This window comes from Comamonas sp. NyZ500, from assembly GCF_016772095.1.
GTDB classification, from domain to species: Bacteria; Pseudomonadota; Gammaproteobacteria; order Burkholderiales; family Burkholderiaceae_C; genus Comamonas; species Comamonas thiooxydans.
The window spans coordinates 456,183-513,853 of sequence record NZ_JAEIJE010000001.1 but is presented as its reverse complement, the minus strand read 5'-3'; the positions used below and the strand labels follow the sequence as shown (position 1 = coordinate 513,853).

Sequence of the window (57,671 nt, the reverse complement as noted above, 5' to 3'; positions counted from 1 at the left end):
ACACCGCCACGCCCATGGCGCTGCGCATCTCGGCGCCCGCCCCCGTGGACAGCACCAGCGGCAGCACGCCCATGACAAAGGCCAGCGAGGTCATGAGGATGGGGCGCAGGCGCAGGCGACTGGCTTCGATGGCGGCCTGCACGGGAGTGCGGCCGGCAAATTCGAGCTCGCGGGCGAACTCCACGATCAGGATGGCGTTCTTGGCCGACAGCCCCACGAGCACGATGAGCCCGATCTGCGTAAACACATTGTTGTCGCCGCCGCTCAGCCACACGCCCGTCATGGCAGCCAGCAGGCCCATGGGCACGATGAGGATGATGGCAATCGGCAGGGTCAGGCTTTCGTATTGCGCCGCCAGCACCAGAAAGACCAGCAGGATGGCGATGGGGAACACCAGCACGGCGGAATTGCCGGCCAGGATTTCCTGGTAGGTCAGCTCGGTCCACTCGAAGCCTATGCCGGGCGGCAGGGTTTCGGCAGCAATGCGCTCGACGGCGGCCTGAGCCTGGCCCGAGGAGAAGCCGGGCGCGGGCCCGCCATTCACGTCGGCGGCCAGAAAGCCGTTGTAGCGCATGGCGCGTTCGGGCCCGAAGCTGGGTTCGAGTTTCATCAGCGCCGACAGCGGCACCATCTCGCCTGTGGTGGAACGCACCTTGAGCAGACCCACGTCTTCGGCGCGCGCCCGGTAGGCGGCATCGGCCTGGACGCGCACGCTATAGGTGCGGCCAAACTGGTTGAAGTCGTTCGCATACAGACTGCCCAGGTAGATCTGCAGCGTCTCGAAGATATCCGTCACGGGCACGCCGAGCTGGCGCGCCTTGGTGCGGTCGATGGCGGCATAGAGCTGGGGCACGTTGACCTGCCAGCTCGTGAACAGGCCGGCCAGCTCGGGCGTCTGGTAGGCCTTTGCCATGAAGGCCTTCACGGCCGCGTCCATGGCGTCGTAACCCAGCGAGGCACGGTCCTCGATCTGCAGCTTGAAGCCGCCGGTCGTTCCGAGGCCGGCCACGGGCGGTGGCGGGAACATGGCGATAAAGGCTTCCTGGATGCTGCCAAAGGCCTGATTGAGCTGGCCCGCCACGGCACCGCCGCTCTGGTCGGCATGCTTGCGCTCGGCAAAGGGCTTGAGCGTGACAAAGACGATGCCCGAGTTGGAGCTGTTGGTAAAGCCGTTGATGGACAGTCCGGGGAAGGCGATGGCGTCTTCCACATTGGGATTGTTCTTGACGATCTCGCCCATGCGGCGGATCACGTCTTCAGTGCGGTCCAGTGTGGCGCCATCGGGCAGTTGGGCAAAGCCGACCAGGTACTGTTTGTCCTGGGCCGGCACAAAGCCACCGGGCACCAGCTTGAACAGACCCCAGGTCGCGCCCACCAGCACGGCGTAGATCACCAGCATCAGCGCCTTGCGGCCGATGACGCGCTGCACGCCGCCGCTATAGGCATCGGAGCCGCGGCGAAACAAGGCGTTGAAGCGGCGGAAAAAGCCGCCCAGCACGCGCTCCATGCCACGCGTCAGCGCGTCCTTGGGAGCATCGTGGCCGCGCAGCAGCAGCGCGGACAGCGCAGGTGACAGGGTCAGCGAGTTGATGGCCGAGATCACCGTCGAGATGGCGATGGTCACCGCGAACTGGCGATAGAACTGGCCCGTCAGGCCGCTGATGAAGGCCAGCGGCACGAACACGGCCACCAGCACCAGGGCGATGGCGATGATGGGCCCGCTGACCTCCTGCATGGCGCGGTAGGTGGCCTGGCGCGGCGACAGCCCGGCCTCGATGTTGCGCTCCACGTTCTCCACCACCACGATGGCGTCGTCCACCACGATGCCGATGGCCAGCACCAGGCCGAACAGGCTCAGCGCATTGATGGAAAAGCCCAGCAGGTGCAGCACGGCAAAGGTACCCACCACCGACACCGGCACGGCCAGCAGCGGAATGATGGATGCTCGCCAGGTCTGCAGGAACAGGATCACCACCACCACGACCAGGGCCACGGCTTCAAGCAGGGTCTGGATCACGGACTTGATGGAAGCCCGCACGAATTGCGTGGGGTCGTAGGCAATGCGGAACTCCACGCCCTCGGGCATGTGCTTTTGCAGCTCGGCCATGGTGGAGCGCACATTGGCCGAGATCTCCAGGGCGTTCGAGCCCGGGGCCTGGAACACGCCCATGCCTACGGCGGGATCGTTGTTGAGCAGGGAGCGCAGCGAATAATCGGCCGCGCCCAGCTCCAGCCTCGCTACGTCGCGCAAGCGCGTCACCGCGCCGTCGGAGCCGGTCTTGACGATGATGTCGCCGAACTCCTCCTCGGTCTGCAGACGGCCCTGGGCATTGATGGACAGCTGCATGTCAACGCCAGGCAGGCCGGGCGAGGCACCGACCACGCCGGCCGCGGCCTGCACGTTCTGGCCGCGGATGGCAGCCACCACGTCAGCAGCCGAGAGACCGCGCTGCGCCACCTTCTGCGGGTCCAGCCAGGCGCGCATCGAATAGTCGCCGCCGCCGAAGATCTGCACCTGGCCCACACCCTGGATGCGCGCCAGGCGGTCCTTCACATTGAGCACGGCATAGTTGCGCAGATAGTCGATGTCATAGCGGCCGTTGGGCGAGACCATATGCACGACCATGGTCAGGTCGGGCGCGCTCTTGACCGTGGTGATGCCCAGGCGGCGCACTTCCTCGGGCAGGCGCGGCTCGGCCTGGGAGACGCGGTTCTGCACCAGCTGCTGGGCCTTGTCGGGATCGGTGCCCAGCGCGAAGGTCACGGTCAGCGTCATCACGCCGTCGGTCGTGGCCTGGCTGCCCATATAGAGCATGCCTTCCACGCCGTTGATGGATTCCTCCAGCGGCGTGGCCACGGTTTCGGCAATCACCTTGGGGTTGGCGCCCGGGTACTGGGCGCGCACCACCACCGAGGGGGGAGCGACCTCGGGGTATTCCGAGATCGGCAGCGTCCGCATGGCGATCAGGCCAGCGAGAAAGATGAGCACCGACAGCACACCCGCGAAGATCGGGCGGTCGATGAAAAATCGGGAAAGGTTCATGGTGTCGGAGGATTAAGGGTTCTCAGACCGTGGGTTGCTTGGCTGCGCCGCGGCCATCGGCCAGCTCGGCCTTGGCATTCATGGGCACGTCCTGAGGCGCGACCACCACGCCGGGGCGCACACGCTGCAGTCCGTTGACGACGATGCGCTCGCCGGCCTTGAGGCCCGAAATGACCACGCGCAGGCCGTCCACCGGCGCGCCCAGTTGCACCTCCCGGTACTCGGCCTTGTTGTCAGCGCCAATCACCAGCACGAACTTCTTGCTCTGGTCCGTGCCCACGGCGCGCTCATTGATGAGCACGGCCTGGGTGGTCTGGGGCTGGCCCATGCGGATGCGCGCGAACTGGCCGGCCATGAGCGTGCCGTCCACATTGCCGAACACGGCCCGCACACGCACCGTGCCGCTCTTGGCATCGACCTGGTTGTCTATGAGCTGAAGATGACCGGCGTAGGGCGTGCCGCCGCTGGTACCCACCCCCATCTGCACGGGAATGGTTTCAATCAGCGCACGCGTGCTGCGTCCCTGGCTTGCGCTCTGCAGACCCTGCAGCGCCTGGGCCACGATCTGCTCGTCCGCGTCGAAACTGGCATACATCGGGTCCACCGATACCAGGGTGGTCAGCACCGGCGCTCCGGCCCCCGAACTCACAAGATTGCCCACCGTGACCTCGATGCGACCCACGCGCCCGCTCACCGGCGCCTTGACCTGGGTGTAGCCCAGGTTCAGCTTGGCGGTCTGCAGCGCAGCCTGGGCGGCGCGCAGATTGGCATCGGCTTCGCGCCGGGCATTCACGCGCTCGTCGTATTCCTTTTGCGCGATCGCCCGCTCGTCCCACAGACGCGTGGCGCGCTCGGACTCGCTCTGGGTATAGGCCATGCGCGCCTTGGCGGCAACGACCTGGGCTTCGGCGCGATCGACTTCTGCCACATAGGGAGCCGGGTCCACGGTGAACAGCAGATCACCGGCCCTGACCAGCGCACCCTCCTTGAAATGCACGGCCTGCACCGCCCCCGAGACGCGCGGCTGCACATCCACACGCTGCACGGCTTCGAGGCGGCCGGAGAATTCATTCCACAGCGTTACGTCCTGCTGCAGGACCTGGGCTGCCGAAACCGGCACGGCTGGCGCGGCGGCTTGCGCAGCGGGCGCTTCGGCATGCGATGACAGGCCCAGCATGGCGGCAGTCGTGGCGATCACGGCAGCGGCGACGCCGGCGGCGGCCCACCGGCGGCGGTTGGAGAGTTTGGAGTGCTCGTTCATGGCAATGTCTTTATTCAAGGGTTGAAAGCGGTAGCGGCTCTTTCGGCGGCAGGCAAGACTCATCCCTTCCAGCGCTCAGGCCAGGAATCGAATGAGAAAGAGAAGAAAAAGGCGCAGCCGTGCTGCGTCCGGCCTGCGGGGCCGGATCAGGTCAGCTGTCTCAGCAGGGCAAAATCAGCTCAGAGCCGACATCGGGTGGTTTCGAAAAACTGGCGCAGTTGCTCCTGCAACTGCGCGGCGCAAGGGCAGGACTCGGGCGGCTGCTCCAGCAGCGCCTGCGGCCATTGCCCGGCTTCGGCAAACACATGGCGATGCACGCTCAGGCCGGCTGCTTCCAGGCGCGCGCCATAGTTCAGTGCCTCGTCACGCATGGGGTCGGCCTCGCCGACCAGAATCAGCGTCGGCGGCAGTCCCGCGAGACGGCGGGCTCGCGCCGGCACCGCATAGGGGTGCTCCGCATCATGCGGCTCGCCCAGGTACTGGCACCAGCCCGAAGCCCATTTGCATTCGACGGACTCGCCCTGAGCGGCACGCTGCGAAGGCGTGGCCGAGCAGGGGTCCAGCATGGGAGAGATCAGAATCTGCCCGGCCAGCGGCGGCTGCTGCTGATCGCGCGCCATCATGCAGACGCCGGCCGCCAGATTGGCTCCAGCCTCTTCACCGGCCAGATAGAGCGGAGCGCCCTTTCCGGCCAGCTTGCTGCGTTGCTTGTAGGCCCACAGCAGCACCTCGTAGCCCAGCTCCAGCGGACGCGGAAACGGATGCTCGGGCGCCAGCGGATAGGCCAGCGAGACCACGCAGGCCCCGGCCGCCGCCAGCGAGCTGCCGACGGTGCAACCGTTGTCCAGATCGCCGGCCACAAAGGCGCCGCCATGGAAATGCAGCACCAGCGGGACCACTTCGCCGCGCCGCTTGCCGCCGTATATGCGCACATCGGCCTGCACACCGTCGGCCACGGAGATCGTGGTGTCGGTATGAGGAATCGGCTGCGATGCGGTGGCTTTGGTGTTTGACATGGATTTTCCGGACAGGACCGGGTGATGGAACAGAAATGTAGCAACAGCAAGTGACGGCATAAACCCCGCAAACGCGGCCACACTGTTTCCAATTCTCGAACAATGACGGTGTGAGCTGTGTGTGAGAATCCCGCATCCTCGGCGAGTCCGGGTTTTCGCGAGGACAAGGAGATCCCATGGATCAGATACAGGCCATGCGTATTTTCGCGCGGGTCGTGGAAGCCGGCACTTTCACGCGTGCAGCCGATTCGCTGCAAATGCCAAAAGCCAGTGTGACCAAGAACGTTCAGGCTCTGGAAGAGCGCCTGCGCGTGAAGCTGCTCAACCGTACCACGCGTCGCGTCACCGTGACCGCCGATGGTGCGGCCTATTACGACCGCGCTGTGCGCCTGCTCGCCGACTTCGACGACCTCGAGGCCAGCGTCAGCCAGGCCCGCACCACGCCGCGCGGGCGTCTGCGCGTGGATGTGGGAACCACCGTGGCGCGTCTGCTCATCATTCCCCATCTGAGCGAGTTCCAGTCTCGCTATCCCGAGATACAGATTGATCTGGGCGTGAGCGACCGCACCGTGGACCTGATCAGCGACAACGTGGACTGCGTAATCCGCGGCGGCGAGCTGGCCGACCAGTCCCTGGTGGCGCGCCGCATCGGCAATCTGGAATTCATCACCGTTGCCGCACCCGAATATCTGCAGCGCCACGGCGTGCCACAGCACCCGCGCGATCTGGAGTCCGGCCATCGCAACGTGATCTATTTCTCACCGGTCTCGGCGCGGCGCTATCCGCTGGAATTCCACAAGGGCGGCGAAGTGATAGAGATCGCCAGTCCCGCCCACCTGGGCATCAACGAAGGCAATGCCTATATCAGCGCCATCCTTGCCGGCCAGGGCATAGGACAGCTCAGCCGCTTCCAGATTCACAAGTACCTCGAAAGCGGCCAGCTGCAGCGGGTGCTGGAGGACTGGAAACACCCTTTGCTGCCGATCTACGTGGTCTATCCGCCCAACTCCCACCTCAGCGCCAAGGTGCGCGCCTTTGTGGACTGGGTGGTGGAGCTGTTTTCGCGCAATCCGCTGCTGCAGGGCGAAAGCCGGCCCGCCTAGTCAGGCAGAGCCCCATTCGTCAGGCCGTCAGACCGGCATCACTGCTGCAGCTGCGCCCAGACCTTGTCCAGCCGCTTGGCACTGACCGGATACGGCGTGCGCAGCTCCTGGGCAAAAAAGCTCACGCGCAGCTCCTCCAGCATCCAGCGGTACTCCTGCATGCGGGCATCGATCTGCCCCTTGCGCTCGGCCACCAGCCGCCAGTAGCGCTGCTCCAGCGGCAGCAGCTCCTTGAGCTTGGCGGCATCGCGCGCCGGATCGGCCCGGTACTTGTCCAGACGCGAGCTAATGGCCTTGAGGTAGCGCGCGTAATGACCGAGCTGCGCCCAGGGGGCCACGGCGATGAAGTTCTTGGGCATCAGCTTTTGCAGCTGCTCGCTCGCGTCCTTGGTGGCCTCGGGCGCGTTCTTGGTGTCCTTGATCTTGCGCGCTGCGGCCGCATACTCGGCGAGGATGGTGGCCGACATGCGAGCCACCTCGTTGGCAATCAGCGTAAGGCGCCCACGGCCGTCCTGCACGCGCTGCTTGAAGTCGGCCTCGTTGCTCGGCAGCGGCTCCTGCAAAAAGGCGCGGTCTATGGCCACATCGATGATCTGGCCGCGCAGCTCTTCCTGCGTGCCCAGCGGCATATAGGCCACGGCCATCTTCTGCAGATCGGGAATGTTCTTTTCCAGATACTTGAGCGCATCGCGAATCTGCAGCGCGAACAGCCGGCGCAAACCCACGCGGTGCTTTGCGGCAGCGGCTTCGGGTTCATCGAAGACTTCGATGCCGACGGCGTCGCCATGGTCGATCAGGGCCGGAAAGCCGATCAGCGTGGTGCCGCCCTTCTTGATCTCCATGAGCTCAGGCAGCTCGCCAAAGCTCCAGTCCTTGTAGCGTGCATCATGCGACTGGGCCGGCTTGCCCGCCGCAGACTTATCATTTTTAGGAGCTGCTTGCGCCTTACCCTTATCATTTTCAGATTCTTTCTGCTCTGAAGTGACCGGCTCACCAGCGCTAGCAGCTACCTTTAATGAAGCAAGCGCCTGGAATGCACCGCGTGCCTTGGCGCCCCACTCGGCCTTGAGCGCGCCCAGATTGCGGCCCTGGCCCAGCTGGCGGCCATGCTCGTCGGTAATGCGGAAGTTCATGAACAGATGCGGGCTCAGCATGTCCAGCTTGAAGTCGGCGCGCTTCACATCTAGCGAGGTCTCGTCGCGCACCTGCTTGAGCAAGGCGTCGATCAGCCCACCCTGGGCCCAGCGCTCGCTCTCGGTGAACAGCTCGGCCAGCCGCGCCGCGCTCTCGGGCAGCGGCACGAAACGGCTACGCGGGCGCTGGGGCAGGCTCTTCAGCAGTGCCTGGATCTTGTCCTTGAGCATGCCCGGCACCAGCCACTCGGCGCGCTCCTCCGACACCTGGTTGAGCACGAACAGCGGCACGGTGACCGTGATGCCGTCGCGCGCGTCGCCGGGGCTGTGCAGATAGCTGGCGCTGCAATCGGCACCGCCCAGCTTCACGGTCTTGGGAAATTTGTCCGTGGTGATGCCGGCGGCCTCGTGCCGCATCAGCTCGTCCTTGGACAGGCGCAGCAGCTCGGGCTGGCTCCTGCTTTCGGCGCGGAACCACTTGTCGAAGCTCGCGCCGCTGTACACATCCTTGGGCAGATGCTGGTCGTAGAAGGCAAAGATCAGCTCGTCGTCGACCAGCACGTCCTGGCGACGGCTCTTGTGCTCCAGCTCCTCGACCTTGCGCATGAGCTTGAGGTTGGCGGGCAGGAAATGCCACTTCGTTTCCCACTCGCCCTCCACCAGGGCCTGGCGGATGAAGAGATTGCGCGCCTCATGCGGATCGACGCGGCCGTAGCTCACGCGGCGGCCGTTGTAGACCACCAGACCGTAGAGCGTGGCGCGCTCCAGCGCCACCACATCGGCCTGCTTCTTGCTCCAGTGCGGGTCCAGCAGCTGCTTCTTGAGCAGATGGCCGCCCACCTCCTCCAGCCACTGCGGCTCTATGGCCGCAATGCCGCGGCCGTAGAGCCGCGAGGTCTCGACCTGCTCGGCCGCCACGATCCAGCGGCCGGGCTTCTTGCTCAGGTGGGCGCCGGGATGGGGGTGGAACTTGATGCCGTGCGCGCCCAGATAGCTCTCGCTTTCCTCGGCTTTGTAGCCAATATTGCCGAGCAGCCCTGACAGCATGGACAGGTGCACGGCCTCATAGCCCGCCGCCTCGTTGTTGAGCAGCCATTTCTGCTCCTTGACCACGGTCAGCAGCTGAGAGTGGATGTCGCGCCACTCGCGCACGCGGCGGATATTGATGAAGTTCTGGCGCAGCAACTGCTCCCACTGGCGGTTGCTGATCTTGTGCGTGGCCTCGTCGGCAGGTTGGGCCTGCTCGGCGGGGTTGAACAGCGCCAGCCGCTCTTGCACCGTGCCTTCGAGCTGCGCGCCGCTGGCACGCTGACTGACGGGCAGGAAGGCCTGGTTGCGCGCACTGGGCCTGGCGGCCGGCGCGTGCTGGGCCGCCATCTCCTTGCGGCTCTTGGCCACGACCTTGCCGCCGCGCGCATCCGACAGCCACTTCCACAAACGCAGATAGCCGCTGAATTCGCTTTTCTCGTCGTCGAACTTGGCATGTGCCTGGTCGGCCTGCTGCTGCGCTTCCATGGGGCGGTCGCGCACATCCTGCACGCTGAGGGCCGAGGCAATGATCAGCACCTCGGCCAGGGCGCGGCGCTCGCGCGCCTCCAGAATCATGCGGCCCACACGCGGGTCCAGCGGCAGGCGCGACAGCTCCTTGCCCATGGGCAGCAGATGACCGTGATCGTCCACCGCACCCAGCTCGGCCAGCAGCTGATAGCCGTCGGCAATGGCGCGGCCCGAAGGCGCTTCGAGGAAGGGGAAATGCACCACATCGCCCAGACCCAGCGACTTCATGCGCAGGATCACGCCGGCCAGCGAGGAGCGCAGGATTTCGGGGTCGGTGAAGCGGTCGCGGCTGACAAAGCTCTCTTCGTCGTACAGGCGAATGCAGATACCGTTGGCCACACGGCCGCAACGGCCCGCGCGCTGGTTGGCGGCGGCCTGCGAGATCGGCTCGACCAGCAGCTGCTCCACCTTGCTGCGGAAGGAATAGCGCTTCACGCGTGCCGTACCGGCGTCGATCACATAGCGAATGCCCGGAACCGTGAGCGAGGTTTCGGCCACATTGGTGGCCAGCACGATGCGCCGGCCCGTATGGCCGTCAAAGATACGGTCCTGCTCGGCCTGGGACAGGCGCGAGAACAGCGGCAGCACTTCGGCGCTGCGCAGCGTGGGCGAGTGCTGCAAATGCTTGCGCAGATGGTCGGCGGCTTCGCGAATCTCGCGCTCGCCCGGCAGGAAGATCAGAATATCGCCGCCCTTGCCGCCGGCCCAGAGCTCATCGACGCCATCGGCAATGGCGTCGTTCAGGTCCTTGTCCTTTTCGCCCTCGAACGGGCGATAGCGCATCTCCACCGGATAGGTGCGGCCCGAAACCATGATCACGGGCGCAGGGCCGTTCTTCGATTCGAAGTGCTTGGCAAAGCGGTCGGCGTCGATGGTTGCCGAGGTCACCACCACCTTGAGATCGGGGCGCTTGGGCAGGATCTGCTTGAGATAGCCGAGCAGAAAGTCGATGTTCAGGCTGCGCTCGTGCGCCTCGTCGATGATCAGCGTGTCGTAGGCCTTGAGCAGCGGATCGGTCTGGGTCTCGGCCAGCAAGATGCCGTCGGTCATCAGCTTGACGGAGGCGTTCTTCTGCAGCGTGTCCTGAAAGCGCACCTTGTAGCCCACCACTTCGCCCAGCGGAGTGTTCAGCTCCTCGGCAATGCGCTTGGCCACCGAGCTGGCGGCAATGCGGCGCGGCTGGGTGTGGCCGATCAGATGGCCGCGCACCTGGCCGTTGGCATCGGGGGCGGCATTGAGCCTGCCCCGACCCAGCGCCAGAGCGATCTTGGGCAGCTGCGTGGTCTTGCCCGAGCCGGTCTCGCCGCAGACGATGATGACCTGATGGCGATCCATGGCCTCCATGATTTCCTGGCGACGGCTGGATACGGGGAGCGACTCGGGGAAGTTGATCTTCAAAGACATAAGGGCTGGGATTATCCCCGTCCTTGACCAGTCTTGCGCAGCAATGGCAAAAGCAGCCGTGCCGCGCCATTTTCAACGCACTGCGTTGCGCCGGTGACAACGGCTGCAGCAGCGTTCATCGCGGGGACGCCAACGCTTGCTATGCTCGCGGCAATTTTCGGTTTCCCTCCTGCCCATGGTTTCGACTGCTGCTTTCGTCATTCCTCTTCTGGCTCTCTGGCTCTGGTGGCCTGTCTCCAGCCTCAACGGTACTTCTCGTCTTGCCCGCCTGCTGGCCGCGCTGATCACGGCCTTGCTAGGCATTGCGCCGGCCTTGCTGCTCAAGGCCGTGCAGACGAATGCCCTGCCCTACGCCGTGGTGGCGCGCCTGCAGGTTCCCGGCGGCTGGATTCTGGCCATGCTGCTGATGCTGGCGCTGTTCGTGCTGCTGCGCGATCTGCTGTGGCTGATCGCCCGACTCATGGGGCGAACCAGCCTGGCGCAGCTGCTGCACCTTCCCGCACTTACCGCAGCCGCCGTGGTGGCGACCGGCTGCCTGAGCGCCATCGGCGTCTTCAACGCCCTTCAGCCGCCCAGGGTGCATGAGCAACAGATCGCGGTCAGAAACCTGCCCACCGCCCTGCAGGGCCTGCGCATTGCCGTGCTGGCCGATATCCACGCCAGCCCGGTCAATGATGCAAGCTATGTGCAGACCATCGTGCAGCGCACCCTGGCCACCACGCCCGACCTGATCGTGCTGCCCGGCGACATGGTGGACGGCGATGTCGCCACCAGCCGCGCCCATGTGGCGCCGCTGGCCGCCTTGAGCGCGCGCTACGGCGTCTGGGCGGCGCCGGGCAACCACGAGTACTACAGCGGCTACAACGCCTGGATGGGCGAGTTCCGCCGCCTGGGCCTGAATCTGCTGGAAAACCGCATGCAGCTGCTGAACATCAAGGGCAGCAAGCTGGCCCTGTCCGGCATCGGCGACCCGGTGTTCGGCCGGACCTCGCCCAACAACGCCGACCCCGAGGTCGCCGAAGGCGTTCCCCCCGATGTGGATGCGGTTGCCGCCCAGGCCCGCAAGGCCGGCGCACAGTTTCATATCCTGCTGGCGCACCAGCCCAAATTCGCGCGCGACAACGCGGACAAGGGCGTGAACCTACAGATATCGGGCCATACTCACGGCGGACTGATCCTGGGCATGGACCGCTGGCTGGTGGCACCCGTCAACAACGGTTTTGTGCGCGGCGAATATGACGTCGGCAATATGAAGCTGCTGGTCAGCAGCGGAGCAGGCCTGTGGGCCGGTTTTGCCATACGCCTTGGTGTGGCGCCGCGAATCGAGCTGCTGACGCTGGTTGCGCAGCAGTGATTACCGGCCTTGCTGACTCCCGGGGTTCAGCAAGGCCTGTATTTCGTTGAAATCTTTACAGCGCAAAACACTCTCAACCATTTGAAGCATTTGCAAAAATCAAACAGATTTCGAGATCCGAGCTTTTCCCGGCAATCCCGGCTTCCATAAAGCACCTGATTTATTGCCTTCTTTTCAAATCAGTCACTTACGCCATAAGTCCCTTGAAACTCCGCGCAGCTCCATTAATCCAAACCCCATTCATGGATTGCCATACCTGACAAAAAGCTGTCAAAACCGAACGTGCTTACATTCCCGCAAAGCGATCCGACAGGCTGCGGCAAATGCGCCGCTAAGATACAAATCATTTTTCAGGGTCCGTACCGGTTCATGCCAATGCGCAAAAACCGGCCCATATTCCACGCATTGCCCAGGCAGCAATGCCGCCGAGCGGCCATTCCAGCGGACTCTTTTCTCGATTGCAGACCATGAATTGTTCCCAATGCGGCAATCCGCTCTCTCCGAATGCCAAGTTCTGCAAGAACTGCGGCGCCAGACAAGCACCGGAAGCGGCAATCACTGCTGTTGAAAAAACCTGCAGCCAATGCCAGGCTGTCTGCAAGCCCGAGGCCCGCTTCTGCACACAATGCGGCCTGGTGTTCGAGCGCCCCGGCGATAGCCATGCCGCAGGGGCAACTGCGCCGCCCATGCCTTCAGGTGCCTCGCGGACCATTGACAACGCAAGCCTGGCCCCTCCCCTGATCGAGCCCATGGATACACCCGCGCCAAGGCCGCCACAGTCGGAGCCTGCCGCAAGCTTTGCGCAGCGCAATGACCGCACGCCGGCCTTTCCCCAGGAACCGGTGCGCGGCAGCAATGCCTGGATCAAATGGGTGGCACTGGCACTGCTGGTCGCAGCCATTGCAGGCGGTGTGATGATGGCAAGCAATATGAAGGGCCTGACCAGCTCGGGCAATAGCGCATCCAGTTCGTCCCAAGCCGGCAAGGATGGGATTTCGCCCGAAGACAAGGCCAAGGCCGACGCCCTGGTCGGCCCGCTGGGCGGCAGTACCGCAGCGCAAACGACACCAGCCGAAAATGCCTCGATTGCCGGCGCCGTAGACAACGCGCCCGCCACGGCAGTCACCCCCGCAGCGACGACAGCAAACACTGCCAGCGACGCACCCGCGCCTGCGGCCAGCCCGGAGCCGTCCTCAGCCCCGGCATCTGGCAAACCGCCCGTGCCGGCCCCTGCAAGAACACCTGCAGTCAAGAAGAATGCCGCGCCATCCCTGGATGACCTGCTGGATTGAAAGCCATGAAAAAACTCAAACTCACTGTGCTCGCCTGCGCCGCAACCCTGCTCGGCGGCTGCGCCACCTTGCAAGATGCCTCCACATCGCTGAGCTGCATGCTCTCGCGCGTCACCAACTCCGCAGACCCTAGCTGCGGCCCTGGCGGCGGCGCGCCCGCAACCGCTGTTTCGGGCGGGCAGAACGAGCGCTTTGCCCGCTTGCAGGCTGCTCTGGATCAGGAGACGCAGCATGCGCAGAGCATGCAGGCCCAGGCCGTGCAAGCCATGCAGAAGCTGCCGGCCAAACAACGCGCCGTGGCCGGGCCGTTACAGACCAGGACCGTCAGCATTGCCGATGGGCAGTCGGGACAGACACACCAGATGCGCAGTTTCTCAGCACTGACCGTGGAGATGCCGCTGGCCGCCAAGGGTCGCAAGGAATATACCCAGGCCATGAATGTGCTCAAGGAACTGGCCAATGAACTGGCCGACAACCGCGGCTCGTCGAGCATCGTGGTCGATCAGTCCGACGAGGATGTCAGGGCCGGGCGTGTGAATACCGCCACTGGCACCACCCAGTCCAAGGGCGGCAAACCCGTGACTGTCATCAAGAAGATCGATACTGGTCTGCCCGCCGGCGTGGAGCGCTACACCATAGAAGCCGGCGAGATCCGCGGCAAGCTTTGACCCCCGGCCAGCCAGCGGCTCATCGCGCCACACCAGCCAGCCTCAACCACCAGACAGGACGAAAAATGAGAGAGCAACCCCTGGGAGAAATACGTTTTGCCACCCTCGCCAGAGCCGCCGAAGGACTGACGCAATGGCGACCGCTGCTGCTGTGCTTTCTGACACTGCTGCTGACCGGTGCACTGATAGCAGGCGCGGCCTGGATGCTGGTCAAGGCCGGCTTCTTCATGTACCTGATCTTCATGCTGGCGGCCGTGGTCGCACTGCTGGCCGGCTCTTCGGGCGTCGGCATCATGCTCATGGACAAGGCCAGGAACGAGCCCGTACGCTCCTTCTCGGCAGCGGCATCGGCCGGTCTGCTGTGCCTGCCCAAATTCCTGCTGGTCGGACTCGCGATATTTGTTGCCACGCTGGCCTACTACCTGCTGGCTGCCGTCATTTACTTCATCTGCAAGATTCCCGTGCTCGGCGGCATTCTGGCCTTTGTGGCCCACCCGATTCTGGTGCTGGTCGCCGCAGCCTTGCTGATCGCCATGATCTGGGTCGTCGGCCCCTTGATGGGCCCTGCGCTGTGGAGCGGCCTGTCCGTCAAGGCTGCGCTGGCCAATGTGCTGAGCATCGCTCGCAAGCGTCTGGTCGAAGTGGTGCTGATGGAAGTCGTGCTCTATGTCATTTTGGGCCTGGTCTGCTTCATGCTGTTTGCCGGACTGGTGCCTGCCACCGTCTCCCTGACCGGGATGGCCATGAGCATTACCGGAGATGCCGGCTCCATGGCCGGCATGTTCATGGGCGGCGGCTACGGCCGTGGCTACGGTGGTGGCTTCAACCCCATGGGCATGATGGGTGGCGGCAGCACCGGCCTCATCGCCGGCCTGGGCGTTCTCTACTGCGTGGTGGGCGCACTGCTGGCCCAGGTGGCCATCATGGGCATGAATCTGATCTATCTGCAGGCCCGTGAAAGCGTGGACCCGGCCGAGGCCGAGGGTGCACTGGACAGCCTGATTGGCGATGTGCGAAAAAAAGCCGAGGAAGCCAAGGCCCAGACCATGGCTGCGGCCGAGCGCGCCAAGCAGGCTGCCAGCGAGCGCCTGCAGGAAGCCACAGCCAAGCCCGCCGCCACCGACACCCCGCCCGGCAACGACAGCAATGCCAGCGCTGGCGCAGCAGCGGCTGCCGCAGCAACGGCTGGCGCAGCAGCGGCTGCCGCAGGCCTGACTGCCGCCACAGCGGCATCCACCGAACAGGCATTTGCCGAGCAGCAGGCGCGCGAGCGCGCTGCCGCCGATGCCGCGGAAAAAGCTCGTCAAAGCGCTGAAGAGGCAGCCGCCCGCCAGCGTAGCGAAGCCGAGGCGGCACGCCTGCGCGCCGAGGCCGAAGCAGCCCGCCTGAAGGCTGAAGCCGAGGCCGCCGAGCAAGCTGCACGCGAACGTGCTGCTGCCGAAGCTCAGGAACTGGCCGCACGCCAGCGGGCCGAAGCCCAGGCAGCAGAGCGTGCAGCACAGCAAAAGGCCGCTGAGGAGCGCGCCGCAGCCCAGGCTGCCGAAGAAGCACGTCAGCAAGCAGAAGCCGAGCGCTTGAAAACCCAAGCCGAGCAACTGGCCAGGCAGCAGGCTGCCGAGCGTGAAGCAGCCCGGGCCCGTGCCGAAGCAGAGGCCACCGAGAAAGCCCGCCAGGCTCAGGCTGCGCCGAGCTGCCCAGCCTGCAGCGCCCCGGTAGCCGCCAATGACCTGTTCTGCGGCGAATGTGGAAACAAGCTCAAGTAGAAGCTTGCATGGAAAAGCCTGCAGCGCTTGCGAACGGGCGCTGCAGGCCAAAAGCAAAAAAGGGGCTTACGGCCCCTTTTTTTGTGTACCCCGGACTCAGAGCCCGCAAGCCTGTGCGACCTGCTCCTTGAGCCCCTCGGTCGATGGCTCGCGCCCCGTCAGCGCCAGCAGCCCGCAGGCCAGCGAACCCTGCCAGTGCACATAGTCATGACCGGTGCTGTGCACACGCTGCACGACCTTGTTGCCCTTGGCACGCAGCACATCACCCAGCTCCTGGCTGGTTTCGCGTATGCCTGCCTGACCACCGCGAGCCCCTTCGTATAGGCCGGCATCAAAGTAAAAGCGAATGGGCAGTTGCGGTGCTTGCTCATACTGGCGAGCCAGCCAATTGGGCGACTCGCCCTTGGGTGCCCACCAATAGGAGCCCGAGAGACTGAGCACATTGCCAAACCACTGCGGATAGCGCAGCGCCACATAGCTTGAAGCCAGGCCGCCATAGCTCGATCCTGCGATCACCGTGCGCTCAGGTCCGGCCGCTATGCCCTGAGCCTTGAGCCAGGGCATGAGCTGCTTGCCCATGAAGTCGGCAAACGCCGGGTTGGGCGGCAGCTCGCGGCTGCGCGCGTCGCCTGCGCCATTGGCCACCAGCACGACGGCTGTTGCAGGCAGCAGGCCGTCGGCCATGAGGTTGTCGATGATGGCGGGCGTGGGAACCTGTCGCAAATAGGCCTGGGCGTCGAACAGCACCAGCAAGGAACGCTGAGCCGCATCGGCCTGCTGCCAGCCTTGCGGCTTGTAGATCCAGATATCGCGCCCATTGCCCAGCGCCTGGCTGCCCAGCCAGTGACGCTGCAACTGGCCAGTTGCCACGCTGGCGCGAGACTGGCTCCAGGGTTGGGGCGGCGCCTTGGCCAGCGTCAGCACGGAGCGTCCGTCGTAGCGATCCTGCACCGCCTGCAGATCCGCAGACCGCCCCCAGCTCTGGCGATTGAGCGGATCGCGCTGCAAGGTGGACAGAATGGATCGGCGCTGAATCATGGCATCGGCCGAGACCGCAGGCACATCGGGCGCAAAGCCATAGCTGAGCCGCGCATCCCTGGGCATGACGAAACTGGCCCACCAGACATCGCTGCTTCCGAGGCGCTGCAAAGGCTCATGGTTGCCCGATGGACTTCCGAACAGCCGCACGGACTGTCCGGCGCCGCGCCAGACAAAGCTCACCAACTGGTGCTTCGCATCCCAGGGCTCGATCAGCGGCGTGCCCTGGCGTTCCATTTCCTGCCAGAAGCCGCGGCTGTCGCCGCCCTGCGCCAGCCGCGCCTGCAAGGCCTTGAGCCTGGGGCTGCGCAGCGGCTCGGGTTCGATCTCTGCGGCAGGCGCATGGCTGGCCGCCAACGGCGCCAGCACCTGGGTGATCGTCAGCTCGTAGGCGCCAGGAATGGGCGCAGCATAGGTCGGAGCACCGATGTGTCCGTCCTGCGCCGCCGACACGCCGTTTGCCGCCGACGCATAGGGCTGGACCTTCTCGGCGCGCAGCACCAGACGTTCCTTCGCCATGCCCCGGCTTTGCCAGGTGAATGCGTGATCGACGCCTGCGCCCTGGCTCAGCCGCCGCAGATGGCGCCCGTCAGGCGTTTCCACATCCAGCACAACGCCCAGCGCCTGCAAATTGCCGCGAACCACTGCGCCGGCCGGAGCCTCCAGCTGCAGGCTCAGCTTCTGTCCCGACGCAAGCCTGCCGGAGAACGGCTCCCGCACCGAAAGCAAGGAGGCCGCCTTGCCCGCGCTCTGAACAGTGCCGCCAGGCAAGGGCCGGGCCGCACCGGCCGCACCGGCCGAGCCGCCGATGCCGACGCTGGCCGCAAGCAGACCAGGAACAAGCAAGGTGCGCAGCCCTTTGCCCGATGGCCTGTGGCCCATCATCGGCAGGCACAAACCTTGAAGATCTTCATGCATTGATGCTTCCCTCGCCTCAGAAGTCCACGGCAGCGCTGATGCGCACGGTGCGCGGTGCGCCCACGGTCAGGAAGTTGTCGGTAAAGGCGCCGGCCCAGTAACTGCGACCAAAGACGTTGTCCACCGTACCGCGCAGCACCACTTTCTTGTCGGCAACGCGCGTGGTGTAGCGGGCGCCGACATCAAAGCGCGTCCAGCTCGGTGCACGCAAGGTGTTGGCCGAGTTGACCCACTGCTTGCCCGTATGCACCAGGCGTGCGTTCAGCGCCAGACCGGCCACGCCCGGCACATCCCAGTCTGCCGCCAGATTGGCCGCCCAGCGCGCCGCGCCGAAAGCATCATGGCCGTCGTTGTTGCCGCCCTGGGTGCTGGTCAGCTTGGGCTGCAGATAGGTGACGCCGCCCAATACACGCAAGCTGGAGCTCACGGCACCAAAGGTATTCCACTCCACACCGCGATTACGCTGCTCGCCATTGAGCTTGAGGGTATTGGCCGCCGTATCGATGGTGGTCGAAGGCTTCTCGATCTGGAACAGCGACAGCGTATTCGTCCAGCCTGCGCGGCGCCACTTCACGCCCGCCTCCATCTGCTTGGATTTGTAGGGTGCGAATGTCTCGCCTGCATTGGCATAGGTGGGACCCACCTCGAGACCGGGGCTCAGCCCCTCGATGTAGTTGGCGTAGAAAGACAGATCCTCGCCCCAGGGCTTGGCCACCAGGCCCAGCATGGGAGTGACGGCGCTCTCGTCGTAGCCCTTCATCTTCTGATTCACGCGCTGGTGGCGTGCGCCCAGCGTCAGCAGCAGCCTGTCCTGCAGCAGGCTCAGGGTATCGGCCACGGCGAAACTGCGAATCACATTGTCGTTTTCCTGGCGCACGGCATTGCGCGGGCCTGCCAGAACCGGCAGCACCGGGTCGTAGATATTGGTGGTGTAGCTGCTGCTGACCACGATGGGCAGCGCGCGCCCGCCTTGCTGCTGCAGCTCGTTGAACGAGAACACCAGTTGATGACCCACATCGCCGGTCTTGAAGCGGCCGCGCAAACCCGCGTCCAGCGCCGTGCTGTTGGTATAGCCCTGCAGGTTATAGGTCTGCCCTACGGCGGAGCCGTCGCCCACGGCATTGAGCACCACGCGTGTGCCCACGGGCTGGCCAACATAGTCATGCCAGGCCTTGCCCAGGCTGCCGTAGAGCTGCCAGCTGTCGCTGAGCTCGAAACTGCCGCGCAGCGCCACCGACTTGTTCTCCACTTCGGTGTTGACGCCGCGGAACAGATTGTTGCTGGCATCCGGTGCGCCGATCAGATTCTTCATCTTGCCAAAGCTCACCATCACCGGGCTGCCGTTGTCCAGGTTCACCTTGTAGTGATAGGCATCCAGCCCCAGCGTGAAGCGATCGCCCTGATAGTCGAGCGCCACTGCGCCCAGACGGCGGCGGCGCTTCTGGTCGTCAACCTCGGTCTCCCCGCTGGACAGCGCGCCGTTAAAGCGTATGCCCAGGCGGCGCTCGGGGCCGAAGCGCCGCGACACATCCACATGCTCCTGCAGCTGCGAACCCGAGGTGAAAGTGGTGGTCAGCCGCGTCAGATCATCGGCCAGCGGCTTCTTGCTGACCACATTCACCACGCCGCCAACCGCCCCACTGGGAGCCATGCCGCCGAGCAGCGCACCCGGGCCCTTGAGCAGTTCCACGCGCTCTATCATCTCGGTCGGTACATGGCTGTCGGGCGCCAGGCCATACAGGCCGTTGAACGCCACTTCGCTGGCGTTGACGTCGAAGCCCCGAATCACATAGTTCTCGTTGACATGGCCGGTATTGGTGGTGAAGCGCACTGAAGAGTCGTTTTCCAGCACGGCAGCCACCGTGGCCGCATTCTGGTCGCGGATCAGCTCTTCGGAGTAGGCCGTGATGTTGAAGGCGGCATCCATCACATCCACATTGCCCAGCAGCCCCAGGCCTGCGCCCTTGGCGACCTGAGCACCAGGGGCCAGCGCAGGCAGAGCGCTGCCGTCCTGCTTGCCTGAAACCGTGACTTCGCTCAGGCGTTTTTCCTGCTGGTCCGGTATCTGGGACTGCGCCTGGGCGCTGGCACTCAAAACCACCAACACCGCCAGCCCCACGGCTGAGCGGGGGCTGCGGCACGCCGCAGCAGACAGCCAATGCGCAAATGGAGCGAACTGCGTGGATGCGAGCGCTGAAGCCGACGGCGCCTTGCCTGCGCCGCCATGAACTGGGGTTGCCATGTAGACCTCGTTTTCGATCGATCTCCTATGGCTAAAACGAAGTGCGTGGCTAAGGCTTGTTGATAATGAATCTCAATTAGATGGATTGTATAACAAGCAAACCTTCTCAAAACGATAGCAGCAAGCGATTTCCATGCATAGCGATAAACCGCTTTCAGGGCTGCCCCCCTGCGGGATTTTCCGTTTCGCAGTTCTGCTCGGCGTTCTCGCTCATCAGCACACGCACCACCTTGTGGGCATCGGCATCGAAGACTGCGATATCGGGGCAGTAGCGGGCACCTTTGGGCGTATCGACCTTGCGGTAACTTGCCCCATAGGCCTTGAGGATCTGGGGCGGCTGTCCGGGCCTGGGCTCGGCCAGCACCTGTACCTGGTTCTGGCCCCTGGTCGCGGCAGGATCATCATCGCACCAGTCGGCAGCGGGCTCCTGCCCCAGACTCAGCTCGCCTCCCCGCTGGTAGAGGCCTGCAGGCCAGCGCACATGGCCTTGCGCATAGTCCGGCACTTGATAGCAGGCCATGAGCTTGCCGCCCTTGCGCACTGGCAGCATATAGCTTTCAGCCTGCTCGACCAGTTCCAGCCCCGCAGACTTCCAGGCATAGATGTTTACGCCATGGCTGCAACAACTGGCACGCCATTCGCTGTAGATGCGCCTGGCCTTGCCATCGAAGGCGGGCGAGCTGATGTCCTGCAGGGACTGCGGCCCCAGCACCAGCTTCTGCGTGCCCGGATCGTAAAGCCAGGTGCGGTGCTGAATATTCGGCCCCGCAGGCAGATCCAGCGGCTGGGTCAGGTCAGGCCAGCCGTCAAAATTCGCATCCACCCAGCGCGGCTGCACCAGCCAGCAACTGCCCACGGCAGCGGTTGGCAGGCTTTGCTTAAGACGCCCCTTCTCATAGACCTGAATGGCGGAAACCAGGAGATCCGTATGTTCGCCGCAGTCAGCCAGAGAGCGCAGCCTCTGATCCATCAGTAGACGCAACTCGTAATGCGGCGCATGGGAGAAAGCCGGGGGCTGGCGCAGCAGATTGACCGGCCAGCGCTTTTTGCCGTCCATGGACTGCCACTGGCCCTGCAAACGCGGGGGCGCCATGCCAGGCAAGGCCGCCAGCGACCAGCGGCCCGAAGGCTTGGGATCGCTTGCACCCGCCATCGGCGTCTCGGTCAGTTGCCCGCTTGCCGAGCCTTTTAGATCAAGTGTTGCGCCAGGCCGATTGCAGGGCTCGTAGCAATAGCTGCCTCCGACGGCGCCGTCGAGCCGCCACAGCTCCAGTTTGACCGCCTTGCCGGCGATCTCGCCGCGATAGCTGGCCGACCAGACCACCGCTTCATGCGGGGCGTCTGCCGTCCCGGCATGCGCCATCGATGCCCAGCTCATGAGCACCAGAGCAGTGCTCAGGCCTGCAACCCGGCCAGTAAGGCATTTCAGCGTCATATCACTCCCATTCACTTCGATCACCATTCGATCACCAGGCTCGCGACTGCACCATACCCGCAACAAACCTTTTAATGTTCGGCCAATATGAATGCTGCAAGATGTGACAAATCTGCGTACAAGCATGGACAGCCGAAGCGATTTATGCAATCAGACAACAACATACAACAAAGCCGCAATATGGGCCTGCTGGTCGCAGCCCAGTCTCTGGGAGGTGCCTCTCCGCCCATCATCATCTCACTGGGCGGTCTGGTCGGGCAGCAACTGTCGTCCAACCCCACTGCGTCCACCTTGCCGGTCAGCATCTACCAGCTCGGGCTGGCGCTGTCCACACTGCCGGCCGCCTGGATCATGAACCGCATGGGCCGCCGCACGGCCTATGTGCTGGGCGCCGTTCTGGGCGTGATCTCCGGCGTGGTCGCCGCGCAAGGCATTGCCCACAGCGACTTCGTCACCTTCTGCATAGGCACGGCGCTGGCCGGCTTTTATGCGGCCTGCGTGCAGAGCTACCGCTTCGCCGCCACCGATATGGTGAGCGAGCCCGCGCAACAGGCCAAGGCCATTTCGCGCGTGATGATCGGGGGGCTGATTGCCGCCATCATCGGGCCGCAGGTGGTGATCTGGACGCGCGACGCCCTGCCCGCCACACCGTTTGCCGGCAGCTTCTACAGCCAGGCGGTGCTGGCTCTGCTGGCCCTGCCCTTGCTCATGGGCCTGCGCCTGCAGCCACCTCAGACCAAAACCGCCGTGGCTGGCGACGCCAGGCCACTGGGAGAAATTGCCCGCACCCCCCAATTCGTCGTGGCCTGCGCTGCCGGTGTGGTCAGCTACGGCTTGATGGCGTTCCTGATGACCGCCGCCCCCATGGCCATGGTGGGCTGCGGCCATAGCGTGGGCGAAGCCGCCATGGGCATTCAATGGCATGTGCTGGCTATGTTCGTGCCCAGCTTTTTCACCGGCAAGCTGATTGCGCGTTATGGCAAGCGGCCCGTGACAGCTCTGGGCCTGCTGATGATAGGCGCGGCCGGCGTGCTGGCCTTGATGGGGCTGGATATCTTCCACTTCTGGGGCTCGCTGATTTTGCTGGGCGTGGGCTGGAACTTCGGCTTCATCGGTGCCACGGCGCTGCTGACCGAGTGCTACCGCCCCTCGGAACGCGCCAAGGTGCAGGCACTCAACGATTTCCTGGTCTTCGGCACAGTGGCCGTGGCCTCGTTCGGATCAGGGCAGTTGCTGCACAGCGCCGGCTGGAACGGCATCAATATCGGCATGCTGCCCCTGGTAGCCGTCGTACTGGCGCTGCTGGGCCTGCACAGCCAGCGCAGGGCAAACGCCTGAAGCCGGCAAGACGATTGCTATCAACATCAAAGCTGCTGGGGATTGCGAGATGAGCGCATCCGGGTCTTTCTGCATCGAAGTCATTGCATATCAATCGCCAGGCGCTATTTTTCGATAGAGCCGTATCCGATGCGAATGCGCTCATCCTGCATCGGATGGACTGAGCCTGCCCCCACAGCAGACAGGCAACCAGACCGCAGCCTTGGCGCCTGGCGAACAAACTGCCTCGGCACATGACTGCGGGCTGTCGAGGATTACCTCGGCCCCATCCCTCAAAGCGGCTACTCAACCCTGGCTCCGGCCTTGTCCAGAGTCACGGACCCAACATACCGAGGCAGCCAGGCCGGGCACCGGCAGGCACTGCAAGCTTCTAAAAATGGGTAACGCTCTAAGCACAGTTCAGCGTGCCCCAAGCCTGCGCCGAGAGCAGCGGCCAGGCAGGAAGCTGGCCTTCGCAGGCCTGCGCGATTTGCTCGGAAGCTATCAAAGAGCCCAGACACTCGGGCCCCGAGCCCACGCCTTACAGGTCTCTCGCTCACGACCCAAGACCCACCATGCGGCGTGAACCGATCTGCGTCAGCCAGCGCATGAGACCACTGCTTACGCAACCTACAACGGCGTCACATTTGCATCTCATGCAGATTAGAAAAATCCTTACGAACTCAAATATTGATAAGCGATTTCTATAGGAATAGTATTTCCACAAAATTAAACAAAAGAATGAAGTTGATAGAGAAATTGTATTTAGTCACACATCGCCCGAATCCTGTGGACACCAGTCAGATGAGCTGAACGCAGCAGACAGCCAGCGTCAACTCTGAGGCCCGAACAGGATTCGCTGAACACAGGACTGGAGGTTGACCATGACATCTTCCGAACTCAGCGCAGCATCCGAACTCGTGGCCGCCGTTTTCACCGAGCCGCGTTCGCTGATCCTGTTGCTGCTTTTGCTGGCAGCCAGCATCAGTGACCTGCGCACACGGCGCATCCCCAATCGCCTGACCTTCGGTGGCATCACCCTGGCCCTGCTCTATGGTCTGCTGGCCCACCACCCCCATGGCGGCGGCTTTTTCTGGGCGCTGGGCGGCATGGCAGTAGGCCTGGCATTGATGCTGCCTCTCTATCTGCTGCATGCCATGGGAGCCGGCGACGTGAAGCTGATGGCCATGGTCGGCAGCTTTCTAGGCCCCGCCGCCACCTGCCAGGTCGTGATCTTTGTCTTTATCACCGGCGGCCTGGCAGCCATCAGCTACGCACTCTGGCATCGCATGGTCGGCAAGCTGGTGCGCAACTCGGCCGAGGCAGTGCAGTTGCTCTACGTCAATGTCGCTGCGGGGATCCGTCCCGATGCCCGCTCCAACTCGGCGCATTCGGTAGGCACCTTGCCTTACGGCGTCAGCATCGCCCTGGGAACCCTGGCGTTCCTGGTCGCTCGGCAGTTCACCTGGGTCTAGTCACTTACATCACGGCATAGCGGGAGCCTCCCATGAAAAACCTCAAAGCTTTGGGTCTGTTTATCCTCGCAGCGCTGGCCAGTCTGGCAGCGGCTGTCTACGCCGCCAACTGGGTGGCCCAACGCGGCAGCCTGGACGCCGACAAGGTAGTTGTCGCTGCCACCGACATTCCACTGGGCGGCAAGATTTTGCCGAACATGCTGAACACGGTGGACTGGCCGCGGGGCTCCATACCCGATGGCGCATTCCATGACATGCAACAGCTGCAGGATCGCGTCGTCAAGGTCGGAGTGCTGCGCGGCGAAGCCGTGCTCGAAGGCAAGCTGGCCCCCGTAGGCACCAAAGGCGGACTGGCTGCCGTCATCGCTCCGGGCAAGCGAGCCATGACGGTACGCGTCAACGATGTGGTCGGTGTTGCGGGCTTCGCCCTGCCCGGCAACTACGTGGATGTGGTGGTCAATGCCCAGCAGGAGCAGAACGGCAAGACAGAAGAGTCGCGCCAGATCAGCAAAACCGTGCTGGAGAACGTGCTGGTTCTGGCCGTGGCCCAGGAAGCCGATCGTGACGAGACCAAACCCAAGGTGGTGAGTGCCGTCACCCTCGAGCTGAGCCCCGAAGATGCCGAGAAACTCGATCTTGCACGCAGCGTGGGCAATCTTTCACTGGTGCTGCGCAACCAGATTGACAAAGATCCCACCAGCACTGCAGGCATCACCAAGCACCAGTTGTTTGGAACACCAGAGGCAGCCCCTGCACCGGTCAAGGTCGCAGCTCCTGCCAAACCCGTGATGCAGCGAGCCAGGCCCGCACCCCAGGCTTCGACAGCCACCTGTGTCGAAGTGATCCAGGGCGGCGCTCGAACTCTCAACTGCTTCTGATCTTCTACTCGCAACAACTCAGAGAGGTCGGCCGTGCAACACCATCACCTATACATAGCAGCTAGCATGCTGCTCGCCAGCTCAGCGCCTGTGCTGGCCCAATCTGCGGGCACGCCTGCTCAGCCCGGCCCTGTGGCTGCGGCGGCTCCCGCAGCTCCTCGCACCACCCTGCCCGCCAGGAATTGCACGGCCATCCGCACGGAGGATCCGACCACGGTCACTCTGGGAAAATCCGTGGTCATTCCGCTGAGCTCGCCCATGGCGCGCATCCTGGTCAGCGGCCAGACGCCCGGAGCGGGCCAGGCAGCAGCGCCCATGGCCGCAAATGCCCAGCCGCAAATGCAGAACGGCATGGGTGATATCGAGGTCCAATTGCTCAGCCCGCGAGACCTGTTCTTTCGCGGCCGCAAGTCGGGGTCCATGAACGTCATCCTGCAAAACGCCCAGGGAGCCTGCTTCATCAAGGACGTGATCGTCACCATGGACCCGGGGCCGCTGCAAGCCAAGCTCAGCGAGCTCATGCCCGAGGAACGCAGCATCCGCGTCCAGGGCGCCGACAATGCCCTGGTCCTGAGCGGAGAGATCAGCAATCCGCTGCGCCTGGACGATGTGGTGACGCTCGCCGGCGCCTACAGCGACAGCAAGAAAATCGTCAACCTGCTGCGCACCACTTCGCCTCACCAGGTGATGCTGGAGGTCAAGATTGCCGAGGTCAGCAAGACATTGCTCGACAAGCTCGGTGCCAGTCTTGCGGGCCAGCGCATCACCAGCAATGGCATGAATACATTCTCCATCGCCTCCAACTTCCTCAGTGGCGGCGGCGGGCTGCTGAGCGCCATGCGCATAGGCAAAGGCTCGATCAGCATTGACGGCCAAAAAGACGACGGCCTGGTGCGTATTCTGGCCGAGCCCAACATCATGGCCATCAGCGGCCAGCAGGCCAGCTTTCTCTCGGGCGGCAAGATCTTTATTCCCGTGGCACAGAGCAATACCACTGGCGTGCCAGTGATGACGCTGGAGGAAAAAGAGTTCGGCATCGGCGTCAAGTTCACACCCACCGTGCTGGGTGGCTCGCGCGTGAACCTCAAGCTGGTCTCAGAAGTGTCCGACCTGTCTCAGACAGGCTCACCCTTCACCGCCATCAATGGCGTCACCTCCGTCATTCCCTCGCTTTCGGTGCGACGCGCAGACACCACGGTGCAACTCAATGACGGGCAAAGTCTGGTCATTGCCGGTCTCATCAAAAACAACATCACCGAGGCCGTCAAACGCTTTCCGGGACTGGGGGAAATACCGGTTCTCGGCGCACTGGCTCGCAGCACCGAGTTCCAGACCGATCAGACCGAGTTGATGTTCATCATCACTCCGCGCCTGGTGCAGGCACTCGCAGAAGCACCCAGAGTGCCCACCGACAACCATGTCCCGCCCTCACGCGCCGAGGTCTATCTCAACGGTGCGCTGGAGAGCTCCAAGCCCGCGTCAGCCGCGAAGACTGCGCCCGCCGCAGCCATGCCATCCGGCACTGCAACCCCAGCTCCGGCACCTGCCCCGGTAGCAGCACCTCAGGAGCTGCAACCGCAAGCACCGGCCGAGCCCTCGGTTGACCGTCCCGCCCCCCTGAACCCGCCCACCTGAACCGGAGGCAAGCCATGATCGAACGCAATATCCTATTTCCCGTGGCCCTCGCCGCCCTGCTGGCGGGCTGCAGCAGCACAACCCCCCACTACGACGCGCATTTTGGCGAGGCTGTGCGTACCGCGCGCATGCAGATGACCATCAATCCCGATGCAGGCAAAAACGTAGGCATTGGAGTAGATGCAGCCAACGGCATGGACGGTCGCGCCGCCAAACATGCCATGGACAGATACGAGCAAAGCTACAAGACCCCACCGCAAGCGGTCAATGTCATAAATATCGGTGGCTCACTAACCAGCAATAACCAAGGCAGCGGTAGTGGCGGAGGCGGTACAGCTCCGTATTAAGCCCGAAATTTTCTGGCCGCTGACCAACCGATTCCATCCCATTGACATAGAAGGAGTACAGACCGCATATCGGCCTTGCACGCCAATCACCGGCGCCTCCGACAAACCGGCAGGCATCGCTTGTATATGTTTCCAAACTTTCAACACTTTTGAGGTGTTCTCATGACCAACATTGCTCAACAATTTGGCAACTCCCTTCAATCCTTTGTCCGTGACGAAGAGGGAGCACAAGTGATCGAATACGCACTAGTCGTGGCAGTGGTTTCGATTGCCTTGGTGATATTGATGAAATCTTCCATTACTAGCAGCCTATTTACCACTTGGCTTAGCAGAGTAACTGCCTGCTTGGGAGGAACAGGTGCCTGCGCTTAAGTTGCACATTCTGTAGCTAACCAACGCAGTGAAAACCACTATTACTCTCTGGCAAACCGGCAGGCATCGCTTGTATATGTTTCCAAACTTTCAACACTTTTGAGGTGTTCTCATGACCAACATTGCTCAACAATTTGGCGACTCCCTTCAATCCTTTGTCCGTGACGAAGAGGGAGCACAGGTGATCGAATACGCACTAGTCGTGGCAGTGGTTTCGATTGCCTTGGTGATATTGATGAAATCTTCTATTACTAGCAGCCTATTTACCACTTGGCTTAGCAGAGTAACTGCCTGCTTGGGAGGAACAGGTGCTTGCGCTTAAGTTGCGCATTCTGTAGCTAACCAACGCAGCGAAAACCACTATTGCTCTCTGGCAAAACGATTTTCGCTGCGATACGCAGTTACTAACCAATCGGGGATGCTTCATGAAAACCATCTGCACTCATGGCACAGGACCGGCCTCATGCAAGGTTCATCCACTGCATTGCGATGCAATCGTGTGCTTCCTATCTCATTGCGCTCACGTTGCTCCTACCGAGCTGCATGGGCACCGCGCTGGACTTTGGCCGACTCTTCGCTAGTCATTCAGGTTCCCACGCTTTCACTCAATCTTGAGGTGTCATCATGAATATGAGCATTCAAAAATTTGGTAATTACCTGCAATCCTTTCTTAATGATGAAGAGGGTGCACAGGTCATCGAATATGCACTAGTCGTGGCGGTGGTTTCAATTGCCTTAGTGATATTCATGAAATCCTCTATCGGCAGCACCCTATTTGACACATGGCTCGCCAGAGTGAGCGCATGTCTAGGCGGAGCGGGTGCCTGTGTCTAGATTACGTAATCTGTGACGACCATCCACGGATTATTTCTAACACAACGGTCTTCGCTGAAATACACAACCATCATCCTCTCCTATGCATCATGAAAAACCATCCGCACTCTTGGCTCATGACCCGGCCTATGCGAGGTGCTGCCGCCGCGCTGCGGCGGCAGCATGGTGCCTTTCTGATTACCTTTGCGCTGTTTATGCTGTTCCTGCTGGGCTTCATGGGCCTCGCGCTGGATTTTGGTCGGCTATTTGTGGTCAGAACCGAACTGCAAACCGCGGCCGACAGCTGTGCACTGGCTGCAGCGCGCGAGCTGGATCTGCAACCCAGCGCCGTGACCCGTGCCACTAGCGCCGGCGGCACGGTGGGCGGCCGTAATGGAGTACAGTTTCAAAGCGGGTCGGCGAACCTGATCACTATCCGTTTCAGCGATACGCTTATCGGCAGCTATAGCTCTAGCTTTCCCGCAGCCTCAGCCAAATACGCCGAATGCCAGTATGCACTGACAGGGTTAAAGCCCTGGCTACTGCAGGCGCTGGCGGCCTTCAGCGGTAACAGCGCCTATGCCAATAATCTCTCCGTCGCGGCCCGAGCCGTTGCCACGCGCGCACCTTCGCAAACTGCCTGCATTATTCCAGTAACTCTGCGCTGGGATAGTGCTAGCCTGCCCACCGTCGGTAAATGGATTCCCTTCGACCCTGGCCAATCAAAATCAGGAAATATGACCTGGGGTAATCTGAATGGCAGCACGAACGCCTCCACGACCGAGGCCGACATGCTTAACGGCTATTGCGTTTCTCCCACCCCTAAGGCGATCTTCACACCTGGTACGCAAGCCAATACGATCGCCGAGGTTTGGAACTACCGTTTTGGTATTTACAAAAACAATTACAACCCCAGTACCACAGGTCACCCCGACTACTCTAGCTATCGTTACTACTACAACAGTGCGGCAGACAACAATTGGACGGGACGCGACGCCGATGGAAACATTGGCAACGCCTCCCAGGACTTCCTGGCCAAGCGCCTGAACTTCACGGCATGTGGCGCTAACCCCGCAGCCTGCGGTTTAAGTAGTGGGGGTTACAAAACCGTGTCTCAAACGCCTGCCCTTCAGGCCAATGGCGCGGACCGCCGCATCGTGACTTTGCCCATTACCACCGGATCTGGCAATTATTTCAATAACAAGTTTGCCTGCATGCTGATGCTGACGCCTCTTCAGCCATCCACTATGACGTCGACTTTCGAATACCTGGGTCTGGCCACCGACGCCAGCAGCCCCTGCAAAGGCAATGGTCTGGTGGGCGGAACTGTCGGCCCGCTAATTCCCGTTCTAGTGAGGTGAACACCATGCGCAAACATCGCCTGCAGCAAGGGATCGCGCTAATTGAGCTGGCGCTTAGCATCCCCCTCATGATCATGCTAAGCATGATGGTCATCGAATTCGGCCGTGCCATGTATGAGTACAACACGGTGACCAAGTCAGTGCGCGACGCCGTGCGCTATCTGACAGTACAGCTGCCTCCGGCACCCACAAGCTGTCCACCGGAGGCCACGAATTTGGTGCGGTACGGCCTCACATCTCAAGCCAGCACACCACTGGCACCTGGCTTGGTTAGTGCGACCATCAACTGCACATGGCAGACCAACGGAACCTATCCTCAGATCAGCACCACCGTGACCGTTACTGTGAGCGGCTATCGTTTCAAGTCCATGGTCTCCAACGTATTCGGCCTCCAGCTGTCCGATAAAAACGGCGGAATCAACTTCGGCAATATCGCTGCCACGATGAGGATGCCAACATGACACACCATGCACAGCGCGGCGCCACGCTCATTGAATTTGCACTGGGGCTGCTGATCTTTCTGATGTTCCTGCTGGGCGTGGTTGACTTCAGCCGCATGCTCTACACCTGGGCCGCAGCCACCGAGGCCACGCGCGCGGGTGCACGCTATGCGGTGGTGTGCGCCGACCCGCAATACGCAAACTCCAAAAATCTCGTACTGGGTCAGATGACGCCTTGGCTTCCGCAGCTCACCTCCTCCAATGTCACCATCGATTGGTATGACCCAGCAGGCAACAAAAGTACCACGTGCGACTCAACCAGCTGCGGTGGAGTAAGGGTGCGCATCGACCCCCAAGCCCCTCTGAAGTTCCAATGGATTGCTCCCGTCATAGGGCAAGCGATACAGCAAATTCCCATGCCGGAATTCGCCACCTATCTACCACGTGAAATCATGCGCCAGGACCCCAACAGCAGTACGGCCTGCGCATCCTGACCAGGGAGCGCCACTATGAAAATCACCATCATCTCCCCCAACACCGCCCATCTGCGCGAGATGGCCCATGTGCTGCAAGAGCAATCGCATCAGGTGCAGACCTTCGAGGGAGGCAAGACCCGCATGCCCACGATTGCCGAGCAGGAGCAGCCGGATCTGATGATCGTCGATGGTATGTGCTGCGACCCCGCAGACCTGGCCCCAGTGGAGCAGGTGACCACCCATCACCCACGCATGGCCGTGGTCCTGCTGTGCGCCCAGCAGACACCAGAGTTTCTGCTGCAATCCATGCGGGCGGGCGTGCGCGAGGTTCTGCCATCGCCGCCGCCACCGCAAGCGCTGGCCAATGCCGTTCAGCGCCTTGCCAGCAAATTGCAGGACAGCTCCCCCATCCGTGCACAAGGGCAAGTCATGGCCTTTCTGCCCTGCAAGGGCGGTGCCGGCGCCACTTTCCTGGCCACCAATCTGGGCTGGGCGCTGGCGCAAAAGCACTCCGTGCTGCTTATCGACTTGAATCTGCAGTTTGGCGATGCGCTGCCCTATCTGCATGAAGGCAAGCCAAGCTCGACATTGGCGGATGTGGCACGTGACCTTCACCGCCTTGACGCCTCTTTTCTCACAGCCAGCACGGTAAAGATCACACCGCGTCTGCATGTGCTGGCGGCCCCCGAAGATGCCATGCATGCCATGGAAGTGGAGCCCGGGCATATTGAGGCCATCGTGCAACTGGCTACCACGCACTACGACTTCGTGCTGCTGGACATGGGGCGTGTGCTGGACCCCTTGGCTCTGCGCGTGCTCGACAAGGCGCAGTGCATTGTTCCTGTGCTGCTGCCCAACGTACCCGCCGTGCGCAATGCGCAAAAGCTGCTGCGCATGTTCCACGACCTGGGCTACCCGGAAAGCCGCCTGCATCCGGTGCTGAACAGGGTGGACAGGCGCAGCGAAATCGGTCTGTCTGAAGTGCGCAAGACCCTGGGCCTGGAACAGCAATGGCGCAGCATTCCCGACTCTGCCCAGGAAGTACAAGCAGCCGTCAATGCGGGAGCACCGCTGGCCGAATCCGCACGCAGCAGCAGCGTGGTGCGCGAGCTGACGGCCTGGGCCGATGCACTGTCACCTCGAACTCATGAAGAAAACGGTAATTTTCTGAACCGGCTCTTTCGCCGGGCGTAGGCATCCGTATTGCAGAAGGAGACTGTCATGTCACTACGAGATTTCTTGACCGCGCCATCGACACGCACGCCCAAGCCTCTGCTGAAGGTCGTGTCTGAGTCCGCAGATATGTCGGCCATGCCCACAGCAGAGCCTCCTCCGCCATCCACCCCCATCTATGGTCATTCTGCTGCCTATCTGGCACTCAGAAGCCGCATTCATGCCAAGCTGCTGGAGCGGTTTGATCTTGCTGCCCTGGATGCGGTATCCGTGCAGACATTGCAGCAAGAAATTGCGGCCATGACCGAGCGACTACTGGCGGAGGACTCCGCAGCCATCAACGATCTCGAAAGAAAAATGCTGATCCGAGATATCCAGCACGAGATGCTGGGGTTCGGTCCACTCGAGCTGTTGATGGCCGACCCTTCGGTATCGGACATCCTCGTCAATCGCTACGACCAAATCTATGTGGAACGCCAAGGCCGGTTGGAGTTGACGCCTGTTGTCTTTACCGATGAAAAGCATTTGCTGCGCATCATTGACAAAATCGTTTCACGCATAGGCCGGCGCATCGATGAATCCAGCCCCATGGTGGATGCCCGCCTGCCAGATGGCTCACGCGTGAATGCAGTCATCCCTCCCGTGGCTCTTGATGGCCCCATGATGTCGATCCGGCGCTTTGCACACATCCCTTTGCGCATGGAAAATCTGATCAACGATCTCAAAAGCCTGACACCCGGCATGGCCCTGGTCCTTGAGGCTCTGGCCAAGGCCAAGGTGAACATGATCATCTCTGGCGGCACCGGGGCGGGCAAGACAACGCTGCTCAACATCCTCTCTAGCTATATTCCCACTGTGGAGCGCGTGGTCACCATTGAGGACGCGGCCGAGTTGCAATTGCAGCAGCCTCATGTGGTGCGCATGGAAACGCGCCCGCCCAATATAGAGGGCCGTGGCGAAATCACACAGCGATCCCTTGTGCGTAACGCACTGCGCATGCGCCCTGACCGCATCATCATTGGCGAAGTCCGGGGCGCCGAAGCGGTAGACATGCTGCAGGCCATGAACACCGGCCACGAAGGCTCATTGACGACCATCCATGCCAATACGCCACGCGACTCTTTGGCTCGACTCGAGAATATGGTCGGCATGGCAGGCCTCAATCTGCCGCACCAGGCCGCACGACAACAGATTGCATCGGCCATTACGGTGATCGTGCAGGCACTCCGGCTCACGGATGGCAAACGCAAGATCACCAGCATCCAGGAGATCACGGGCATGGAGGGTGATGTGGTGACCATGCAGGAGATCTTTGCCTTCACGCAGACCGGGGTCGGCGCCAATGGTGAAGTCCAAGGGTATTTCCATGCCACGGGTGTCAGACCCAAGTTCGCCGATCGGCTCAAAGGCTTCGGCATTGCGTTGCCCGACAGCATCTTCGCTCCAGAACGTCACTATCAATGAACTCCGCAAAAAAGGTGCCGCCATGCTGTCCTTTTTCTCTTCCCACTCGATCTTGGTAATCATCGGTCTGGTGTTTGTAGCAGTGCTTCTGCTACTGGAAGCACTGCACACGATCTGGAAGCAGTACAAGAGTCCTGAGGCAAAGCGGCTTGAGCGCCGGCTCAGAGCCTTATCAGCAGCCGATGACAACAGCAATCCGACCAAGCTGGTCAAGGAGCGCGTACTTAGCGATATGCCCAGAATGCAGCGTGTGCTGCAAACCATGCCGCGCGCACACCAACTTGACCGCTTCATTGTTCAATCAGGCCTGGACTGGACGGTTTCTGGCTTGCTGCTCGGCAGTGCAATACTGTTTGCGCTAGGTATGTTGACAACCATCATGCTTCGCCAGCCTGTGGAGTTGGGCGTGCTTTCAGGCTTGGTGCTGGGTTCCCTTCCATGGCTGTTTCTGCAACGCAAAAGACTGCAGCGCCTGAAACGTATGGAGCGCCAACTCCCAGAAGCGCTGGACCTTATAGCGCGCGCATTGCGCGCTGGTCATGCATTTTCCGCAAGCCTGCAAATGGCAGGAGAGGAACTAACCGAACCTATCGCCGACGAGTTCCGCCTGGTGCATGACGAGATCAACTATGGCACATCGCTGCAGCAGGCCTTGACCAATCTGGGTGAGAGGGTACCGATCACAGATCTGCGCTACTTCATTGTCGCCGTACTCATACAGCGCGAATCTGGCGGCAACCTCACCGAGATGCTCAGCAACCTGAGTCGCCTGATCCGCGAGCGACTCAAACTCCACGCCAAGGTCCGCGTACTCTCCGCTGACGGACGAATGTCGGCCTGGATTCTGGGTTTGATGCCATTTGGACTGGTCGCTCTGCTCAATCTATTGAACCCGGAATTCATGCATCCGCTCTGGACAGACCCTATTGGCATCACCATTCTGAAATGGTTGGCTGCACTGATGGTCATAGGTCTGCTGCTGCTGCGCCGCATTGCCCGTATCAGGGTATGAGCCCATCTGAAACGCAAGGAGTCCAAAATGTTGATCGTCGCCCTGCTCACTTTCACCGCCGTCATGCTGGCTGCAGGAGCCTTGTTCTTCTGGGCAACACCAACAGTCGCCGAACGGCGTTTACAGGCACTGACGCCCACTTCTCAGGACAAGGGGTGGACGGAAACAGTCGTCAAACTGGTTGGCCCATTTGCACACCTGTCGTCACCCACCAAAGACATTGATGCAACGCCATTACGCCTGCGCTTTCTGAATGCCGGCATCCGCCACGAGAGTGCACCACTGCTGTACTTTGGAGTCAAAACGCTGCTGCCTCTTGCTTTGGGGCTGGGGGTGTACTCGCTCATGCTGACAGCCAGCAAGGCAGACAGCACCCTGCTATTGTTCTTCCCCTTGGTGACCGCTCTTGTGGCGTGCTACCTGCCGAATCTGGTTCTGCGCTGGATGGCCGCGCGCCGCAAGCGCGAGATCTTTGAAAACTTTCCCGATGCCGCCGATTTGATGCTGGTCTGCGTAGAAGCAGGCATGGGCCTGGATGCCGCGCTGGGCAAGGTAACCGATGAAATTCGCATCAAAAGTGAAGCCCTGGCGGAGGAGCTCCACTGGACCAACCTGGAAATGCGTGCCGGCAGCACTCGCGAAAAATCCTTGCGAAATCTGGCCGCCCGCACCGGTGTAGATGAAATTCACACTTTTACGGCCATGCTGACACAGGCAGACCGATTTGGTACCAGCATAGGCGAATCGCTCCGGGTTTTCTCGGATGATCTACGCCACAAACGGCAGATGCGCGCCGAAGAGCTCGCTGCCAAGATCCCCACCAAGATGCTGCTGCCGCTGGTGACCTGCATCTTCCCGGCCATCATCATGGTGGTTCTGGGTCCGGCCATCATTCGAATCGTGCGCATGATCCTGCCCATGATGGGCGGCAACATGTGAGGGCTCCAACAGTGGTCCGGATTCGCCTCTCGGGCTAGATATCCTGAAAGCAATCCCAACCACTTTGATCTAATCCACAGGGACGGCAATGACCTGCAGAGGCCATGTGCTCACTCCATGACGCTTGGATTGACAACTTGAGCCGGAGCCCCCTCTCGACGTGGTCGAAGAATGCGCCGCCAAATGAAACGTAGGGATAGATCTGCGCAAACGGCAACCGGACGATTGACCGAGTGTCTATCTTTGCCTCGCATGGTTTCGACGCTGACTACCACCAGGAGCTCTGCTCAAATACAAGTCGTCATTTTTTGAAAACACCGCGCCACAAAAACCACAAACTGTGCGATCAGCGCGCACAAAACCCTGCTGCAACCAGCGAAGGCAAGCGAGTAACCGCTACACTTTGCGCCTCAGGCCTGCGTAATACCCGACGCAGGCCTTTTTTCCCGCTTTTCGAGGTTCTCGCGCACCGCCATGTCCACCGTCTTCAATTTCACCTTTGTTCCCTGGTTCAGGTCTGTGGCCCCTTATATCCACAAGTTCCGACACCAGACCTTTGTGGTGGGCCTGACTGGTGAAGCCATTGATGCGGGCAAGCTCAGCTCCATCGTCCAGGATCTGGCAATGATCCAGGCCATGGGCGTCAAGATCGTGCTGGTGCACGGCTTCCGCCCCCAGGTCAACGAGCAATTGCGCCTCAAGGGCCAGGAGCCGCGTTATTACAACGGCATGCGAGTCACCGACTCCATTGCGCTGGACTGTGCCCAGGAAGCAGCCGGCCAGCTGCGTTACGAGATCGAAGCCGCCTTCAGCCAGGGACTGCCCAACACGCCCATGGCCGGCGCGCGCGTACGCGTGATTTCGGGCAACTTCCTCACGGCCCGTCCCGTGGGCATTGTCGACGGCGTGGACTTCATGCATTCCGGCCTGGTGCGCAAGGTCGACGTGGAAGGCATTCGCAGCGCCCTGGACTCCGAAGCCATGGTGCTGGTCTCGCCCTTCGGCTTCTCGCCCACGGGCGAGGCCTTCAACCTCAGCATGGAAGAAGTGGCCACCCGCGTGGCGATCGAGCTCAAGGCCGACAAGCTGCTGTTCCTCACCGAAGTGCCTGGCGTGCGCATGGACCCCAACGGCCCGGCCGACGAGAACAACCCCATCGATACCGAGCTGCCGCTGGACGCCGCGCGCCGCCTGCTGGCCCAGCTCCCGCCTGCGCAGCAGCCTACCGATGTGGGCTTTTATCTGCAGCACTGCGTGCGCGCCTGCGAGCATGGCGTGGAGCGGAGCCACATCCTGCCCTTCTCGACCGACGGAGCGCTGCTGCTCGAGATCTATGTGCACGACGGCATAGGCACCATGGTCATCGACGAAAAGCTCGAAGAACTGCGCGAGGCCACGATCGACGACGTGGGCGGCATCATTCAGCTGATCGAGCCCTTCGAGCGCGACGGCACGCTGGTCAAGCGCGACCGCACCGAGATCGAACGCGATATCGCCAGTTACACCGTCATCGAACACGATGGCGTGATCTTCGGCTGTGCCGCCCTGCACCCCTATCTGGAAGCCAAGACCGCCGAGATGGCCGCCGTCACCGTCTCTCCCAAGAGCCAGGGTACGGGCGATGGCGAGAAGCTGCTCAAGCGCATCGAACAACGCGCCCGCGCCCTGGGTTGCGAAACCATGTTTGTGCTGACCACGCGCACCATGCACTGGTTCATCAAGCGCGGCTTTCAGCCTGTCGAGCCCGAATGGCTGCCGGAGGCCCGCAAGGCCAAGTACAACTGGGGCCGCAAGAGCCAGGTGCTGGTGAAGAAGCTCTAATGCGCCTTCATTATTAAAAATAGCTTCCGGCGCTTGATAAACAAGCGTTGGAAGCTATTTTCGGAGCAAAAGATCTTGATGCGGCAGGCGCTGCAAGAACGGCTAAGGCCGCGTAGCCCGGCCTGCCGACGCAACAAACTCCGATGGCGGGCGGCCGAACTGGCGGCGAAACGCAGCCGAGTATGCGCTATGGCTTTCATAGCCGCTTTCCAGCGCCACGGTCGTGATGGCCATGCCCTGCAGCAACTGAGGGATGGAGGCCATCAGGCGCATCTGCTGATACCACCTGCCCCAGTTCATCCCGGTGCTTTTCAGAAAGCGGCGATGCAGCGTCTTTGGCGTGAGCGCGTGCTGCCGCGCCAGGGCTTCCACCGTGGTGCGCTGCGCCGGTGCACTCAGCATGCTCTCGCAGATACGTCGCATCAGCGCATCCTGGGGCCAGGGCAGGTAATACGGCAGCGGGGCCAGGGCGCTGAGTTCCTCCAGCAGCAAACTGCCCAGCAAGGCATCGCGCGGCCTATGCGGCCCCTCGTGGGGCAATGCCACCAGGGCTGTCATTAGCTCGCGCACCAGCGGCGCGACATGCAGCACGCCGTCCCGGGCCGGCAGCTGTGCGGACCAGGCCTCGTCGACGAACAGGCCATAGGCCCGCACCGCCGTGGTCGCCGTGATCTGGTGCAGCATGCCCGGGCGTAGCCACACTGCCGTGGTCGGCGGAACCAGCCATTGGCCGCTGGGGGACTCGACCAGCAACACACCTTCAGACGCATAGATGAGATGGCCGCGCGCATGGCTGTGCTGCGGCACCACATGGCCGGGCGGATAGCGCTGCTCCACGCCCGTGACAGGCAGCGAAGAGGCCTGGGCATGCTGCAGATCCAGCGCATGCGCACCATGTTCGGGGGAAGCAAAACCCATGGAATGTCCAAATTTCTACAACAAATGAATATCTATCGATAGAAGTCTATACCTCTGGCGACATAAAGTAGCCGCATTGCCTCCATCAAGCACCTTGCCGTGAAACACCGCCACCCGCTTTCGCTACGCCTACTGACTCTGACATCTGGTCGGGGTCCGCATGCACGCGTTCGCGCATGGTCCCATCCTGGTCTTCCCAGACCCCGGCCTTAGCCAGTCCCTTGCGGGCAGGGAGACCAGGTGATTGTTGCAACCCATTCCAAGGTCTCTATGCTGGCTGATCCCTCTACCAAATACCGCGCATTTCCCGTTGTGGACTTGCCCACCCGCCAATGGCCTGCCCGTACATTGACGCAAGCGCCCGTGTGGCTTTCGACTGATTTGCGCGACGGCAACCAGGCGCTGTTCGAACCCATGAACCGCAAGCGCAAGCTGCGGCTGTTCGAGGAGCTGGTCGCCATCGGTTTCAAGGAAATTGAAATCGGCTTCCCCTCCGCTTCCCAGACCGACTTCGACATCGTGCGCCACCTCATTGATGCACAGCTGATTCCCCACGATGTCACGCCCATGGTCATCACCCAGCTGCGTGAGGACCTGATTGCCACCACGGTGCGCAGCGTGGCCGGCGCACGCCGCGTGATCGTGCATCTGTACAACGCCGTGGCACGGGCCTTCCGCGAAATCGTCTTTGGCATGGAAGTGCCGCAGATCATTGCCATGGTGGAGCACCATGTACGCCACCTCAGGCAACTCACCGAGCAGCACACCGAAACCGAATGGGTGCTGCAGTACTCCCCGGAAACCTTTTGCATGGCCGAGCTGGACGTTTCCCTGGCCGTGTGCAATGCCGCCATTGCCGCCTGGGATGCCGGTCCTAAGCGCCCCATGATCATCAACCTGCCGACCACGGTGGAGGTTTCCACCGCCAATGTGTTTGCCGACCAGATCGAATGGATGGACCGGCGTCTGGCACGGCGCGAGCACATCACGCTTTCGGTACACCCCCATAACGACAGAGGCACTGGCGTGGCCTGTGCCGAGCAGGCCCTGCTGGCCGGCGCCCAGCGTGTGGAGGGCTGCCTGTTCGGCAACGGCGAGCGCAGCGGCAATCTGGATCTGGTGACGCTGGCCCTGAACCTCTACACCCAGGGCATTGCTCCGGGCCTGGATTTTTCCGACATCGCTGCCGTGGCACGCATTGCCGAAGCCTCGACGGCCCTGCCCATCCATCCGCGCCACCCCTATGTGGGCGACCTGGTGTTCACGGCATTTTCCGGCTCACACCAGGATGCGATTGCCAAGGGCTTTGCGGCGCAACAACCCAACGCCCTGTGGCGCGTACCCTATTTGCCCATAGACCCACAGGACCTGGGACGTACCTATGACAGCATCGTGCGCGTCAACAGCCAGTCCGGCAAGGGCGGTATTGCTTTCCTGCTGCAGAAGGACAGGGGCATCACCATGCCGCGGCGCATGCAGATCGAGTTCAGCGCCATCGTCCAGGCCTGGGCCGACAGCAGCGAAACAGAGCTCAGCAGCGCACAGATCTGGGAGCTGTTTGAAGCCACCTACCTGCATGCCCAAGCCGGGTCCCGGTCACTGCGTTATGAAAGCCACCGCCTGTTCGACAGCCCGCAAGGCCAGGGTATCGAACTGCACTGGCACGATGCCAACGGGCAACCCAGGCTGCGCAGCGGCATCGGCAACGGCCCTATTGCAGCCACCGTCGCTGCACTGGAGTTGCCGCTGCGCATCGACAGCTACGAAGAGCGCAGCCTGGGCAACGGCGCCGACGCCTGCGCCGTTGCCGTCATCGAAGCCGCATGGCCTGGCGTGCCCGGTTCACGGTTTGGCGTAGGCATGCACGCGAACATCGTCACCGCATCAGTGATGGCGGTCGTGAATGCCGCTGCGCGCTTTGAGGGGGACATGATTCAGACCCGCGCGTAGCCTTCGATAGATCGTTGCGTCTCCCTCTTGTCGGCCGATACCGTTTGAAGCTCGGCCTGCGCGGTGCCCTGACTCATACGCCGTCCCGGTCTTTTCCGTCTATTCTCGACGGGTCTGTCACAATTTTGAGGCAGGCCCGTTCTGGCGATGGAGGCTTCTGGCCACTTGGTGCATCGCCGATGTTGCGCTGCATCACAGCACCACCAAACAGTCTGGGCTACAAAGTCAGCATCCGATTAGCATGAGGCATGCCATGAACACACTCCCTCCTCAGGCCATCAGCCAGGATGTGCTGGCCGAGAAATATCTGGCCGACGGCGAGCAATCCGAGCAAGAGCTGTTTGCCCGCGTGGCACGAGCCCTGGCCGCTGTTGAAAAGCCTGAGCTTCAGGCGCATTGGGAGCAGCAATTTCTGGCCAATCTGCAGCGCGGTGCCATCGGTGCCGGTCGCATCATGGCAGCGGCGGGGCTGGACACCAAGGCCACGTTGATCAACTGCTTTGTGCAGCCCGTCGCCGACGCCACCAATGGTTTCGACAGCCAGGGCAACCCCGGCATCTACACAGCGCTTTCTCAGGCAGCCGAGACCATGCGCCGCGGTGGCGGCGTGGGTTATGACTTCTCCAACTTGCGACCGCGCGGTGCGTTGGTGCGCGGCACCAACTCCTTTGCGTCGGGCCCCTGCTCCTTCATCGATGTCTTCGATGCATCCTGCACCACGGTGGAGTCGGCCGGTGCGCGCCGCGGCGCCCAGATGGGTGTGCTGCGCATTGACCACCCCGATGTGCTGGAATTCATCACCGCCAAGCGACAAAAAGGCCGCTGGAACAATTTCAATGTGTCTGTGGGCGTGAGCAGCGCGTTCATGCAGGCGGTCAGAGACGATGCCGAATGGGAGCTGATCCATGTCGCCAGTCCCAGCGAGGCACAGATACAGGCCGGCGCCCATCGCCGCGACGATGGCCTCTGGGTCTATAAAAGCCAGCCTGCGCGTGCACTATGGGATGCCATCATGCGCTCGGCCTATGACTTCGCCGAGCCCGGAATTCTCTTTCTCGACAACATCAACGCCGACAACAACCTCTGGTATGCAGAGCAGATTTCCGCCACCAACCCCTGCGGCGAGCAGCCCCTGCCTCCCTATGGCTGCTGCGATCTGGGTCCCGTCATACTCACGCGCTTTGTGCGTGATGCGTTCACACCTCAGGCTTTCTTCGACATGGAGGCCTTTCGCGCCGCTGTCGCGGTTCAGGTGCGCATGCTGGACAATGTGCTGGACGCCACCGTCTGGCCCCTGCCCGAGCAGCAGCGCGAGGCGCAGCAAAAGCGCCGCATCGGCGTGGGCTTCACGGGGCTGGGAGACGCCCTGATTCTGCTGGGCCTGCATTACGCCAGCGATGCTGGCCTGCAGCAGGCCGCATCAATAGCCCGTGCCATGCGCGATGCGGCTTATGCCGCGTCGGTGGAGCTGGCACGGGAAAAAGGTGCCTTCCCTCTGTTCAACGCCAAGCAGTATCTGAAAAGCGGCTTTGCCAAACGCTTGCCCAAGGAGCTGCGCGCTACCATCAAAAAACATGGGCTGCGCAACAGCCATCTGCTGTCCATCGCCCCCACGGGCACAGTATCACTGGCCTTTGCCGACAATGCGTCCAACGGCATCGAGCCGGCCTTCTCGTGGACCTATACGCGCAAAAAGCGCACGGCCGACGGTGGAGAGCAGTTCTACACTGTGCAAGATCACGCCTACCGCCTCTACAAGGCCTTGCACGGCGACGATGCCCCGCTGCCCGAGTGCTTTGTCAGCGCCCTGGAGCTGAGCGCCAGCGAGCATGTGGCCATGATGCGCTGCGTCCAGCCCTTTATCGACACCTCGATTTCCAAGACCGTCAATATCCCGGCCGACTATCCCTTCGAGGACTTCAAGCACCTCTATATGGAGTGCTGGGAGGTCGGCCTCAAAGGCTGTGCTACCTACCGTCCCAACGACACGCTGGGCGCGGTTCTGTCTACCGATTCAGCCCCCACTCCCTCTCAAGCGCCTACCGATAAATCGCAGGCTGCTATCAACTCGGTTAGCAGCAGCGGCATGACGGCCGTGATCGAGCGCCGTCCCGAGGGTCCGCTCAATGCCGTAGTGGACAAGATTGAGTATTTCACGCATGACGGCATACGGCGTCTTTATCTGGTCGTCAGCTTCATGGTGGTCGACGGTGTGGAGCGTCCTATCGAATTCTTCATGCCCGTGGGCCAGACCGGGGAAAGCCAGCAATGGATCACGGCCACCATGCGCAGCCTGAGCCTGGCCGCGCGTGGCGGCTTTCTCGACAAGGCCCTGGCCGATCTGCGCAAAGTGGCCTGGGATCGCGGCCCGGTGCGCTACGGCAGCAGAACGCGTGACGACGGCAGCCGCATCCCGCTCTGGCATGACAGCGAAGTGGCGCTGCTGGCCTATGCAATTCAAAGCATCATCGCCAACCGCGGCCTGCCCCAGCCAGCGCCCAGCACGGCGGCCACGCCGGCATCTCCGCCCGAAAACAATGCCTCAGTCAGCGGTCAAAAGTGTCCCGACTGCGGAGCACATGCCATGATCAAAAAAGATGGCTGTCAGTTCTGTACCGCCTGCGGCTTTGTGGGGTCATGCGGTTGAAAAATGGATAGCGTGAGTCGCGATCAAGCTGAGCAGTGCGATGGATGACTGAGTCCGCAGCAGCAGCGTCCATTCGGGTGGCTACCCAAAGCAGCGGTCAGACGCGACTTCGGACCCAACACCCTTAGCTCAACAATGCGACGGGTGACCGAGGCATGTGGAAACGCTAAGTACAGACGTTGATATCGAGGCCATCGATCATCGCTCTCCAACCTGAAAGGTGTTCCGTCATGAAAGTCAAAGTCCTCTGCTTCGGCATCTCGCTGGACGGTTACTCCGCCGGACCCAACCAGGATTTGCAGAACCCGCTCGGCGTCGGTGGACCTGAGATCCTTGAGTGGTTCTTCCCCACCCAAGTCTTTCAGCGCATGCATGGGGGGTCTCAGATCGGCGAAACAGGTATCGACAATCAGATGGCTGAACGCTCCTTCGAGAACATCGGCGCGTGGATTTTGGGGCGCAATATGTTCGGCCCGATACGCGGCCCTTGGCCCGACGAAAGCTGGAAGGGCTGGTGGGGCGATGAGCCGCCCTATCACGTGCCCGCATTTGTCCTGACCCACCATGCGCGGCCCGCGCTGCGCATGCAGGGAGGCACCGATTTTCACTTCGTCACGGATGGCATTGCATCGGCGCTGGCGCAAGCCAAGGCAGCCGCAGGTGATCGCGATATTCGCATTGGCGGCGGCGTAGCCACCGTGCGACAGTTCCTGCAGGCGCGACTGGTCGATGAGATTCACCTCGCCGTACGTCCTCTGTTGATGGGTTCAGGCGAAAACCTCTGGCAAGGCTTGGACATGCGCGCTCTGGGCTATGAGGTCGCCGAAGTGAGGCAGGGTGAACGAGCCATGCATGTGATGGTGCACAAACAAGCCTAACACCTGAAAACCGGGTCGCACTTGATACCACAGGCATACTCCTGGCTGTCCGGACTGTTCAAGCCCATGGACCTGACACTTGTGACGCTCATGTTCCAACCGGGACGGCGAGCGACAGTCGTAGCCGGGGCCAGGCCGGCGCCGCAAATGCTCTCAGTCGTAGGCCTCGCATACATCACCAATGGCGAGCTCGCCCAACTTCTCGCTCTTTGAATATCACATTCCAGCTCTTGCCTCTCAAGCTCGACCATCAGGTACTCACGGTAAGCATCCACTCGGACCTTAGGCTCGGTGGTCGTGCTTTGAAGCGACTTATTGAGTTGTTGTTGCTCATGCAGCATGCCCTTCTGGCGATAGAGCAAAGGCTGGAGTCCGGCATCCAGCGTAATAGACTGCGTGCGACGCTTCGCTCAGGCTAGGGCCTGAAGCGCCATGCACTGCGACTCTCTCAAGGAGCCTGTAGGCCCGGCTCACCGATTGCGCCGCGCGCCCAGGATCAACTGAACCCCTGACTTCACCCAGGCATCACCACCGCTGGCCCAAGCTAGCTCAATTCCGCGTGGACGCTGCTCATGGATTCAACTGACAGTCTAGACTTGACGCGATTTTTGCAGTGCATCAGGCTCGGATGACTCATCCAGCGCCACTGGCTGCGTGGACTCCGCCGGAGCCGCAGCGGTTTCTGGCTCCGGCTCCTTGGGCAAAGAGGCCCTTGCCACTTGGAGCATGTGCAGGGCCAGCGATTCATACAGAGGCCGCGCAATCATGCGCGAGATCATGCTGGCGATCATGGCCGATGCCATGAGGCTCAGCACCAGTGCATGGCCGTCCACCATCTCCATGACGATGATGAAAGCCGTCAGTGGCGCCTGGGTGACCGCCGCCAGAAAGGCAGCCATGCCCATCGCTATCAATGCAGGAGCTATATCCGTAGTTCCAACAATCGATGCAACGTTATTCCCCACGCCTGCACCAATCGACAGCGAGGGCGCAAAGATACCGCCGGGTACGCCCACCCAGGCTGATAGCCAGGTGGCGATGAATTTGAGCGTGACATAGAACTCGGGCACATCGGCCTCGCCCTGCAACATATGCTTGACGGCTTCGGAGCCCGCACCAAAGGTGGCGCCGCCGGTGACCACGCCGATGACGGCAATCAGCAGGGCCAGCACTGCGGCGAAGCGGATCGGAAAGCGTGACCTGAGCTTGTTGAGGCGCTCCGTGGATGAAGTCAGCGAGTGGGTCATGAGCTTGGCGAACAGGCCGCCCAGCACACCGCAGGTCAGCGCCACGGCAAGACAAGGCAGCAGGTCACGCCAGCCGAGTTCGGCCACGCGGATGCGGCCAAAATAGCTCAGATTGCCGAAGACCGAGACCCCCATCAGACCGGCCAGCACAATGGCTGCGATGATGAGTCCGCTGGAGCGCGACTCCAGCTTGCGCGAGAGCTCCTCGATGGCAAACACCACGCCCGCCAGCGGGGCGTTGAAGGCTGCTGCAATACCTGCCGCCCCACCAGCCACCAGCAAGGCATGGGTGTTGATAACGGACTTGGGGCCCAGCCAGCGCCGCGCCGAATGCATGACACCTGCAGCCACCTGCACCGACGGTCCTTCGCGCCCTATCGACAGCCCAGCGAGAAATCCCGCGCTGGACAGCACGATCTTGGCAAACGACAGCCACAGCGACACAAAGCGCTTGCGCAGACTGGCATCGACCGATGGCTCAAGCGTGGCAATCACCTGCGGGATGCCCGAGCCGCTGGCACCCGGAGCCCATTTGCGCGTGGCCCAGACCGCTGCCGCCGTGATGGCCGGCATCCAGATCAGCACCAGCCAACCATGGACGCCGTGGTAGATGCTCTCGAAAAAACCGAAAGCCGCCTCGGCCAGCAGCGTGAAAGCCACCACGCTCAGCCCCGCTGCCGCGGCATAGGCCAGCACCACCGTCCGCTCCAGCCAGCGCTTTCCATCGCGCATCTCTTCATTGAGGTTGTGGAAGAAATCTGGCTCTTGCTGCATGGGCGGGCAATCGTTTCGGGGCGGCTGCAAAAATGGGCGAAGACCCACATTCTGCGCCCGCCCAAGGGCTTGCCAGATCGGCAATAGCCACAACGATTGCCCACACAGGTTTTTACAACGACCGCCCGAGTCGCACATCTATTGCGAATCGCCCGGCTAAAGCCCGAGGGAATGCCCATGCGGTCATGCCGCGCAGGCCCGTCTCCGCCGTGGCGGTGACAAGCCTCTGTGTCCGGGCCTGCTGGTTCCAACCCGGCAGCTCTCATGCCGTATAACTCATCCCGTGAATGCCACCCAAAGCGTCCCGGCCAAGGCAGCCAGACCTCCCATGGCCACCAGCACTGCACCGGGCCCAGGCACATAGGCGAGCAGCCATGTGAGGGCCAGCGCGGCCACACTAAGGCAGCCCAGCCAGACGATGGTTCCCACCGCTGCACCCCGCAAGCCTGTGCATAGCCACAGTGCGAGCAGCATCAGCGCCGCCCCCGCCAAGCGCAGCACGACCCGCAGCGCCGGCCCGGGCTCGCCACGCGATACAAGCTGATCGCAATGCCTGTCCATGGCCTGGCTCAGCACCAGCATGCCTGCCAAGCACAGCGCCAGGGCGCAGACCATCACCTGCCACAGACTCATGCCACACCTTTCAGCGCCTGCAGCGCAGCTGTCAGCAAGACTGCCGAGCCCGCCATCCATGCCGTCACGCGCAGTAGGCTGCTCACATGGAAGGCCCAGAGCGCCACTGCGGTGTAGAGCACAAAGCTGAGCAAGGTGGAAAGCAGCACGGCAGGTGCACGCTGCATAGCGCCCACGGCCACAAGCACATGGGCCATCACGGCGCAGGCCAGCGCCGTGAGCGCATAGCCGCCCAGCGTGGCCATCAGCACGCGCAGCAGCACGGCCCAGCGATGGCGCCTGGTCTGAGCCTTGGTCATTGCCGCCGCTTTCATGCGAGACCTCCTGAGACAACGCCACGGCCCGCACGCAGCTGCGCCATGTTCTTGCTGCGCTGCGACTTTTCATGCCGCCATGCGCCCCAGGCGACCAGCAGGCCCAGCGCCATGCAGGTCAGCTCCAGCCCTGCCCGCTGACCATCGCCCTGCGCCAGGTACAGCAGCAGGTGCTGGCCTGTAGTCATGACATTGAGCAGCGGCAAGCCCAGACACAGCAAGGCAAGCATCCATAGCTGTTCGCACCAGGCCTGGCGCGCCGTGCGCAGCAGCGCATGCAGCAGGCTCAGGGCCCAGACCGCAAAGAACACGCGGATTTCCCAGCTGGAACGCGCCTCCAGCACCAGGGGCAGCAGACGATTGCCATACAGATAGGCAATGGACGCCAGCGCCGAGCCTGCCAATGCAGCCACATTGAGCGCATCGATGCAGCGGTACATGGAGGGCGTCGCCGCTCCCCATTCATGACCGCTTCTTGCACGGCGCTTGACCGCAAACAAGATCGATCCGCTGGCAATCATTGCCGTGCCGACCAGGCCCAGGACAAAATACAGCCACTTCATCGTCCAGCCACCAAAGGTGACCAGATGCAGCGCGCTGATGACGGGATAGGTGTCAGTCGCCAGATTGCCGGATGCGGGATTGTTTGGTGCTTGCAGCAAGCGACCGCTGGCGGCATCAAGGATTAGTGAATTGGCGCTGTTGACCATTCGGCGCGTCACTGCCGTATCCGGCTTGCCTTCCGTGAAGCGTATCGTGGCCGGCGCACCCTCTGGTCGCTGCACCACCACGCCCACAACAGGCTCCGTCAACAGGAACTGGGCCTGCTGCGCAAGGCTGACAAGGTCCACAACTGCAATGGCTGGTGCATTCGAGGGCGTATGCGCCTCGGGTCTGGCGTTCAACGCGGACTCGTAGCGGCTGTAGGCCGAACGGTCCTGCCCATACAGCGATTGCAACGGCCAGGGCATATAGCTGGTGTAGAAATGCGCGAGCCCCGTGTAGACGATCATGAACAGAAACGGCAGCGTGAGCACGGCCGACGCATTGTGTGCATCCAGCCAGGAGCGCTGACCCTTGCCGGGCCGGAAGGTAAAGAAGTCCTGAAAGATGCGCCGGTGCACGATCACGCCCGAGAGCAGCGCCACCAGCATGCACATGGACACCAGTCCCACCACCCAGAAGCCAGCGATACCACCCTGCAAGGAATAGTGAAAGGACATGAAATGCCGACCGCCTTCGGTCTGACGCATGGCAGGTTCTGGCAGGACTTCGCCCGTCTGCACATGCAGGCTGGCCTGCAGATCGCCGTCCTGGGCGCGCGCGAATACCTTGACCCCATCGCCTGTGTGCAGCGGCAAACCGATGCGCCAGATACTGGCATCCGGCGCCGTCTTGCTCAGATGCTGCTCGGCCAGCCGCAAGGCCTGCAGACGCTCTTGCGGAGAAAGCGGCTTCTGGCCGCTGCCCTCCAGTGGCAGTCCCTGCATCCATAGCGTGATGGGCTCACGGAACACGCTGATCGAGCCCGTGAGAAAAATGGCGCAGAGCAGCCAGCCGCACACCAGGCCGCACCAGGTGTGCAGCCATGACATGGTCTGGCGAAGTCCGGGCCGGGATGCTGGCTTGCCGCCCATGTCAGCCCGCTCAGAACGCGCCACGCAAGGTCAACAGCACGCTACGCGGCTCGCCATACCAGTTGCCGCTGCCCGAGGTCCCAACCGTCTTGTAGTAAGTCTTGTCGAACAGATTGTGCACATTGAGCGCAGCCGACCAGTTGCGATTGATGCGGTATTGCACGCTGGCGCCCCAGACGGCGTAGCCGGCCTGGGTGAAGCGGAAGGGAACGGCATTGCCATCGTATTGGCCCGATGCCGGGTTGTAGCTGTTGGCCGTACCGCTGACATAGGTGGCACTTTGCAGCGTCACGCCACCGCCCAACGTCCATGGCGAGAGCTGGCCCTGCAACTGATAGGTGCTCCACAGCTTGAGCAGGTGCTTGGGTGTGATGGAGCTATAGACCAGTTGCGACGGGTCGGTCTTGTTGCGATTGTGGTTGTAGGTATAGCCGGCAAACAACTGCCAGCCCTGTGCCAGCTGACCGGTCACTTCCATGTCCACACCCTGGCTGATGATCTTGCCCTGGGCCACATAGCAGCAGCTCAGGCCCAGATTCCCCACATCCGTTTCCGGATAACGCGGATCACGCACCGCCTGCCCCTTGCGCTCGATACGGTAAAGAGCCAGCGCTGTATTGAGCTTGCCATCGGCGAGTTCCCCCTTCATGCCCAGCTCGAAGCTGCGGCCTTTGATCGGGTCCAGCGCGGCCCCCGGTGCCGGCCCGGCCAGCATATTGGCCTGCGACTTGTGGATCTCGGTCACGCTGCCATAGGCCGTCCACTGCTTGCCCAGGTCATACACCAGGCCCGCATAGGGGGTGAAGATACCGCTTTCGCTGTAGTACTCGCGACCGCTCGCCCGAACACTGCCATCGGCGTTGTAGTTGATGTATGGCGTGTCGTAGGAGTAGCTGGCATAACGTCCTCCGACAATGGCAGTGAGCTGATCCGTCAGGCTCAGGTTGGCACGACCATAAAAGCCTTTTTGCGTGGCGCCGTAGCCGGGATAGCTGCGCGTCTTGCGCTCGCTTACTGCCGAGGGAATTCGGCCGGGCTCGAACTCATAGACATTGGTCAGAGACAGCGGCGTATCCATCTCGGAGTAGTAGGTGTCCTGATCGTCACGGACCTTGCTCCAGTCCGCGCCGAGCAGCAAGCGGTGCTTGCGGCCGAACAGCGAGAACGGGCCGCTGGCATGCACATCCAGGCTTTTTTTCTCCGAACGAAAGTCGTTGGAAAAGCCGGTCCAGTTGGCGCCAAGACCTGTTGCAGGGTCAACGGCTCCGCTGAGGCTGGCCAGCCGTGAATCGCTGTCCACCTTCTGATAATTGACTTGAGCCTTGAGCTTCCAGTCCCCCGCCAGTTGCTGGTCGAGCTGCGCAAAAATCTCCTTGGCGCTCTTGTCGTAGTGGCTCCAGCCCGCCATCAGCGCAGTTTTGCGGGACAGCTTCAGATCGCCGCCATTGGCGGCACGCGGCAGGCCTTCGCGCCAGGGAGTGGCCTTGAGCTTGTCGTAGCTGGCTCCCAGGCTCACACGCGTGGAGCTGGTCACATCGGCTTCCAGAATGCCGTAGAGCAAGCTGTTTTGCGAATCCGCTCCGCGATAGAAAAAGTTCTTGTCCGAATGCGCGAGCACGGCACGACCTCGCAGGCTCCCTGCTTCATTCAACGGGCCCGCAACATCCAGCTCGGCCTGCTTGCGACTCCAGCTGCCGACGCCCGCCGAGCCCAGAATCTGCTTTTGCGCCGTGGGACGCTTGCGCACCAGATTGATGGCACCGCCAGGCTCCCCATTACCGCTGAACAGACCGTTGGCGCCGCGCACCACCTGCACACTGTCATACATGGCCAGATTGGGGTCGAACAGCTGCTGGCTGAACGCGTCCACACTGGCACCGTCGATCTGCACATTGCTGATCTCGAAGCCGCGCGACAGAAACTTGGTGGCCGCACCGCCCAGTCCACCCGCGCCGCCATAGTCCACCGTCACGCCGGTGGTCTGCTGCATCACTTCCCCCACATTGCTCATGGCCTGATCTTCAATGCGCTGGCGCGTCACCACCGAGATCGACTGTGGTGTCTCGCGGATGTCCTGCCCTTTGCCCAGGGACACGTATGAGGCGGCATACGAGCCACTGCCCTCTGTGGCTTCGCGTTCGGCCTGGGCCGTCACCGTCACCTCGCCCAGCATGCCGGTCTGGCTGCTGTGGCGGCGCACGGTGATGGCCGCTCCGACTGGGACAGCTTCCAGCCCGCTCCCAGCCAGCGCCTTTGCCAACGCCTCGTTCAAGGTCTGAACGCCTTGCAGCGCCGGCGCCGTGCGGCCTTCCACCAATGCAGCGTCAACCGAGACCGACACCCCCCAGATGCGGGCCAGTGCATTCAATGCCTGTCCCAGCGGCTGCGCAGGCAGGCTCAGGCTGCGCGAGATGGACATGGCCGTCTGGCTGCTGGCGACCTGGGCATGAGCCGTCGGTAACACCGCCAGAGCTGACCAAGCCAGACAGGCCATGGCACTGGCCAAAGCCACTGCGCGCAGACCTCCGCAATGCGAACCCGCAGCCATACCCTCCTCTTGACCAGAAGAAAAATGAGAGTGATTTCTTTTCATCAAATGCATCCTGTGAATTGCTTGTCTAAGTGCTTTCACAGTGAAGACGCATGAAATGGCTTGTACCGGACAAAAACTTTCATCCGGCCTTGCCGGCCGTCAGCGCCGACGGATGACAGTGCGGCCATCGGCCAGTGGCTCCACGCGCACCGGAAGGGAGCGCGACAGGCTGGCAATGAAGATGGCAGGCTCGCGCAGCTTGAAGCTGCCGGTCAATCGCAGGGATTGCAAAGAAGCCCCATCGTCCAGCAGCATCGGCTGGGCCAGATAGTCATTCCAGCGCGCCACGACTTCGGTCAGTGGCGTGCGGTCGAACACCAGCCAGCCTTCGCGCCAGGCGCCCACATCCGAAGCATTGAGCGAGTAGTGCGCGATCTCGCCGCCTGCATAGATGCGCAGGCCTTGGCCGGCACCCAGCATGGCATCGGGGTTCTGATCCGTCATGCGGGCTTGCTGCCACACGGCTACACGGCCCTGGGCGACGCTGACCTGCAGGCCGGTAGGCCGAAGGGCCACAGAGAAAACCGTACCCAGCACACGCACCCGGCCTAGGGCCGTGTGGACCTCCAGCGGCCTCTGTGCATCATGGGCCACGTCGAGCCGGATTTCGCCCTGGCGCAGATGGATCTCGCGGCGCTGACGGTAGAGCACCACCGAGGCATCGGTGCCAGGCGCCAGATCGAGCTGGCTGCCATCGGCCAGATGGCGGCTCAATTGCTGTCCATGGCCTGTATGCAGCGCGATTTGCTCCAGTGGCTGCAGCCAATGCCAGCGGCCAAGCATGCCGGCAAGGCCTGCCACACCAGCGACTCCCAGCACGGACAGCGCACGCCGGCGCGTCTGCTGCGCACGCGCCGACTGGGTGGCGGGCATGGGCATATCGCCTTGCAAAGCACTGCCATCGGTCTGCGCCCAGCCCGCCATGGCAGCCTGGGCCGCCAGTTCATTCGCGGGCTCACTGGCACGCCAGCGTTCCAGCGTCTCTGCCGCTACCTGCGCTGCTTCGGTACTTGCGCCATGCTGGCGAGCAATCAGCAACAAGGCGTATTCCAGCCGTTTGCGCTCGGGCATCTCGGCCTTCATGACTTGAGCCCCATGCAATCGCAGACGGCACGCACCACATGTTTTTCGATGGCGGCTTCGCTGATATTCATATGCGCTGCTGCCTCGGCATGGCTGAAGCCATAGATGCGCACCAGCACAAACACCTCGCGACGCTTGCGCGGCATGGCTTGCAGGCGCCGTGACAGCAAGACCAGTTGCTGTCGCCCTTGCACCTGACGCTCGGCCGAGGGCGCCTCATCGGCCCCCACTACCGCCAGGGTTTCCAGCATGCGTGCTTCTGCAGCGCGGCGGCGCGCATCGTCGATCACAATGTTCTTGCCGGTACGAAACAGCAGTGCTCGCAAATCCCGTACCGCAAGCTCTCGCGATTGCATGGCAAAGACGCGGGCATAGCTTTCCTGCACGACATCCGCAGCCGCATCCCGGCTATTGAGCGAGCGAGCAAAGAAACTGACGAGTTCTGCGTAATAGTGCGCAACCACGGGTACACCTCGACCTCTTGCGAGGCATGCCGCCCAGGCTCTGGAATCGGCCGCAAAACATGCAGCTACGGAGCGGGAAAGCGCAGACTCTATCAGAAAATGAGAATCAATCTCATTAAATGACAGATCTCGACGCCTCTTCGCATCAATGCAGAGCCGGCGTCGCGACAAACTTTGAACTTGCGTCTGCATCGCTGGCGCGACTGGGTGAGCTCCGCCCCGGATCATCTCCTGCGGTCAGCCATTCAGGCGCAACAACTGCTGCCGGGTTTGCCCAAGTTCAAGCGCAAAGCTCGGACAGGGCTTGTGATTGGCCAGCCCCCTGCCCTGCCTGGCAGCAAACCTCAAGCCTGAAAGGCAAGCCCAGAGAGCGTCCTGCGGACTGCAATCGAGTGGATGGTCAGGCTTCTGTAACAGCGCTTCCCACAAGCCTGCAGGCATGCAAGATCCTTGCCCACGATCGAAATGACCGCCGCTGCTTCAGATCGTGTAATACCAGCGTTTGATCGCTTCGCCAGCCCTGGCCAGCACGGCTTCACGCCCCGCCCCATCGAGCGGGCTGCCGGTCAGATACGCCGTCACCAGCAGCGGCGCAGATTGTGCGGTAGGCCAGACGATGAGAGTGTCGCAAGCCGTGCCCCTCTCGCCGCTGCCTGTCTTGCCGCCCACTGTCCAGTCGCCGGGCATGCCGGCGCGCACGCGCTTGTCACCGGTACGGCTGTCCACCAGCCACTGCTGCAACAAGGCGCGGGCATAGCCCTCCAGCACATCGCCCAGCAGCAGCTTCTGCAGGCTTTGCACCATGGCTTGTGGCGTCGTTGTGTCGCGTTCATCGCCGGGCAGCGCAGTGTTCAGCGAAGGCTCGTTGCGGTCCAGCCGGGTGATGCCGTCCCCCAGCTCGCGCAGCCATTGCGTCAGCGCCGCCGGCCCGCCGCTGGCCTCCAGCAGCACATTGGCCGCCGTGTTGTCGCTGACAAGCACCATCGCTTCACACAGTTCCTGCACCGTCATGCCTCCATTGGCACCCGCGCGCTTTTCGGATATCGGCGACCAGGCCACGACTTCGGAAGGAGAGTAATAGAGCTTGCGCCACAGACGAATTTCATCTCGCTGTGCCAGATACAGCATGCGTGCAGCCAACAAGGTCTTGAAGGTGCTGCACATGGGAAAGCGCTCATCGCCGCGCCAGCCCGCCTCGGCGCCACTGACAGTATCCAGCACATACAGGCCGAATCGGCCCTGGGCCTGAATCTCCAACGCCGCCAACTCGTCGCTCAATGTTCTCGCTGCTGCGGCTTGCTGCTTGGAGATAAAAGCACAGCCGCTCAGTCCCCAGGCCCCCAGCCCCAAGGCCAGTCCTGTTATCAGCATGCTGCGTCGCTGCATAAGATCCTCTTTTGGTTAACTGTCATGGTTTGAAGCATAAATCGGTAGATTCGTATGAACCAGCAGTAATAATTGACACCATCCATTAGAAAAACTTTTATCTTGATTGAGATATGCAGCTACCACTGAACGCCTTGCGCATGTTTGATGCGGCCGCCCGTCACCAGAGCCTGACTCGCGCCGCGCAGGAGCTGCATGTGACGCAGGCCGCCGTCAGCCAGCACATCCGCAATCTCGAAGAGCGCCTTGGGAAGCCTTTGTTTCGCCGCCTGCCGCGCGGCCTGGCACTGACCGACGAAGGCCAGGCCTTGTGGCCCGTGGTGGCACAGAGCTTTGAGCGCATAGAGCAATCGCTGCAGCAGGTGGCAGAACCACGACCACGCGAAATTCTGACCGTGGGCGTGGTCGGCACTTTTGCCATAGGCTGGCTGATCCCCAGGCTGAGCCAGTTCCAGCAGTTGCACCCCTACATAGATCTTCGGCTGCTGACCAATAACAATCGCGTGGATCTGGCCGGCGAAGGGCTGGACGCCGCCGTGCGCTTTGGCGACGGTGCCTGGCATGGCACGCACGCGCAGATGCTGCTGCGCGCGCCGCTCTCGCCCATGTGCACCCCCATGCTGGCACAACAGCTGCGCGAGCCTGCCGACCTGGCTCGGCAAACCTTGCTGCGCTCCTATCGCACCCAGGAATGGGAAGGCTGGTTTGCCGGCCTTGACCAGGCTGTCCCGCTGGCGCGTGGAGCCATGTTCGACTCTTCGCTGACGCTGGCCGAGGCCGCCGCTCAGGGCGCAGGCATTGCCCTGCTGCCCGCACGCATGTTCGAGCACATGCTGCAACAGGGCCGGCTGGTGCGCCCTTTTGCCCATGAGGTCGACACCGGCGCCTACTGGCTGACCTATCTCAAATCGCGTCAGGCCAGCGCCGCCCTGCAAACCTTCAGACAATGGCTGATGACCCAGTTGCAAACCGACTGAAGCTTCCGCCCCAGGATGGCCCGAACCCTTTCATGCCAAGCGCCCCAAGCTATCAATCCGTGAGTCCTCTGCACCATCTAAGCCGCACAGGTCTGCATGGCTTCAGGGCAAGAGGTACAGTACACGCCCAGCAAGCGCTATGGCGCTTTGGTTTCATTCATCTCATCATATACCTGCCTTGACTGCCGCCGCCACCCTGCCCGTCCTGTACTCCTTCCGTCGCTGCCCCTATGCCATTCGAGCCCGTCTGGCGCTGGCCCATGCGGGCCTGGCTTGCGAACTGCGTGAAATCAATCTGCGCAACAAGCCACAGGCACTGCTCGACGCATCGCCCAAGGGCACGGTGCCCGTGCTGGTGCTGCAGGACGGAAAAGTCATTGATCAGAGCCTGGAGGTGATGCTGCATGCGCTGCACGGCAACGACCCCGATGGCTGGCTGCAACCCACGCATGGCAGCCTGGAGGACATGCTGGCTCTGATCGAGCGCAACGACGGCTTCTTCAAACAGGCTCTTGATCGCTGCAAATACCCCGAGCGCCACGATGCCGAGGCCGTGAACCAGGCCCAGGCCGACGCGCTGACCTGGTTGTCGGCACTGAACGATCAGCTCGAGGAAACCGGCTATCTGTTCGGTCTGAACCCCAGTCTGGCCGATATGGCACTGCGCCCCTTTGTGCGCCAGTACGCGCGCATCGACGAAGCGCAGTGGAACGAGCAGCCCTGGCCTCATCTGCAGCATTGGCTGCAGCGCTGGATTGACTCGGCCCTGTTTGCCGAAGTCATGGAAACCTATCCGGGCTGGTTGCCCGGCAGCAAGGGGCCGACATTTGTTGGCGAGAGCGTGGAAAGCCTCTGATGGTGAAACCATGGCTGCAGCTGCCGGAGTGACAGCTACGGCCAGTGTTTCCAAGCCATGAAAAAGCCCCGGCAGCTTACGCTTGCCGGGGCTTCATAGTTTGGATGTCGCCGGAATTCAGCGCTTTACGCCCTTGATCAACAGCATGGCCAGAATCACGAAAAATGCCACGAAGCAGACAAACGACCAGTTGGCAATGGAGCCGCCCAGCAAAGTCCAGTCAATGGCCGCACAGTCGCCCGAGCCCTGGAAGATCATGGGAATGGAGCGGCTGAAGGAGTAGTGCTCGATCATGCCGTAGAAGTCACGGCCGCAGGTCGCAAACTCGGGTGGATACCACTGCAGCCAGCTTTGGCGTGCCGCCACAAACGCACCGAAACCGCTGGCCAACAGGGCCAGAATGCCAAAGCTCATCCACCAGCCTTTTTGGTCTCTAAAGCTTGCCAGCCCTGTGAAGATAGCTACCAAAATCAGTGCATAGCGCTGTACGATGCACATGGGGCAAGGCTCCAGACCCACCACATGCTGCAGGTAAAGGCCAAACGCCAGCATGGCCACACAGGCGACGCTGATCAGCGCCAGGATGCGCCGCGGCGCGGTTTCAAACCATTGAAGCATCAATATTCTTTCTGCGAAATTTCTGAATCATGCCAGCACCAAGGATAACGCCCTCTGATGCCTGCACGACTCCTTCGCAGGAGACTGCAAGCCAGAGCCGCCTCTCGGCGACTCTGAGACTCCCGCCTGAGAGGCAGGGGTAAGGCGCATAGCGCCTCAGGGGGTATCAAATCCCAGCTGCCTCATCCAGGAACACCTTGGCCCGGCGCGGCGTCACCACCAGGGTTTCACCTTCGCGCAGACCCATGTCCTTGAACTGCTGTGCGGGAATCTGGGCTTCAATCAACCCGTCTTCCCCGGCATGGCTGGCATTTGGTGTGGTCTCGGAGGGAATAAGTTCCAGCCTTGCAATGGGGCCGACCACAATGGCGCGCGAAAGCTGAGCCACGATGCCTGTGGGGCGCCCCTGGGCGTCGAGGTTCTGGCCCGGGGAATAGCGCTCCACTTCCAGATCATGGGGTCGCACATAGGCAAAAGCCTGGCTGTCCTGGGCACCGTGCGCATCGCTGCTGTCCAGCTGCATGCCTTCGTCCAGATAGACCCGACCATCGCTGGCGCGGCCCTTGAACAGGTTCACATCGCCCAGGAAGCCGTAGACAAACGGAGTGGCGGGGTTATCCCAGACTTGCTGGGGCGTGCCTTCCTGTTCGATCTTGCCCTGATTGATGACCACCACGCGATCCGCCACTTCCAGGGCTTCCTCCTGGTCGTGGGTCACGAAGATGGAGGTCACATGCAACTCGTCGTGCAACTGGCGCAGCCAGCGTCGCAGCTCCTTGCGCACCTTGGCATCCAGGGCACCAAAGGGCTCGTCAAGCAGCAGCACCTTGGGCTCGACAGCCAGGGCACGGGCCAGCGCGATACGCTGACGCTGGCCGCCTGAGAGTTGCGATGGATAGCGCTCGGCAATCCAGTCCAGCTGCACCAGCTTGAGCAGCTTCATGACCTTTTCCTTGATCACTGCCTCGCTGGGGCGTTCCTTGCGCGGCTTGACACGCAGGCCGAAAGCCACGTTCTCGAACACCGTCATATGACGGAACAGCGCGTAGTGCTGGAACACAAAGCCCACGTTGCGGTCTCGCACATGCACATCGGTGGTGTCTTCACCGCTGAAGTGGATGCTGCCCACATCGGCAGTCTCCAGACCCGCGATGATGCGCAGCAGCGTGGTCTTGCCGCAGCCCGATGGGCCGAGCAAGGCGATCAGTTCGCCCGATTTGATATCCAGACTCACATCGCGCAGGGCCTGAAAATCGCCGAACTGCTTGCTGACATTACGAATTTCGATACTCATGATGAATCTCTTGTTCTGATCCGGGCAGCTCAGGCTGCCTTGGCGGTTTTGTTCGTTGCGAGGCTGATCTGGCCTGGGCGCTCGGGCGGTGCTTCGGCAGCGGCCCTGGCCTGCTGCTCGGCACGCCATTCGGCGAGGGACTTGATCACCAGTGTCACCAGCGCCAGCAGCGCCAGCAGCGATGCCACAGCAAAGGCGGCTGCCGCCTGATAGTCGGCATACAGCACTTCCACATGCAGCGGCATGGTGTTGGTCTGGCCCCGGATATGGCCGGAGACAACGGACACGGCACCGAACTCGCCCATGGCACGGGCGTTGCACAGAATCACGCCATAGACCAGACCCCATTTGATATTGGGCAGGGTGACATTCCAGAAGGTCTGCCAGCCCGAGGCGCCAAGCACGATGGCGGCCTGCTCTTCGTCGCTGCCCTGGGCCTGCATCAGCGGGATCAGTTCACGGGCGATGAAGGGAAAGGTCACGAACACTGTGGCCAGCACGATGCCGGGCACGGCAAAGATGATCTGGATCTCATGCTTGGCCAGCCAGGGGCCCAGCCAGCCGTTGGCGCCAAACACCAGCACGTACATCAGACCGGCAACCACGGGCGAGATGGAGAATGGCAGATCGATCAAGGTGGTCAAAAAGGCCT

At 62.1% G+C, this 57,671-nt stretch carries 45 protein-coding genes (2 of these 45 cut by a window edge); 26 read left to right on the top strand and 19 right to left on the bottom strand.

What is annotated here, in order from left to right; translation table 11 throughout:
* The 3 genes from JAO85_RS02305 to JAO85_RS02295 all read right to left on the bottom strand — a co-directional run.
* Positions 1 to 3,043, bottom strand: the 5' portion of a protein-coding gene (locus tag JAO85_RS02305; RefSeq protein WP_202787359.1) for an efflux RND transporter permease subunit. The gene continues 188 nt to the left of window position 1, outside the view; the window shows 3,043 of its 3,231 coding nt (coding positions 1-3,043); the start codon lies at positions 3,041 to 3,043; its stop codon lies beyond the left edge, outside the window.
* Between the two features lie 22 nt (positions 3,044 to 3,065).
* Positions 3,066 to 4,304: an efflux RND transporter periplasmic adaptor subunit gene (locus tag JAO85_RS02300; RefSeq protein ID WP_202787358.1), complete on the bottom strand. Its 1,239-nt coding sequence runs from the start codon at positions 4,302 to 4,304 to the stop codon at positions 3,066 to 3,068.
* 179 nt (positions 4,305 to 4,483) lie between these two features.
* A complete protein-coding gene (locus JAO85_RS02295; protein WP_003066465.1) occupies positions 4,484 to 5,320 on the bottom strand; it encodes an alpha/beta hydrolase in 837 nt (278 codons plus the stop codon).
* Between the two features lie 176 nt (positions 5,321 to 5,496).
* Here JAO85_RS02295 and JAO85_RS02290 point away from each other — a divergent pair, with 176 nt between their 5' ends.
* Entirely contained in the window at positions 5,497 to 6,423 is a 927-nt protein-coding gene (locus JAO85_RS02290; RefSeq protein ID WP_012838197.1) for a LysR family transcriptional regulator, read from the top strand.
* Positions 6,424 to 6,461: 38 nt separating this feature from the next.
* Here JAO85_RS02290 and hrpA read toward each other — a convergent pair whose 3' ends face one another.
* Positions 6,462 to 10,517 (bottom strand): ATP-dependent RNA helicase HrpA, encoded by a 4,056-nt coding sequence (gene hrpA / locus JAO85_RS02285; protein ID WP_202787357.1) that lies wholly within the window; start codon positions 10,515 to 10,517, stop codon positions 6,462 to 6,464.
* A 175-nt stretch (positions 10,518 to 10,692) separates the two neighbouring features.
* Here hrpA and JAO85_RS02280 point away from each other — a divergent pair, with 175 nt between their 5' ends.
* The 4 genes from JAO85_RS02280 (at position 10,693) to JAO85_RS02265 (ending at position 15,594) form a co-directional block, all read left to right on the top strand.
* Positions 10,693 to 11,871, top strand: coding sequence for a metallophosphoesterase (locus JAO85_RS02280; protein WP_202787356.1), 1,179 nt, complete (start codon positions 10,693 to 10,695; stop codon positions 11,869 to 11,871).
* Positions 11,872 to 12,338: 467 nt separating this feature from the next.
* On the top strand, positions 12,339 to 13,163 hold the full coding sequence (locus JAO85_RS02275) for a zinc ribbon domain-containing protein (RefSeq protein ID WP_202787355.1): 825 nt from the start codon (positions 12,339 to 12,341) through the stop codon (positions 13,161 to 13,163).
* A 5-nt stretch (positions 13,164 to 13,168) separates the two neighbouring features.
* The gene (locus tag JAO85_RS02270; RefSeq protein WP_202787354.1) at positions 13,169 to 13,831 is read left to right on the top strand and encodes a hypothetical protein; all 663 of its coding nucleotides are present in this window, start codon (positions 13,169 to 13,171) and stop codon (positions 13,829 to 13,831) included.
* Positions 13,832 to 13,896: 65 nt separating this feature from the next.
* The gene (locus JAO85_RS02265; protein WP_202787353.1) at positions 13,897 to 15,594 is read left to right on the top strand and encodes a zinc ribbon domain-containing protein; all 1,698 of its coding nucleotides are present in this window, start codon (positions 13,897 to 13,899) and stop codon (positions 15,592 to 15,594) included.
* Between the two features lie 96 nt (positions 15,595 to 15,690).
* Here JAO85_RS02265 and JAO85_RS02260 read toward each other — a convergent pair whose 3' ends face one another.
* The 3 genes from JAO85_RS02260 to JAO85_RS02250 form a co-directional block, all read right to left on the bottom strand.
* Positions 15,691 to 17,550: an enterochelin esterase domain-containing protein gene (locus tag JAO85_RS02260; protein ID WP_202787352.1), complete on the bottom strand. Its 1,860-nt coding sequence runs from the start codon at positions 17,548 to 17,550 to the stop codon at positions 15,691 to 15,693.
* A gap of 16 nt (positions 17,551 to 17,566) precedes the next feature.
* On the bottom strand, positions 17,567 to 19,792 hold the full coding sequence (locus tag JAO85_RS02255) for a TonB-dependent siderophore receptor (protein WP_202787351.1): 2,226 nt from the start codon (positions 19,790 to 19,792) through the stop codon (positions 17,567 to 17,569).
* Between the two features lie 154 nt (positions 19,793 to 19,946).
* The gene (locus JAO85_RS02250) at positions 19,947 to 21,227 is read right to left on the bottom strand and encodes a hypothetical protein (RefSeq protein ID WP_202787350.1); all 1,281 of its coding nucleotides are present in this window, start codon (positions 21,225 to 21,227) and stop codon (positions 19,947 to 19,949) included.
* Between the two features lie 144 nt (positions 21,228 to 21,371).
* Here JAO85_RS02250 and JAO85_RS02245 point away from each other — a divergent pair, with 144 nt between their 5' ends.
* From JAO85_RS02245 to argA, 16 genes are all read left to right on the top strand, one after another.
* On the top strand, positions 21,372 to 22,565 hold the full coding sequence (locus JAO85_RS02245; protein WP_202787349.1) for an MFS transporter: 1,194 nt from the start codon (positions 21,372 to 21,374) through the stop codon (positions 22,563 to 22,565).
* Positions 22,566 to 23,428: 863 nt separating this feature from the next.
* On the top strand, positions 23,429 to 24,019 hold the full coding sequence (locus tag JAO85_RS02240; protein WP_202787348.1) for a prepilin peptidase: 591 nt from the start codon (positions 23,429 to 23,431) through the stop codon (positions 24,017 to 24,019).
* A 32-nt stretch (positions 24,020 to 24,051) separates the two neighbouring features.
* Positions 24,052 to 24,897, top strand: a complete 846-nt coding sequence (gene cpaB, locus JAO85_RS02235; protein ID WP_003079614.1) for a Flp pilus assembly protein CpaB — start codon at positions 24,052 to 24,054, stop codon at positions 24,895 to 24,897.
* Between the two features lie 66 nt (positions 24,898 to 24,963).
* Positions 24,964 to 26,532 carry a type II and III secretion system protein family protein gene (locus tag JAO85_RS02230; protein WP_034408055.1) on the top strand — a complete coding sequence of 523 codons (1,569 nt, stop codon included), beginning with the start codon at positions 24,964 to 24,966 and terminating at the stop codon, positions 26,530 to 26,532.
* 14 nt (positions 26,533 to 26,546) lie between these two features.
* Positions 26,547 to 26,879 (top strand): hypothetical protein, encoded by a 333-nt coding sequence (locus tag JAO85_RS02225; protein WP_202787347.1) that lies wholly within the window; start codon positions 26,547 to 26,549, stop codon positions 26,877 to 26,879.
* A gap of 162 nt (positions 26,880 to 27,041) precedes the next feature.
* A complete protein-coding gene (locus JAO85_RS02220; protein WP_202787346.1) occupies positions 27,042 to 27,251 on the top strand; it encodes a Flp family type IVb pilin in 210 nt (69 codons plus the stop codon).
* A 112-nt stretch (positions 27,252 to 27,363) separates the two neighbouring features.
* Entirely contained in the window at positions 27,364 to 27,573 is a 210-nt protein-coding gene (locus JAO85_RS02215) for a Flp family type IVb pilin (protein ID WP_202787345.1), read from the top strand.
* A gap of 302 nt (positions 27,574 to 27,875) precedes the next feature.
* Positions 27,876 to 28,085, top strand: coding sequence for a Flp family type IVb pilin (locus tag JAO85_RS02210; protein ID WP_034379611.1), 210 nt, complete (start codon positions 27,876 to 27,878; stop codon positions 28,083 to 28,085).
* A gap of 89 nt (positions 28,086 to 28,174) precedes the next feature.
* On the top strand, positions 28,175 to 29,425 hold the full coding sequence (locus JAO85_RS02205; protein WP_237734666.1) for a TadE/TadG family type IV pilus assembly protein: 1,251 nt from the start codon (positions 28,175 to 28,177) through the stop codon (positions 29,423 to 29,425).
* A gap of 5 nt (positions 29,426 to 29,430) precedes the next feature.
* Positions 29,431 to 29,886, top strand: a complete 456-nt coding sequence (locus tag JAO85_RS02200; RefSeq protein ID WP_202787344.1) for a TadE/TadG family type IV pilus assembly protein — start codon at positions 29,431 to 29,433, stop codon at positions 29,884 to 29,886.
* Positions 29,883 to 30,359: a TadE/TadG family type IV pilus assembly protein gene (locus tag JAO85_RS02195; RefSeq protein ID WP_202787343.1), complete on the top strand. Its 477-nt coding sequence runs from the start codon at positions 29,883 to 29,885 to the stop codon at positions 30,357 to 30,359. The genes JAO85_RS02200 and JAO85_RS02195 overlap by 4 nt, the downstream gene beginning before the upstream one ends.
* 15 nt (positions 30,360 to 30,374) lie before the next feature.
* Positions 30,375 to 31,535, top strand: a complete 1,161-nt coding sequence (locus tag JAO85_RS02190) for an AAA family ATPase (RefSeq protein WP_202787342.1) — start codon at positions 30,375 to 30,377, stop codon at positions 31,533 to 31,535.
* Positions 31,536 to 31,562: 27 nt separating this feature from the next.
* On the top strand, positions 31,563 to 32,978 hold the full coding sequence (locus tag JAO85_RS02185; RefSeq protein ID WP_202787341.1) for a CpaF family protein: 1,416 nt from the start codon (positions 31,563 to 31,565) through the stop codon (positions 32,976 to 32,978).
* 22 nt (positions 32,979 to 33,000) lie between these two features.
* Positions 33,001 to 33,990, top strand: coding sequence for a type II secretion system F family protein (locus JAO85_RS02180; protein WP_034379601.1), 990 nt, complete (start codon positions 33,001 to 33,003; stop codon positions 33,988 to 33,990).
* A gap of 27 nt (positions 33,991 to 34,017) precedes the next feature.
* Complete coding sequence (locus JAO85_RS02175) at positions 34,018 to 34,929, top strand: type II secretion system F family protein (protein WP_202787340.1); 912 nt, start codon at positions 34,018 to 34,020, stop codon at positions 34,927 to 34,929.
* Between the two features lie 474 nt (positions 34,930 to 35,403).
* Positions 35,404 to 36,750: an amino-acid N-acetyltransferase gene (gene argA / locus JAO85_RS02170; protein ID WP_034393853.1), complete on the top strand. Its 1,347-nt coding sequence runs from the start codon at positions 35,404 to 35,406 to the stop codon at positions 36,748 to 36,750.
* A 102-nt stretch (positions 36,751 to 36,852) separates the two neighbouring features.
* On the opposite strand, the gene JAO85_RS02165 is transcribed toward argA, so the two are convergent.
* Positions 36,853 to 37,668, bottom strand: a complete 816-nt coding sequence (locus JAO85_RS02165; RefSeq protein ID WP_012838174.1) for a helix-turn-helix domain-containing protein — start codon at positions 37,666 to 37,668, stop codon at positions 36,853 to 36,855.
* Positions 37,669 to 37,938: 270 nt separating this feature from the next.
* Here JAO85_RS02165 and JAO85_RS02160 point away from each other — a divergent pair, with 270 nt between their 5' ends.
* The 3 genes from JAO85_RS02160 (at position 37,939) to JAO85_RS02150 (ending at position 43,143) form a co-directional block, all read left to right on the top strand.
* Positions 37,939 to 39,618: a 2-isopropylmalate synthase gene (locus tag JAO85_RS02160; RefSeq protein WP_202787511.1), complete on the top strand. Its 1,680-nt coding sequence runs from the start codon at positions 37,939 to 37,941 to the stop codon at positions 39,616 to 39,618.
* Positions 39,619 to 39,871: 253 nt separating this feature from the next.
* Entirely contained in the window at positions 39,872 to 42,265 is a 2,394-nt protein-coding gene (locus tag JAO85_RS02155; protein ID WP_202787339.1) for an adenosylcobalamin-dependent ribonucleoside-diphosphate reductase, read from the top strand.
* A 230-nt stretch (positions 42,266 to 42,495) separates the two neighbouring features.
* Positions 42,496 to 43,143: a dihydrofolate reductase family protein gene (locus JAO85_RS02150; protein ID WP_202787338.1), complete on the top strand. Its 648-nt coding sequence runs from the start codon at positions 42,496 to 42,498 to the stop codon at positions 43,141 to 43,143.
* A gap of 590 nt (positions 43,144 to 43,733) precedes the next feature.
* On the opposite strand, the gene JAO85_RS02145 is transcribed toward JAO85_RS02150, so the two are convergent.
* The 8 genes from JAO85_RS02145 to bla form a co-directional block, all read right to left on the bottom strand.
* Positions 43,734 to 45,164: a chloride channel protein gene (locus JAO85_RS02145; protein ID WP_202787337.1), complete on the bottom strand. Its 1,431-nt coding sequence runs from the start codon at positions 45,162 to 45,164 to the stop codon at positions 43,734 to 43,736.
* 276 nt (positions 45,165 to 45,440) lie between these two features.
* Complete coding sequence (locus tag JAO85_RS02140; RefSeq protein WP_202787336.1) at positions 45,441 to 45,797, bottom strand: DUF3325 domain-containing protein; 357 nt, start codon at positions 45,795 to 45,797, stop codon at positions 45,441 to 45,443.
* Complete coding sequence (locus tag JAO85_RS02135; RefSeq protein ID WP_237734665.1) at positions 45,794 to 46,111, bottom strand: hypothetical protein; 318 nt, start codon at positions 46,109 to 46,111, stop codon at positions 45,794 to 45,796. Before JAO85_RS02135 ends, JAO85_RS02140 begins: the two co-directional genes overlap by 4 nt.
* Positions 46,108 to 47,748 (bottom strand): PepSY domain-containing protein, encoded by a 1,641-nt coding sequence (locus JAO85_RS02130; protein WP_202787335.1) that lies wholly within the window; start codon positions 47,746 to 47,748, stop codon positions 46,108 to 46,110. The genes JAO85_RS02135 and JAO85_RS02130 overlap by 4 nt, the downstream gene beginning before the upstream one ends.
* 10 nt (positions 47,749 to 47,758) lie before the next feature.
* On the bottom strand, positions 47,759 to 50,296 hold the full coding sequence (locus tag JAO85_RS02125; protein WP_237734664.1) for a TonB-dependent siderophore receptor: 2,538 nt from the start codon (positions 50,294 to 50,296) through the stop codon (positions 47,759 to 47,761).
* A 144-nt stretch (positions 50,297 to 50,440) separates the two neighbouring features.
* A complete protein-coding gene (locus JAO85_RS02120; RefSeq protein WP_202787333.1) occupies positions 50,441 to 51,424 on the bottom strand; it encodes a FecR family protein in 984 nt (327 codons plus the stop codon).
* The gene (locus tag JAO85_RS02115; RefSeq protein WP_039048631.1) at positions 51,421 to 51,888 is read right to left on the bottom strand and encodes a sigma-70 family RNA polymerase sigma factor; all 468 of its coding nucleotides are present in this window, start codon (positions 51,886 to 51,888) and stop codon (positions 51,421 to 51,423) included. Before JAO85_RS02115 ends, JAO85_RS02120 begins: the two co-directional genes overlap by 4 nt.
* A 480-nt stretch (positions 51,889 to 52,368) precedes the next feature.
* On the bottom strand, positions 52,369 to 53,274 hold the full coding sequence (gene bla / locus JAO85_RS02110) for a class A beta-lactamase (RefSeq protein WP_202787332.1): 906 nt from the start codon (positions 53,272 to 53,274) through the stop codon (positions 52,369 to 52,371).
* A gap of 113 nt (positions 53,275 to 53,387) precedes the next feature.
* Between bla and JAO85_RS02105 the strand changes: the two genes are divergently transcribed.
* Both JAO85_RS02105 and JAO85_RS02100 read left to right on the top strand, forming a co-directional pair.
* Complete coding sequence (locus JAO85_RS02105; protein ID WP_202787331.1) at positions 53,388 to 54,251, top strand: LysR family transcriptional regulator; 864 nt, start codon at positions 53,388 to 53,390, stop codon at positions 54,249 to 54,251.
* 139 nt (positions 54,252 to 54,390) lie between these two features.
* A complete protein-coding gene (locus JAO85_RS02100; RefSeq protein WP_202787330.1) occupies positions 54,391 to 55,107 on the top strand; it encodes a glutathione S-transferase in 717 nt (238 codons plus the stop codon).
* Positions 55,108 to 55,224: 117 nt separating this feature from the next.
* Here the strand turns inward: JAO85_RS02100 and JAO85_RS02095 are convergent, their stop codons facing one another.
* The 3 genes from JAO85_RS02095 to cysW all read right to left on the bottom strand — a co-directional run.
* Entirely contained in the window at positions 55,225 to 55,725 is a 501-nt protein-coding gene (locus JAO85_RS02095; protein WP_039048628.1) for a disulfide bond formation protein B, read from the bottom strand.
* 166 nt (positions 55,726 to 55,891) lie between these two features.
* Positions 55,892 to 57,019: a sulfate/molybdate ABC transporter ATP-binding protein gene (locus JAO85_RS02090; protein WP_054075274.1), complete on the bottom strand. Its 1,128-nt coding sequence runs from the start codon at positions 57,017 to 57,019 to the stop codon at positions 55,892 to 55,894.
* A gap of 29 nt (positions 57,020 to 57,048) precedes the next feature.
* Positions 57,049 to 57,671, bottom strand: partial view of a sulfate ABC transporter permease subunit CysW gene (gene cysW, locus JAO85_RS02085; protein WP_034379617.1) — the 3' portion only. It continues 418 nt past the right edge of the window; 623 of the gene's 1,041 nt are visible here — the last part of the coding sequence; the start codon falls outside the window, past its right edge — the gene reads right to left on this strand; its stop codon occupies positions 57,049 to 57,051.

Excerpts from the sequence above, each read along its gene's own strand:
- bla (WP_202787332.1), bottom strand. The coding sequence starts at position 53,274 with ATGCAGCGACGCAGCATGCTGATAACAGGACTGGCCTTGGGGCTGGGG.
- JAO85_RS02250 (WP_202787350.1), bottom strand. The coding sequence starts at position 21,227 with ATGACGCTGAAATGCCTTACTGGCCGGGTTGCAGGCCTGAGCACTGCT.
- JAO85_RS02150 (WP_202787338.1), top strand. The coding sequence starts at position 42,496 with ATGAAAGTCAAAGTCCTCTGCTTCGGCATCTCGCTGGACGGTTACTCC.
- JAO85_RS02100 (WP_202787330.1), top strand. The coding sequence starts at position 54,391 with ATGGCGCTTTGGTTTCATTCATCTCATCATATACCTGCCTTGACTGCC.
- JAO85_RS02165 (WP_012838174.1), bottom strand. The coding sequence starts at position 37,668 with ATGGGTTTTGCTTCCCCCGAACATGGTGCGCATGCGCTGGATCTGCAG.
- JAO85_RS02230 (WP_034408055.1), top strand. The coding sequence starts at position 24,964 with ATGCTGCTCGCCAGCTCAGCGCCTGTGCTGGCCCAATCTGCGGGCACG.
- JAO85_RS02180 (WP_034379601.1), top strand. The coding sequence starts at position 33,001 with ATGCTGTCCTTTTTCTCTTCCCACTCGATCTTGGTAATCATCGGTCTG.
- JAO85_RS02300 (WP_202787358.1), bottom strand. The coding sequence starts at position 4,304 with ATGAACGAGCACTCCAAACTCTCCAACCGCCGCCGGTGGGCCGCCGCC.
- JAO85_RS02220 (WP_202787346.1), top strand. The coding sequence starts at position 27,042 with ATGACCAACATTGCTCAACAATTTGGCAACTCCCTTCAATCCTTTGTC.
- JAO85_RS02145 (WP_202787337.1), bottom strand. The coding sequence starts at position 45,164 with ATGCAGCAAGAGCCAGATTTCTTCCACAACCTCAATGAAGAGATGCGC.
- JAO85_RS02270 (WP_202787354.1), top strand. The coding sequence starts at position 13,169 with ATGAAAAAACTCAAACTCACTGTGCTCGCCTGCGCCGCAACCCTGCTC.
- JAO85_RS02280 (WP_202787356.1), top strand. The coding sequence starts at position 10,693 with ATGGTTTCGACTGCTGCTTTCGTCATTCCTCTTCTGGCTCTCTGGCTC.
- JAO85_RS02130 (WP_202787335.1), bottom strand. The coding sequence starts at position 47,748 with ATGGGCGGCAAGCCAGCATCCCGGCCCGGACTTCGCCAGACCATGTCA.
- JAO85_RS02295 (WP_003066465.1), bottom strand. The coding sequence starts at position 5,320 with ATGTCAAACACCAAAGCCACCGCATCGCAGCCGATTCCTCATACCGAC.
- JAO85_RS02095 (WP_039048628.1), bottom strand. The coding sequence starts at position 55,725 with ATGCTTCAATGGTTTGAAACCGCGCCGCGGCGCATCCTGGCGCTGATC.
- JAO85_RS02240 (WP_202787348.1), top strand. The coding sequence starts at position 23,429 with ATGACATCTTCCGAACTCAGCGCAGCATCCGAACTCGTGGCCGCCGTT.
- JAO85_RS02255 (WP_202787351.1), bottom strand. The coding sequence starts at position 19,792 with ATGGCAACCCCAGTTCATGGCGGCGCAGGCAAGGCGCCGTCGGCTTCA.
- JAO85_RS02265 (WP_202787353.1), top strand. The coding sequence starts at position 13,897 with ATGAGAGAGCAACCCCTGGGAGAAATACGTTTTGCCACCCTCGCCAGA.
- JAO85_RS02225 (WP_202787347.1), top strand. The coding sequence starts at position 26,547 with ATGATCGAACGCAATATCCTATTTCCCGTGGCCCTCGCCGCCCTGCTG.
- JAO85_RS02275 (WP_202787355.1), top strand. The coding sequence starts at position 12,339 with ATGAATTGTTCCCAATGCGGCAATCCGCTCTCTCCGAATGCCAAGTTC.
- JAO85_RS02245 (WP_202787349.1), top strand. The coding sequence starts at position 21,372 with ATGCAATCAGACAACAACATACAACAAAGCCGCAATATGGGCCTGCTG.
- JAO85_RS02120 (WP_202787333.1), bottom strand. The coding sequence starts at position 51,424 with ATGAAGGCCGAGATGCCCGAGCGCAAACGGCTGGAATACGCCTTGTTG.
- JAO85_RS02200 (WP_202787344.1), top strand. The coding sequence starts at position 29,431 with ATGCGCAAACATCGCCTGCAGCAAGGGATCGCGCTAATTGAGCTGGCG.
- cpaB (WP_003079614.1), top strand. The coding sequence starts at position 24,052 with ATGAAAAACCTCAAAGCTTTGGGTCTGTTTATCCTCGCAGCGCTGGCC.
- JAO85_RS02105 (WP_202787331.1), top strand. The coding sequence starts at position 53,388 with ATGCAGCTACCACTGAACGCCTTGCGCATGTTTGATGCGGCCGCCCGT.
- JAO85_RS02175 (WP_202787340.1), top strand. The coding sequence starts at position 34,018 with ATGTTGATCGTCGCCCTGCTCACTTTCACCGCCGTCATGCTGGCTGCA.
- hrpA (WP_202787357.1), bottom strand. The coding sequence starts at position 10,517 with ATGTCTTTGAAGATCAACTTCCCCGAGTCGCTCCCCGTATCCAGCCGT.
- JAO85_RS02090 (WP_054075274.1), bottom strand. The coding sequence starts at position 57,019 with ATGAGTATCGAAATTCGTAATGTCAGCAAGCAGTTCGGCGATTTTCAG.
- JAO85_RS02205 (WP_237734666.1), top strand. The coding sequence starts at position 28,175 with ATGAAAAACCATCCGCACTCTTGGCTCATGACCCGGCCTATGCGAGGT.
- JAO85_RS02140 (WP_202787336.1), bottom strand. The coding sequence starts at position 45,797 with ATGAGTCTGTGGCAGGTGATGGTCTGCGCCCTGGCGCTGTGCTTGGCA.
- argA (WP_034393853.1), top strand. The coding sequence starts at position 35,404 with ATGTCCACCGTCTTCAATTTCACCTTTGTTCCCTGGTTCAGGTCTGTG.
- JAO85_RS02135 (WP_237734665.1), bottom strand. The coding sequence starts at position 46,111 with ATGAAAGCGGCGGCAATGACCAAGGCTCAGACCAGGCGCCATCGCTGG.
- JAO85_RS02195 (WP_202787343.1), top strand. The coding sequence starts at position 29,883 with ATGACACACCATGCACAGCGCGGCGCCACGCTCATTGAATTTGCACTG.
- JAO85_RS02190 (WP_202787342.1), top strand. The coding sequence starts at position 30,375 with ATGAAAATCACCATCATCTCCCCCAACACCGCCCATCTGCGCGAGATG.
- JAO85_RS02160 (WP_202787511.1), top strand. The coding sequence starts at position 37,939 with ATGCTGGCTGATCCCTCTACCAAATACCGCGCATTTCCCGTTGTGGAC.
- JAO85_RS02125 (WP_237734664.1), bottom strand. The coding sequence starts at position 50,296 with ATGGCTGCGGGTTCGCATTGCGGAGGTCTGCGCGCAGTGGCTTTGGCC.
- JAO85_RS02185 (WP_202787341.1), top strand. The coding sequence starts at position 31,563 with ATGTCACTACGAGATTTCTTGACCGCGCCATCGACACGCACGCCCAAG.
- JAO85_RS02155 (WP_202787339.1), top strand. The coding sequence starts at position 39,872 with ATGAACACACTCCCTCCTCAGGCCATCAGCCAGGATGTGCTGGCCGAG.
- JAO85_RS02210 (WP_034379611.1), top strand. The coding sequence starts at position 27,876 with ATGAATATGAGCATTCAAAAATTTGGTAATTACCTGCAATCCTTTCTT.
- JAO85_RS02215 (WP_202787345.1), top strand. The coding sequence starts at position 27,364 with ATGACCAACATTGCTCAACAATTTGGCGACTCCCTTCAATCCTTTGTC.
- JAO85_RS02260 (WP_202787352.1), bottom strand. The coding sequence starts at position 17,550 with ATGCATGAAGATCTTCAAGGTTTGTGCCTGCCGATGATGGGCCACAGG.
- JAO85_RS02290 (WP_012838197.1), top strand. The coding sequence starts at position 5,497 with ATGGATCAGATACAGGCCATGCGTATTTTCGCGCGGGTCGTGGAAGCC.